56 protein-coding genes and 1 pseudogene (2 of these 57 cut by a window edge) are annotated in these 57671 nt (G+C 58.1%); 14 read left to right on the top strand and 43 right to left on the bottom strand.

Going from position 1 to position 57671, the window contains the following annotated elements; translation table 11 throughout:
* The 7 genes from RG2_RS32365 to RG2_RS19330 form a co-directional block, all read right to left on the bottom strand.
* A protein-coding gene (locus RG2_RS32365) for a DUF2889 domain-containing protein (protein WP_230590157.1) crosses the window boundary here: on the bottom strand, positions 1-101 show its 5' end (the start). It extends 412 nt beyond the left edge of the window; only the first 101 of its 513 coding nucleotides appear in the window; it begins with the start codon at positions 99-101; the stop codon falls past the left edge of the window.
* Positions 102-679: 578 nt separating this feature from the next.
* Positions 680-1492: an alpha/beta fold hydrolase gene (locus RG2_RS19355; protein WP_165826312.1), complete on the bottom strand. Its 813-nt coding sequence runs from the start codon at positions 1490-1492 to the stop codon at positions 680-682.
* 89 nt (positions 1493-1581) lie between these two features.
* Positions 1582-2382, bottom strand: coding sequence for an SDR family NAD(P)-dependent oxidoreductase (locus RG2_RS19350; RefSeq protein WP_033234591.1), 801 nt, complete (start codon positions 2380-2382; stop codon positions 1582-1584).
* Between the two features lie 115 nt (positions 2383-2497).
* The gene (locus RG2_RS19345) at positions 2498-3421 is read right to left on the bottom strand and encodes an SDR family NAD(P)-dependent oxidoreductase (protein ID WP_033234592.1); all 924 of its coding nucleotides are present in this window, start codon (positions 3419-3421) and stop codon (positions 2498-2500) included.
* Positions 3422-3491: 70 nt separating this feature from the next.
* Entirely contained in the window at positions 3492-3935 is a 444-nt protein-coding gene (locus RG2_RS19340; protein ID WP_051730518.1) for a Zn-ribbon domain-containing OB-fold protein, read from the bottom strand.
* 6 nt (positions 3936-3941) lie between these two features.
* Positions 3942-4766 carry an enoyl-CoA hydratase/isomerase family protein gene (locus RG2_RS19335; RefSeq protein WP_174557371.1) on the bottom strand — a complete coding sequence of 275 codons (825 nt, stop codon included), beginning with the start codon at positions 4764-4766 and terminating at the stop codon, positions 3942-3944.
* Positions 4767-4830: 64 nt separating this feature from the next.
* Positions 4831-6084 (bottom strand): cytochrome P450, encoded by a 1254-nt coding sequence (locus RG2_RS19330; RefSeq protein ID WP_033234593.1) that lies wholly within the window; start codon positions 6082-6084, stop codon positions 4831-4833.
* A gap of 255 nt (positions 6085-6339) precedes the next feature.
* On the opposite strand from RG2_RS19330, the gene RG2_RS19325 reads away from it, so the two are divergent.
* Entirely contained in the window at positions 6340-6975 is a 636-nt protein-coding gene (locus RG2_RS19325; protein WP_051730529.1) for a cysteine hydrolase family protein, read from the top strand.
* Positions 6976-6979: 4 nt separating this feature from the next.
* Here RG2_RS19325 and RG2_RS19320 read toward each other — a convergent pair whose 3' ends face one another.
* From RG2_RS19320 to RG2_RS19300, 5 genes are all read right to left on the bottom strand, one after another.
* Positions 6980-7774: an SDR family NAD(P)-dependent oxidoreductase gene (locus RG2_RS19320; RefSeq protein ID WP_033234594.1), complete on the bottom strand. Its 795-nt coding sequence runs from the start codon at positions 7772-7774 to the stop codon at positions 6980-6982.
* A gap of 107 nt (positions 7775-7881) precedes the next feature.
* Positions 7882-8100, bottom strand: coding sequence for a hypothetical protein (locus tag RG2_RS19315; RefSeq protein ID WP_033234595.1), 219 nt, complete (start codon positions 8098-8100; stop codon positions 7882-7884).
* Between the two features lie 17 nt (positions 8101-8117).
* A complete protein-coding gene (locus RG2_RS19310) occupies positions 8118-9335 on the bottom strand; it encodes an amidohydrolase family protein (protein WP_072782633.1) in 1218 nt (405 codons plus the stop codon).
* A gap of 177 nt (positions 9336-9512) precedes the next feature.
* Positions 9513-10340, bottom strand: coding sequence for an SDR family NAD(P)-dependent oxidoreductase (locus RG2_RS19305; RefSeq protein WP_230590486.1), 828 nt, complete (start codon positions 10338-10340; stop codon positions 9513-9515).
* 235 nt (positions 10341-10575) lie between these two features.
* Positions 10576-11226 carry a TetR/AcrR family transcriptional regulator gene (locus RG2_RS19300; protein WP_033237293.1) on the bottom strand — a complete coding sequence of 217 codons (651 nt, stop codon included), beginning with the start codon at positions 11224-11226 and terminating at the stop codon, positions 10576-10578.
* Between the two features lie 45 nt (positions 11227-11271).
* Between RG2_RS19300 and RG2_RS19295 the strand changes: the two genes are divergently transcribed.
* A complete protein-coding gene (locus RG2_RS19295) occupies positions 11272-12066 on the top strand; it encodes an SDR family NAD(P)-dependent oxidoreductase (protein ID WP_033237294.1) in 795 nt (264 codons plus the stop codon).
* Between the two features lie 104 nt (positions 12067-12170).
* Here the strand turns inward: RG2_RS19295 and RG2_RS19290 are convergent, their stop codons facing one another.
* The 3 genes and pseudogenes from RG2_RS19290 to RG2_RS31570 form a co-directional block, all read right to left on the bottom strand.
* Positions 12171-12881: an alpha/beta fold hydrolase gene (locus RG2_RS19290; RefSeq protein WP_255285232.1), complete on the bottom strand. Its 711-nt coding sequence runs from the start codon at positions 12879-12881 to the stop codon at positions 12171-12173.
* A 110-nt stretch (positions 12882-12991) separates the two neighbouring features.
* Positions 12992-14506 (bottom strand): AMP-binding protein, encoded by a 1515-nt coding sequence (locus RG2_RS19285; protein WP_116538767.1) that lies wholly within the window; start codon positions 14504-14506, stop codon positions 12992-12994.
* Between the two features lie 157 nt (positions 14507-14663).
* A pseudogene (locus RG2_RS31570) lies at positions 14664-14771 on the bottom strand (aldehyde dehydrogenase family protein); the annotation flags it as partial.
* Between the two features lie 680 nt (positions 14772-15451).
* Here RG2_RS31570 and RG2_RS19275 point away from each other — a divergent pair.
* A complete protein-coding gene (locus RG2_RS19275; protein WP_033237310.1) occupies positions 15452-16288 on the top strand; it encodes a TauD/TfdA dioxygenase family protein in 837 nt (278 codons plus the stop codon).
* A 79-nt stretch (positions 16289-16367) separates the two neighbouring features.
* Here the strand turns inward: RG2_RS19275 and RG2_RS19270 are convergent, their stop codons facing one another.
* Both RG2_RS19270 and RG2_RS19265 read right to left on the bottom strand, forming a co-directional pair.
* Complete coding sequence (locus RG2_RS19270) at positions 16368-16715, bottom strand: nuclear transport factor 2 family protein (RefSeq protein WP_033237296.1); 348 nt, start codon at positions 16713-16715, stop codon at positions 16368-16370.
* A gap of 3 nt (positions 16716-16718) precedes the next feature.
* Positions 16719-17351, bottom strand: coding sequence for a TetR family transcriptional regulator (locus tag RG2_RS19265; protein WP_080711908.1), 633 nt, complete (start codon positions 17349-17351; stop codon positions 16719-16721).
* A gap of 89 nt (positions 17352-17440) precedes the next feature.
* Between RG2_RS19265 and RG2_RS19260 the strand changes: the two genes are divergently transcribed.
* Positions 17441-18682, top strand: a complete 1242-nt coding sequence (locus tag RG2_RS19260) for an FAD-dependent oxidoreductase (RefSeq protein ID WP_207787503.1) — start codon at positions 17441-17443, stop codon at positions 18680-18682.
* Between the two features lie 88 nt (positions 18683-18770).
* The gene (locus RG2_RS19255; RefSeq protein ID WP_072782627.1) at positions 18771-19562 is read left to right on the top strand and encodes an SDR family NAD(P)-dependent oxidoreductase; all 792 of its coding nucleotides are present in this window, start codon (positions 18771-18773) and stop codon (positions 19560-19562) included.
* Between the two features lie 92 nt (positions 19563-19654).
* On the opposite strand, the gene RG2_RS19250 is transcribed toward RG2_RS19255, so the two are convergent.
* A complete protein-coding gene (locus RG2_RS19250; RefSeq protein WP_033237298.1) occupies positions 19655-20932 on the bottom strand; it encodes an acyl-CoA dehydrogenase family protein in 1278 nt (425 codons plus the stop codon).
* Between the two features lie 35 nt (positions 20933-20967).
* On the bottom strand, positions 20968-22038 hold the full coding sequence (locus tag RG2_RS19245) for a phosphotransferase family protein (RefSeq protein ID WP_033237313.1): 1071 nt from the start codon (positions 22036-22038) through the stop codon (positions 20968-20970).
* Positions 22039-22170: 132 nt separating this feature from the next.
* Between RG2_RS19245 and RG2_RS19240 the strand changes: the two genes are divergently transcribed.
* Both RG2_RS19240 and RG2_RS19235 read left to right on the top strand, forming a co-directional pair.
* Positions 22171-23175: an NADPH:quinone oxidoreductase family protein gene (locus RG2_RS19240; RefSeq protein ID WP_033237314.1), complete on the top strand. Its 1005-nt coding sequence runs from the start codon at positions 22171-22173 to the stop codon at positions 23173-23175.
* The gene (locus tag RG2_RS19235) at positions 23175-24080 is read left to right on the top strand and encodes a LysR family transcriptional regulator (RefSeq protein WP_033237299.1); all 906 of its coding nucleotides are present in this window, start codon (positions 23175-23177) and stop codon (positions 24078-24080) included. The genes RG2_RS19240 and RG2_RS19235 overlap by 1 nt, the downstream gene beginning before the upstream one ends.
* A 30-nt stretch (positions 24081-24110) precedes the next feature.
* On the opposite strand, the gene RG2_RS19230 is transcribed toward RG2_RS19235, so the two are convergent.
* From RG2_RS19230 to RG2_RS19135, 20 genes are all read right to left on the bottom strand, one after another.
* Entirely contained in the window at positions 24111-24995 is an 885-nt protein-coding gene (locus RG2_RS19230; RefSeq protein ID WP_033237300.1) for a LysR family transcriptional regulator, read from the bottom strand.
* Positions 24996-25112: 117 nt separating this feature from the next.
* On the bottom strand, positions 25113-26351 hold the full coding sequence (locus RG2_RS19225) for a cytochrome P450 (protein WP_051730839.1): 1239 nt from the start codon (positions 26349-26351) through the stop codon (positions 25113-25115).
* Positions 26352-26424: 73 nt separating this feature from the next.
* Positions 26425-26616: a ferredoxin gene (locus tag RG2_RS19220; protein WP_033237301.1), complete on the bottom strand. Its 192-nt coding sequence runs from the start codon at positions 26614-26616 to the stop codon at positions 26425-26427.
* 81 nt (positions 26617-26697) lie between these two features.
* On the bottom strand, positions 26698-27114 hold the full coding sequence (locus RG2_RS31565; RefSeq protein WP_072782625.1) for a cytochrome P450: 417 nt from the start codon (positions 27112-27114) through the stop codon (positions 26698-26700).
* Entirely contained in the window at positions 27115-28071 is a 957-nt protein-coding gene (locus RG2_RS19210; protein ID WP_033237316.1) for a tyrosine-protein phosphatase, read from the bottom strand. It abuts the gene before it with no gap.
* A 125-nt stretch (positions 28072-28196) separates the two neighbouring features.
* Positions 28197-28391, bottom strand: a complete 195-nt coding sequence (locus tag RG2_RS19205) for a ferredoxin (RefSeq protein ID WP_033237303.1) — start codon at positions 28389-28391, stop codon at positions 28197-28199.
* 117 nt (positions 28392-28508) lie between these two features.
* Positions 28509-29345, bottom strand: a complete 837-nt coding sequence (locus RG2_RS19200) for a mycofactocin-coupled SDR family oxidoreductase (RefSeq protein WP_033237317.1) — start codon at positions 29343-29345, stop codon at positions 28509-28511.
* A gap of 44 nt (positions 29346-29389) precedes the next feature.
* A complete protein-coding gene (locus tag RG2_RS19195) occupies positions 29390-30625 on the bottom strand; it encodes a cytochrome P450 (protein WP_033237304.1) in 1236 nt (411 codons plus the stop codon).
* Positions 30626-30687: 62 nt separating this feature from the next.
* Positions 30688-31512, bottom strand: coding sequence for an NAD(P)-dependent oxidoreductase (locus RG2_RS19190; RefSeq protein ID WP_033237305.1), 825 nt, complete (start codon positions 31510-31512; stop codon positions 30688-30690).
* A 307-nt stretch (positions 31513-31819) separates the two neighbouring features.
* Positions 31820-33040 carry an amidohydrolase family protein gene (locus RG2_RS19185; protein WP_072782622.1) on the bottom strand — a complete coding sequence of 407 codons (1221 nt, stop codon included), beginning with the start codon at positions 33038-33040 and terminating at the stop codon, positions 31820-31822.
* A 251-nt stretch (positions 33041-33291) separates the two neighbouring features.
* Positions 33292-34104, bottom strand: a complete 813-nt coding sequence (locus tag RG2_RS19180) for an enoyl-CoA hydratase/isomerase family protein (protein WP_033234319.1) — start codon at positions 34102-34104, stop codon at positions 33292-33294.
* Between the two features lie 28 nt (positions 34105-34132).
* Complete coding sequence (locus tag RG2_RS19175; protein ID WP_033234318.1) at positions 34133-35698, bottom strand: ABC transporter substrate-binding protein; 1566 nt, start codon at positions 35696-35698, stop codon at positions 34133-34135.
* 27 nt (positions 35699-35725) lie between these two features.
* On the bottom strand, positions 35726-37306 hold the full coding sequence (locus tag RG2_RS19170) for an ABC transporter substrate-binding protein (RefSeq protein WP_051730483.1): 1581 nt from the start codon (positions 37304-37306) through the stop codon (positions 35726-35728).
* Positions 37307-37403: 97 nt separating this feature from the next.
* Positions 37404-38984, bottom strand: a complete 1581-nt coding sequence (locus RG2_RS19165; protein ID WP_033234418.1) for an ABC transporter substrate-binding protein — start codon at positions 38982-38984, stop codon at positions 37404-37406.
* A 296-nt stretch (positions 38985-39280) separates the two neighbouring features.
* Positions 39281-40231, bottom strand: a complete 951-nt coding sequence (locus RG2_RS19160; protein ID WP_033234317.1) for an ABC transporter permease — start codon at positions 40229-40231, stop codon at positions 39281-39283.
* A gap of 183 nt (positions 40232-40414) precedes the next feature.
* Entirely contained in the window at positions 40415-41242 is an 828-nt protein-coding gene (locus RG2_RS19155; RefSeq protein WP_051730482.1) for an ATP-binding cassette domain-containing protein, read from the bottom strand.
* Complete coding sequence (locus RG2_RS19150) at positions 41239-42261, bottom strand: ABC transporter ATP-binding protein (RefSeq protein WP_033234416.1); 1023 nt, start codon at positions 42259-42261, stop codon at positions 41239-41241. The genes RG2_RS19155 and RG2_RS19150 overlap by 4 nt, the downstream gene beginning before the upstream one ends.
* A 58-nt stretch (positions 42262-42319) precedes the next feature.
* On the bottom strand, positions 42320-43198 hold the full coding sequence (locus RG2_RS19145) for an ABC transporter permease (RefSeq protein ID WP_072782652.1): 879 nt from the start codon (positions 43196-43198) through the stop codon (positions 42320-42322).
* A 153-nt stretch (positions 43199-43351) separates the two neighbouring features.
* Positions 43352-44536, bottom strand: a complete 1185-nt coding sequence (locus tag RG2_RS19140; protein ID WP_033234316.1) for a thiolase family protein — start codon at positions 44534-44536, stop codon at positions 43352-43354.
* Positions 44533-44946, bottom strand: a complete 414-nt coding sequence (locus RG2_RS19135; RefSeq protein ID WP_033234315.1) for a Zn-ribbon domain-containing OB-fold protein — start codon at positions 44944-44946, stop codon at positions 44533-44535. Before RG2_RS19135 ends, RG2_RS19140 begins: the two co-directional genes overlap by 4 nt.
* 812 nt (positions 44947-45758) lie before the next feature.
* Between RG2_RS19135 and RG2_RS19130 the strand changes: the two genes are divergently transcribed.
* The gene (locus tag RG2_RS19130) at positions 45759-46961 is read left to right on the top strand and encodes a CaiB/BaiF CoA transferase family protein (RefSeq protein WP_033234314.1); all 1203 of its coding nucleotides are present in this window, start codon (positions 45759-45761) and stop codon (positions 46959-46961) included.
* A 103-nt stretch (positions 46962-47064) separates the two neighbouring features.
* On the top strand, positions 47065-48657 hold the full coding sequence (locus RG2_RS19125; protein WP_230590136.1) for an MFS transporter: 1593 nt from the start codon (positions 47065-47067) through the stop codon (positions 48655-48657).
* 62 nt (positions 48658-48719) lie between these two features.
* On the opposite strand, the gene RG2_RS19120 is transcribed toward RG2_RS19125, so the two are convergent.
* The 3 genes from RG2_RS19120 to RG2_RS19110 all read right to left on the bottom strand — a co-directional run bounded on the left by RG2_RS19120 (position 48720) and on the right by RG2_RS19110 (position 52565).
* A complete protein-coding gene (locus RG2_RS19120; protein WP_033234313.1) occupies positions 48720-49853 on the bottom strand; it encodes an NDMA-dependent alcohol dehydrogenase in 1134 nt (377 codons plus the stop codon).
* 72 nt (positions 49854-49925) lie between these two features.
* Entirely contained in the window at positions 49926-51362 is a 1437-nt protein-coding gene (locus RG2_RS19115; RefSeq protein ID WP_033234312.1) for an aldehyde dehydrogenase, read from the bottom strand.
* A gap of 114 nt (positions 51363-51476) precedes the next feature.
* A complete protein-coding gene (locus tag RG2_RS19110) occupies positions 51477-52565 on the bottom strand; it encodes a TIGR03857 family LLM class F420-dependent oxidoreductase (RefSeq protein WP_072782616.1) in 1089 nt (362 codons plus the stop codon).
* Positions 52566-52661: 96 nt separating this feature from the next.
* On the opposite strand from RG2_RS19110, the gene RG2_RS19105 reads away from it, so the two are divergent.
* The 5 genes from RG2_RS19105 to RG2_RS19085 all read left to right on the top strand — a co-directional run bounded on the left by RG2_RS19105 (position 52662) and on the right by RG2_RS19085 (position 57032).
* Positions 52662-53780, top strand: a complete 1119-nt coding sequence (locus RG2_RS19105) for a phosphotransferase family protein (RefSeq protein WP_033234311.1) — start codon at positions 52662-52664, stop codon at positions 53778-53780.
* Positions 53777-54235, top strand: a complete 459-nt coding sequence (locus tag RG2_RS19100) for an FAS1-like dehydratase domain-containing protein (protein ID WP_080711720.1) — start codon at positions 53777-53779, stop codon at positions 54233-54235. Before RG2_RS19105 ends, RG2_RS19100 begins: the two co-directional genes overlap by 4 nt.
* Positions 54232-54660, top strand: a complete 429-nt coding sequence (locus tag RG2_RS19095; RefSeq protein ID WP_033234310.1) for a MaoC/PaaZ C-terminal domain-containing protein — start codon at positions 54232-54234, stop codon at positions 54658-54660. The genes RG2_RS19100 and RG2_RS19095 overlap by 4 nt, the downstream gene beginning before the upstream one ends.
* 61 nt (positions 54661-54721) lie before the next feature.
* A complete protein-coding gene (locus RG2_RS19090) occupies positions 54722-56050 on the top strand; it encodes a TetR/AcrR family transcriptional regulator (protein ID WP_033234309.1) in 1329 nt (442 codons plus the stop codon).
* A gap of 211 nt (positions 56051-56261) precedes the next feature.
* Positions 56262-57032 (top strand): SDR family NAD(P)-dependent oxidoreductase, encoded by a 771-nt coding sequence (locus tag RG2_RS19085; RefSeq protein WP_033234308.1) that lies wholly within the window; start codon positions 56262-56264, stop codon positions 57030-57032.
* Between the two features lie 131 nt (positions 57033-57163).
* On the opposite strand, the gene RG2_RS19080 is transcribed toward RG2_RS19085, so the two are convergent.
* Positions 57164-57671, bottom strand: the end of a protein-coding gene (locus RG2_RS19080; RefSeq protein ID WP_033234307.1) for a CaiB/BaiF CoA transferase family protein. It continues 677 nt past the right edge of the window; the window shows 508 of its 1185 coding nt (coding positions 678-1185); its start codon lies beyond the right edge, outside the window; the stop codon is at positions 57164-57166.

The following is a 57671-nucleotide window of genomic DNA, read 5'->3' as shown; positions in this document are numbered from 1 at the left end:
ATGAAATGCCATGCACCGGAGGAAGAGTGCCGAACCAGTTCCGGAGCCTTCGGACCGGACAGTCGCGGCGGCACACCGTCCCTCACGACCCCAGTCATCATCGTGCCTCCCGAAACGTAACCGGCACAGTAGTCTGTTCGCGAATCTTGGCGCCCCTTCCCGCCGGTCCCACTGAGTTCCAACAACAGAGCGGGCGAAACTTCCTGCATCAGCGCGTATCCCGAGATAACGGCAGCAACCGGCACATCGTCAAGAAGTCGATGGAGAAGAGAGCCTGAATCACCTTCGGGTAGAGTTTTTTTCATCGACCTGCGAAATCCCGAAGATGCCCGACTCCCCCGGAGTTCCTGCAGGGCCGGGACGGACGGCGAACTCTCAACTTCGGTGACGGTCCAACCTTGCGCAAAGTCTATCTCGACGTCGACCTGGGACACGTTGAATTGCACTGGCGAGCCGTCACTTCGAATACCCAGATCACGTGCGGCACCTCGCAACCGAAGCACGCCTTGCGGCCCGTCCGGCCTGAGAATATCCATGGATGTGGTGCGCCGCACGGACCGTCGCGGCTGCTCGGGTGTGATTCGCGAAGGGTCCCGGATACCACGGGGAGCAACCAAAGGGTTTTCAGTCATGCTGAGACTCCTTGCCTGACGCCAATTGTTCGGACACTCGAGTCAGGCTACTCGCCTACGGGAATACGAGATCGACTGTTCACAAACATCTTTCCAGCATGCTCGTCTATCAACCGGGCACACGGTTCCGCATGATCGAGTACTAAATGGTGATGGGCGTCGGCAATGCCGACCATTTGAGTGCCTATCGGGAAAGCGGCCCTTGCACATTCGATCACTTCCGGATTCACGACTCCGCTCTGCGTTCCATAGATGAAGCAGGTCGGCACGTTCAACTTCGCGATGTGTTCACCGATGAGATCATCGTCGACATTCAATGGGGAAGCTCTGTCGAATTTCCAGGTCCACCCCCCTTCGACCTCTCGAAGTGAATTCTCGGCAATCAGTGCCAGCAATTCCGTAGACGGACCTGGCTGCGGTGGAACCAGACGGAACCGCGACAAACCTTCCTGCCTGGTCGAGTAGACGGGTGCTGCTCCTGTTCGAATATGCGGGCGTTCGATACCAGGGCCGACCACGTATGTATCGATGACGATCAATCCGGCGGCCAAGTCCGCACGGCGCGCTGCCGTTGCAATGGCAACACTTCCCCCCAGACTGTGCCCGGCCACTACCGCTCTGTCCGAACCGACTGCCTCGAGTACGGCGATCACTTCATCTGCCCATTGCTCAATGTCGTAGTAGCCGCGATGTCCACTGTCGCCGTGACCGCTGAGGTCCAACTGAATGACGCGCCAATGCGGTTCCAAGGCAGGCAGAATCGCGTGCCACCACAGGTGATGTGCAAGGTGTCCGTGTACCAGGATCAGGTCACGTTCGCCCTGTCCGCTTACCCGATATCGGATAGGTATGCCATTCACCTCCACCGTTTTATCCAAACGGTGATTCGCCGTCGCGGCTAGAGGAACATCTACGTGCGGAGTCCGCGTCATACACTGTCCCACTCTCTTCACATTCCCAGCGGATATCCACCCGACACCCGCACTGTCTCACCAGTGACGAACGTAGCTTCGTCCGAACTCAAGAACATCAGCATCGACACAATGTCCTCGACCTTTCCGAGGCGGTGCACCAATTGCTTGTTGTTCACGAAGTCGTCCACCATCGCCGACGGCAGATCCTCGAGCGCACTCTCTGTTGCCATCAACCCTGGCGCAATGGCGTTGACTCGGACCTTGATCGAAGCAAATTCACCTGCCAGCGCCACCGTCAGTCCACGTACCGCGAGCTTGGACACACCATAGGGAGTCGTGCTGAGATAACCGCCGATCGACGAAATATTGACGATGACACCGCCCCCTGACGCTGCCATCGCCGGTGCCGCCGCGAGCGAGCAGTTCACTACCCCCATCACATTGACGTCGAACAACGCTCGCAGATCGTCGCTGCCGAGGGCACTGAACGGCAGATTGTACTTGGTCAGGTGCAAACCCGCATTGTTGACAAGGATGTCCAATCTTCCGAAACGTTCAAGAGTCTCGGCAACAGCCGCCTTCACGTCACGTTCGGAGGCGACGTCGCAATACAGCGCCAACGCCCCGGAGTATCTCGAACCATGCCGAGGAGCATCCGTCCGGTTCCTCATCGCATTCTGCGCCTTCGTCGCGGCGTCGATATCCAGGTCTGCGAGCACCACGTCGGCGCCTTCAGCATGATATGCCTCAGCGAACGCACGCCCGAAACCCTGTGCGGCCCCGGTGACCAAAACAACTTTGCCAACGAATCGATTGCCGTCGGTCCTGTGGTTCATAGAATCCTCCGCACTCACCGAGTTTGCGTCCGAAGCCGTCGCGACCTCGGATCCTTCATCGGATCCCGAGGTCGGACAACCTTGTTGACACGGCGTTGTTCACACTTGCGGCGCTCTAGCCGCCCATCCGCAAACCGGCGGCCCTCGTACCGAACACATCGGTTCCCATGATGGCTCCGAGCTTGTTGGCATCCCAACGCTTTCCGCCGTTCGAGACGGTGGAGACAGGGGCCCAACCCTGCAACCACTGAATGTTTTCGCCGAGTGCCTTGATGACCTGGCCGCTGACGTGCCCAGCCTCCGGGCTGGCCAGCCAGGCCACCACGGGAGATCCTAGTGACGGGTCCTTGGGGTCGAACTCGTCCTCGGATTGCTGGTCCGGCTCGATCGGAGCCTGGCCGCCGGCCATGGTGGCCGACATGCGGGTACGCCCGCCGGGGCTGATGGCATTGACGGTTGCGCCGATTCCAGCGAGCTCGAGGCTCAGAGTCTGGGTCAGACCCACGATGGCGGCCTTCGCCGCACCGTAGTTGGTCTGTCCGAAGTGACCGAGAAGTCCTGCGCCAGAAGTTGTATTGATGATGCGGCCGTAGACCTTGGAGCCGGACGCCTTGGATTCGTCGCGCCACTTGCGAGCCGCAGCACGACTGGTGAGCCAACTTCCGCGCACATGAACGCGCATCACAAGATCGAAGTCGTCTGCACTCATATTCCAAATGGCTCGGTCACGAACGATGCCCGCGTTGTTGACCACGATGTCCAAACGGCCCAGTTCTGCGTAGGCGCGTTCGACCAACTGATCGACCTGCGCTTCATCGCCCACATCGCTGAAGTCTGAAATCGCCTTGCCACCACGATCCTTGATGATCTGAACGACCTCGTCCGCGACCTTGCCCGTACCTTCACCGTCGATGGACGTACCGAGGTCGTTGACGATGACGGTGGCACCGTGCTTCGCGAGTTCCAGGGCGTGGCCACGCCCGATACCGTGTCCGGCCCCCGTGACCAGTGCAACTTTCCCGTCGAGCAATCCACTCATACTATTGATCTCCTAAGGTTTCAACGGCCTTGTGTTTCAACGGCCGATAATTGTCTGCTGTCCGAAGGGCCTACGTGCTGATCGGCCTGAAAACGGTAGCGTCAATGTCATCTGTAATCGCCCGAAAATCGACCTGCACGGGCATGCCGACGTGGAGATCAGACGGTTCGCAACCCTCGATGTTCGTCATCAATCGGGGGCCCTCGTCCAATTCGACCATCGCCGCCATGTAGGGAAGTCGAGTCTTGAACGGATGCAGATCATTCACATACACCGTCGAATACGTGTACAGCGTTCCGCGACCGCTCGCCTCCACCGCCTCCACGTCTTCACTCCAGCACGACGGACAGAACGGCCGCGGGTAGTGATGAACATTCTTGCAGGCGTTACATTTTGCGATCAACAGCTTGCCAGCTCGCGCGGCGTCCCAATACGGTCGACTCGCGTCTTCGATCGTCGGAACATCCGCGCGAGGCTTTTCTGGTTGAGATTTCTGTGCTGTCTTGTCACTCATCGATATTCACCAACCCACGTATGAGGGGGTGCGCTTCGAAACGAAGGCAGCCACCCCTTCTTTTGCGTCCTGGGAGTAGGACTGAATTTCCTGTGCCATGGCCTCCGCCACAAACGCACTCGAACGATCGGCGTCCGGGGAATCATTGAACAATCTCTTGGTCAACGCGATGGAACTGGTGGGCGCCGTTGCGAGACGGCTGACAAAATCGTCGACCGTCTTGTCGAGTTCGTCCACCTCAACCACACGATTTACCAGACCGAGAGTGAGCGCCTCACCGGCCGATAGCTTTTCGCCGAAGAACGCCATTTCCTTGGCCTTCTGCATTCCGATACGACGCGGCAGCAGGTAGGCGCCGCCGCCGTCTACGACCAACCCTCGCTTGACGAAGGATTCGGAGAAGTAGGCCTTATCCGTCGCGATGACGAGATCAGAAGCGTAGGCGAGGTGCGCGCCGATACCAGCAGCAGCTCCCTGCACGACGGTGACGACGGGTTTTCCGCAATCAAGCACTGACGCAACGAGTCTCTGCGCGCCGGTCATGATCGTGCGCATGGGGGCCGTGACGCGTTTGACGTTCTTCACATGCCCGTCCGCGAGCTTCACAACATCAGCGCCGCCGCAAAAGTGCCGACCGTTGGCCCGCAACACGACTACTCGAATCTCTGGATTTATGTCCGCATCCGCAAAAAGTCGGATCAACTCATTGCGGTCGTCGGGCCGTATCGCATTGGCTGCATCGGGCCTGTTCAACGTAATTGTCATGACACCCTCATGCACATGACACAGGACGGGTGCACCAAGATCCGACTCGGCAATCGTTTCAGTCACTGAAACCTCCTCGAGGATCCGACATGGTCGGCCTCATTCGCTCCCACTTCATCTGACAATACTGTCACTTTACTGTGTAAGTTGCACGCAAATGCTTGATTCCATTGAGGAAGTTCGAACGAAGCACCTCCGGTTCGCCCACAGCCCGGATGTCCGGGAATCGGAGGAACAGTTCCCGGAAGGCGACATTCAGTTCCAGTCGAGCCAAATGCGCGCCAAGGCAGAAATGCGGACCTGGTGCGCCGAAAGCCAGGTGCGGATTGGGGTCCCGCTCGATGTCGAACACGTAAGGATCCGTGAATACGGACTCGTCGCGATTTGCGGAGTTGTACCACAGAACAACCTTGTCGCCCTTGGAGAATTCCTGGTCCCCCAAGCGCACCCCGTCACGAGTAACAGTCCGACGCATGTGCACGACCGGACTCGCCCACCTCAAGAGTTCCTCGATCGCAGACCCTGCGTAATCGTCGTAATCAGCGATCCACCTGTCGCGCTGTTCGGGATTCTGACTCAGCACCAAAAGCCCATGCGTGATGACATTGCGCGTCGTCTCGTTGCCGGCACCGACGAGCAATATGAAAAACTTTGCCATCTCCTGAGGCGTCAGATTTTCACCCTCCGCAGCAACGAGTTTGGTGATCAGGTCGTCCTTCGGCGCAGCAATCCGTTCTTCGGACAGCGTGCGCAACAAGGTGATCAGCCCCTCGCTGGCAGCGGTGACTGCCTTCCCAATTCCCGACGCAGTCTGGTCCGCAATGTATTCGGCATCAGTGGCACCGAGAATGGTATTGGTTGCCTCCAAGATGAACTTCTCGTGTTCACGAGGGATACCGAGGAGATTGTCGATGATCCGCAGGGGCAACAACGCCGCGAAGTCGCTGACAAAGTCACACTCCCCCGAATCAGGCATCTCATCAAGGATCTCCCGCACTGTGGCTTCCACCTCGTCACGCAGACCCTCGAGACTCTTGCTCGTGAACCCGCGCGAAACGATCTTCCGCATGCGAGCATGTTCAGGGTTATCCATGTCGATGATCGATCCACGATACTCACGCAGCTTCTGCGGCTGATCGAAGATCTGCGTGCCCTCGCCCGAGCAGAAATCCTCAGGTCTACGGCTCACCTCGGTAATGTCCGCGTGGCTCGTGAGCGCCCAGAAGCCCTTTGCGACATTCTCGTCCGGACCGCCCAGTCGAACAAAAAGTCGCGGGCTGTCTCGACGCAGTGCCGCGAACACATCGTCACGCTCGTGAGCGCTGTCCTGCCACCAGGTGAGGTCATTCAACGGCGTGGATGCGATCTCATCGGCTTCGATCATGGGTACTGCCTCAATTCTTCGAGATGGAAATGGGCAACTGGCGCATGCACCAGCTCGGTCCACCGGCGAGATACGTACAAAAAGATGCTCGGACACCGGCTACCCTCTAGCGCAATTCTGGCATCAGTGTCACTATTTGACAACCATAGTGAACTGGAAACTTATCAATGAGGCATCCTGCCGCTGGTGGCAAAACTGGCTACCTCGTCACTTGGCGGACCGGACACCGGACAGCACCCACTGATTGGAGAGTCGATGACCCTCGCATCCACACCGTCAACAGCACCCCAGGGGACATACCCGGCGCCAGCGCTCGTTATAAGCGAATGCCAACGGGGAATCCTGGAGCCCGAACGGTCCGTCTCGAAGGGACTCGCGGACCATGCTGCGGCGCGCGGAATCATCTCACGCACCGCGGAACTCGCCCGCGCCTTCCGCGTACGAGGACTACCCGTTGTTCATTGCATCATCGAGCATCGCGCCGATCAGAAGGGAATGCTGCCAAATTCCTACCTAGGCACCATGGCTCTGCGCCAACGCGGGATGACCGCCGGGACACCGGATGTGGAAATCCCCGAGGAACTTGGACCGGAACCGGAAGACATAGTCAGCAGTCGCAGCACCGGAATCACCGCATTCTACGGAACCGACCTGGACGCTATGCTCCGCCTACAGAAGGTCGATACCATCGTATTAGCCGGTGTGTCAACAAATGTCGCGATACCTGGACTGGCTATCGAAGCCGTCAATCGCGGCTACTCCGTCATCCTGGCAGAGGATTGCACTGCCGGCGCGTCCGAGGAATCCCACCAGTTCATGGTGTCGAATCTCCTCACGATACTGACCAGAATCAGTCCGGCTGCCGACATCGTCCGCCGACTGCCGGACTGACTCGCTAAGACCCAGCCGCCGCGGAACTTTCGGCATCGGAAGCGGCGTCACCATTAATCGAGAATCCACCGTCAACGGTGACCATCGAGCCGGTGGCGAATGCCGCCTCGTCGGATACCAACCACGTTGCGGCATAAGCAATATCCATCGGGTTCCCGATCCGGGTCAACCTGCCGCCACCCGTATGGTGTCCGGAGTCGCCCTTCGAGGCAACGACTCTGCCAACCAGGATGCAATTGGCGCGAATGCCGTCGTCACTGCCTTCGACTGCGAGCGAACGGGTCAAGCTGTTGACCGCAGCCTTCGCTGCGCCGTAGGCACCAAAACCCTTGAAGCCGGCCACAGACTGCCCGGAAGAAATATTGAGAATTGATGCGCCCACGGCCGAAACAAGGTGTGGCCATGCGTATTTCGATGCCCAAAACACGTTTCCTGTGACTGTTCCGGTGAGGATTCGCTGCCATTCCTCGTTGGAGTACTCATGTATCGGTTTGATCGTAGTCGCCACAGCATCGGTGGGCGCAGCATTGTTCACCAGCGTGGTCAAACCTCCGAAATGTTCGACCGTCGACGAGACCACCCCTCGAACACTGTCTTCCGAGGTCACGTCGAGGGGAAAGAACTCCGCCTCGCCGCCCGCCTCACGTATACGAGCGACCACTTTCTCGCCGCGCTCCGCGGTGCGTCCCGTAACCGCTACCTTCGCGCCCTCCGATGCAAAGTGCTCGGCCAATGAGCGTCCGATACCACGCGTCGATCCGGAGATCAGTACAACCTTGCCATCCAGCCGTGTGCCCATAACAGCTCCTCGCCGTCCTCAGAAATGACTGTCTTACCGGTGTTGAAATACACGAGTACAACGAAGGGCCGCCTCGGTCGTCGTCCCGAAGCGGCCCCTGACATGACCTACAGCGAATCTCGTAGGTTTTCCATTGCCACCAATCTGCGGTTCACCATCATCATCGACGCCGCGACGGTCGGGTCATCCTGTGATTGAGCCTTCAGCTCCACCAGGCGATTTCGGGTGAGCGCGATTTCATCCACCAGTCGGTCACTAGCCTCGTCGCGAGTCAGCAGATCCTGATCGGTCCAGTCCGCTGCGTCAATGTCCTTCTCATGTGACATGATTCGGTCCCATCACTTCAATTGGTGCGCGGGAAGTTGTACAACGCCCGAGCATTCAACTCCACAATCTTGTGCGCTTCCTCATCCGGCACATCCGCAAGCAACTTCTCCGTATACCGCCGACTGTTCGGCCAGTTCGAATCCGAATGCGGGTAATCGCACTCCCACATGATGTTGTCGATACCGATCTGATGACGGCGGGCCACACCCTCGAGATCATCGATGAAACAACCATGCATGTTCTTACGGAACAGATCCGACGGACGCACGTCCTTGTTCACATTCTGATACCAACGATGCTTCTCCCACGTCAGATCGATCCGCTCGAGCAGGTACGGCATCCACCCGATACCACCCTCGGACAAGGCAACCTTCAAATTGGGGAACTTGTAGAACACCGGCGAGAACAACAGATCCGCCGTCGCATCCATCGAGTTGGTACCGAACAACGCGATCATCACTGCCATCGGAGCTTCCGGGGACGTGATCGGCGCCTTACCCGAAGACCCGAAATGCATGCACAACGGCATCTTCGTTTCCTCGGCCGCACGGAAAACCGGATCCCAGAAATCGGTGTAGAACGACGGCAACCCGAGCCCAACCGTGTTCTCCGGGAACGTGATCGCCTTCGCACCCTTGGCCGCGCACCGGTAGATCTCCTTGGCCGATTCCTGCGGATCCCACAACGGCAGGATGATCAACGGAATGAACCGATCAGGATTGGACGCCGCCCACTCGTCGAGATGAAAGTCGTTCCACGCCTTCACCGACAGAAGAGCAAGCTCCTTGTCCTTGGCCTCGAGAAACACTGTTCCCGCGAAGCGGGGGAACGACGGAAAGCACAACGCAGCCTGCACGCCGTCAATATCCATATCCGCCACACGGGCTTTGGGGTCGTAGCAGCCCGGAAGCATATCCGAATACCGCGTCGGATCCATCCCGTAATCCTGCGGCTTCTTGCCGGCCACCGCATTGAGTCCGATATTCGGGTAGATCCGGCCCTCGTAAGTCCAGACCTCCGCGAGCTTCTGCGTCGACGCATCTTTACCTTGCCGAGCGGTGTCGAGGAGCAGCGCCGACAAGCCCTCATCGCCGTGGCTCTGACTCATGTCCATCTCGATGATCCGCGGACCCTGCTCGATAAACTTCTTCGGCAACCGATCCGTCCAGACGTTCGGCGGCTCGATCAGATGGTCATCCACCGAAATCAACTGCATGTGGTCCTGAAGCGGCACTGCTATCTCCTATCTGATCCACGCACTCAAATCTGACAGTCTGTACGCTAGTGACGTCACTCACAGCTGTCAAGGAATTGTCTCAGTAACCGCACTTGAATTAGATCGAGTCAAGTCATCGCAGCGACCGAATCATGACCGTCCAACTCGTAATCTGACGTAGCGTGTTGATATTGGTCAAAGAGTGGGCGCCGAGCGAAGAACAGCCTGTTCGAACGCATCCTCGATGCGACGGTGTCGAGCCTTGATCGAGTCGAGAGACTCCGGATGGGTCACGATGTACAGGTCGCCTCGCTCGATCGCGTCGGCGACGATCACTCCCACCTCGTGCGCCTCCATGGCACCGACTTGCGCACCCGCACCGTTGCTGCCGTCAGCAACTGGCACCCGCCGCACACCTGGCCGATTTCGCTCACTGGCGGCAATGTTCGACTGAACCATTGCCGGAACCAGCACGCCTAGCCCGACCTGAGAAGCGCGCGCCGAGAGTTCCTGCTCTACTGTTTCGGTCAATGCCACAACGCCGAACTTCGACACCGCATAGGCCGCAAGCTTTGGGGCAGAACGCATCCCGGCAATCGACGCCGTATTGACAATGTAGCCGCACTGCGACGTCGACTCGATGAGGGGGAGAAACACCTTCATTCCCAGAACGACGCCCCACAGATTGACATCCAAGACCCACCGGAAGTCATCAATGGTCAGCTCGTCAAATGGTGCGATACGGGCGACGCCTGCGTTGTTCACCGCAATATCCAGACGCCCGTGCAGACGGATCACCTCGTCCGCGAGGTGTACAAGATCCTCTACCTTGGTCACATCGGCCACAACTCCGGTGGCCCCAAGCGCTGCCGCGGCCGCAGTCAGCGCCTCCTCCTCCACATCGGCAATCACCACGATCACGCCTCGATCCATCAGCTCCGCTGCGATCGCAAATCCGATCCCGGCTGCCCCTCCTGTGACGACGGCGATCTTGCCTGCCATGTCTCGTATTCCGGTATTCACATGTGCACCTTTCGGGAGTAGCTGTCAGCGGACGCCGACTCTACGACCGCGCCGCGAACCCGATAAAGGGAGCAACAGAAAGGACACCAGCGCTTGCGTTCACAATGACCGACGAATATGACTCTCCCCCATGGGGAATTAGAGAATTATCGGAGACGCAGCCGAATCGACACCTCAAATCTCGAGTACGGGCCACCATTTGTCAACCCTGATGGACAGCTCCGCACACTCGTCGTTACTGAACGTGCAGGCCGCCGAGAGCGAAGCGCCCAATCCACTCGATCTCGTCACGGGTCGGGGCGGTAGAACTCCACAGGTGTCGTCGCATTGCGCCGAGGACCAGATCAGCGATGCACGGACCGTCCAAATCGGCATTGCATCCAAGCGACACAAGGGGCTCTACAAGCAACGCCGTGATCGGCCTCAAAAGCTCTTCCTGGCTGCCGTTCTGACTAGATGAGCCCGCCTTGTGGAGATGTTCGAGCACCGATCGACTGATCTGTGCGGCGCCGGTATCACTGACCTGGCGCAACACACCCCTCGTCCAGACAAGAATCTTCTCCTGCGGATCGTCGACGCCGGCCATACGTTCTTTCAGGTTGCTCGCGACTCGATCAGTACCCTGCTCGAGAACTGCCAGAATCAAATCGTCCTTGCTGGGAAACGACCGGTACAGAGTCTGATTCGAAATTCCAGCCGCAGCAACGATCGCCGAAACCGAAGGTATTGCGGGAGCGGATTTTTCGATCAGATCCAGAGTAACGGCAAGGAGCCGCTCGACCTCGTCAGCGGCTGACTGCCGCTGACGAGCGGTACGCCTGTCAGCAGCCTGCGACGCCCTACTGACCACTGCCGGTGACTGAGAATCTGATGTAGTGTTCTGCATATTGAGTAATCCGATTCTGCTCTGAGGAGATGTATGGCTTCCAGTATGAACGAAAACCTAAATCGCACCAGTACGGACGTACTCTCACCGTTCAATCTCTTCAGCCTCGAAGGCAAGGTTGCGCTGGTCACGGGAGGCAGCCGCGGCATGGGCCGAGAGATGAGCCTGGCCTTCGCTCGCGCCGGGGCGGACGTAGTCGTCGCCAGCCGAAACATCGAAAACTGCGAGAAAGTCGTTGCCGAGATCAGAGAGACCACTGGTCGTGACGGCTTCGCATACGGCTGCCATATGGGTCGCTGGGATGAGGTCACCGGACTCGTTGATGCCGCCTATGCCAAGTTCGGCAAGATCGACATCTTGGTCAATAATGCGGGCATGTCGCCCCTGTACGACAAGGTCACCGACGTCACCGAGAAGATGTACGACAGCGTTCTGAACCTCAATTTGAAGGGCCCGTTCCGCCTAACACAACTTGTCGGCACGCGTATGAAAGAACAAGGTTCAGGCAGCGTCATCAACGTGAGCAGCACCGGGTCGCTCCGCCCGATGGGATCCATAATCCCCTACGCCGCAGCGAAAAACGGTCTCAATGCCATGACCGAAGGGTTCGCCGAACTACTCGGACCCGAAGTTCGTGTCAACACCCTGATGCCTGGTCAGTACTTGACAGACATCGCGGCATCGTGGGACATGGAGCACACCAACAAAATGGCAGAACGCTTGCACCTCAAGCGCATCGGAAAGCCTCACGAAATTGTCGGGGCCGCACTATTTCTCGCCAGCGACGCATCGAGCTACACCTCCGGAACAATCGTCCGCTCTGACGGCGGCATTCCCTGATCTGACCGTGCTCACACCAACAGTTGTGGGGCCGTACTCATCGAGTTGATCCCGACGAGCACGGCCCCACGGCACTCCGCCTTCACGATTTCACGCCGCGGACACTACAGACAATCGACCAAAGCCTTCGCCAACTGTTCCGGTTCACTGATCATCACGTCATGACACGTATCGATTTCGACGACATCGTCTACACCGCCCAGGTTTTCGATGTGCTGACGCTGTTGTTCAGGCGTGACTGCACGATCGCGGGCAGTGAGTATCCACGTTCGGGGAATCGACTGCGGCATCCCACTGCGGTCCACGCGCTGCGTCGCCAACAGGTTACTTTCAGGGCACATCTGGCTCATGGTGAACTCCACCTGATCCTCAGTCATGCCGTTACAAAATAATTCGGTGACCATCTCCCGAGGGAAGGGAGCGGGCTCCGACGGTTCTTCGACTCGCGTACCGACAGTCTCCCGAAGCTCCCCGATCAGGTCTTCCAGAATTGAAGTCCCATCCGGCGGAACTGCTGCCGCGATGAAGACCAAACGTGAAACACGCTCTTTACCTAGAGCTTCCGCAACTCCCGGAATTGTCACGCCGCCCATGGAGTGCGCAACTAGGACGACCTCGGACAATTTCGCCCGTTCGATGTCGAAAACCACCGACTGGACACACTCCGCAATCCCCACTTCCGACAGGTCCGCAGGATTGCCGTCACGGCCTGGTAGATGGACCGGCAAGACCGAAATTTCGGGGCGCATTTCCATAAGATGCGCGACCGTCGGCTCCCAACATCTTCCTGTGTGCTGACCTCCGTGAACGAGCACAATTCCCTTAGTCACTGGTTCCTCCGTCTCCAATTGATTGCGATCTCATACGTCTATCGAAACAACCTCGTCAGCAGCACTTTCCGAAAAGGGAAACGATCTGCCGCGAACTACCAGCTTCGATCCATCAACACCCGTTTGAGCAGCTTTCCAGTCGGCGTCCGGGGAAGCACATCCTCGAACGCAACATTCTTGGGACACTTGTACGACGCGAGTTCTACCCGGCAGAACGCAATGAGTTCTTGCCCAAGATCGGCGTTGCCGACATAGCCGCTCTCGAGTTGCACTACCGCCTGGACCCGCTGACCGTATTCGTCATCGGGAATTCCGATGACAGCCACGTCAAAGACCGCAGGATGCTCCCCCAACCGAGATTCAATCTCCGCAGGATAGATATTCACGCCGCCGGAGATGATCAGATCTGTGCGCCGCCCATCCAGGTACAGATACCCATCTTCGTCGAAATATCCGAGGTCACCGAGCGTTGCGCGTCCTTCGCTGTCGAAGACCCCAGCCGTCTTCTCCGGAGATTTGTGATAGCTGAAGCGAGGAGCCTGATCAAACCAGATGGTCCCACGGACGTGCGGTACTACTGGCCGATGATCGTCATCAAGAATCGAAATCGTCTCAGGCGCAGGCTTACCCACCGACCCTGGGTGTTCCAGCCACTCTTGCGGAGTAATCAGGACCATTCCAATATTCTCGCTGCCCCCATAGAACTCGTAGAATACGGGACCCCACCAATCCATCATGGCCGCCTTGACTGGCACCGCGCAGGCCGCGCCTGCGTGGATCGCAAGCTTGACCGTGGAGACGTCGTACTTCGTCCTGACCTCGAGCGGCAATCTCAGCAACCGGACGAACATCGTCGGAACCATGCTCACATGCGTCACGCCGTATTCATCGATGAGCTTCAAAGTCTGCTCTGCGTCGAATTTCTCGGTGAGCACCAACGTGCCGCCCCATCGGAGCACCGAAGTGCAGCTCTGCAATGGATACGCGTGATAGAGCGGAGCAGAATTCAGCCAGATGGACTCATGACTGAATCCCCAGGAGGCAGAGAAGGTTGACGTCAGCGGATCGCCCTGCGCGAAAGTAACATCAGGCATGTCCCGCAGGATGCCTTTCGGTTTTCCGGTAGTCCCCGACGAATAAAACATGAAGGTTCCCTGCCGAGTCGAGCTGTCCGACAAGCTGTCGGAACCTTCGACAGAGCGATAGAGCGGTTCGATGTCACCGAGATCATCGCCGGCAACACACACCGCGAGGACGGACGGTGCCACCGCGACTGCATCCGTTACCAACCCGAGGTAACGTCGACTGGTAATTACCAGTCTCGCATCGGAATCGCAGATGACGTGGACGACCTCCGCCGCAGTGAGGTGAATGCTCACAGCAACAAGTCTGACACCGAGCCGAAGCGCAGCGATAGCCACAACAAGATAGTCGGGGCAATTCTCCATGACAATCGCAATACGATCACCCTGCACTATGCCACGGCTTCGCCAGTCCTGTTCCAACCCAATCGATTTAGCTGCCAGTTCACCGTACGTGAGCGAAGCACCGCCTGGAACGATCACCGCGAGCTTGCCTGGTTCACGTGCCGCCCACCAGTCGGGAGTCATTTCAGGTACGTCAACAGCAGAAGATTCCAGAATGACAAACTCCTTCAAAGGTGTTTTTGCACAGTGTATTAGGACTCTAATGACTAGGAACTACCACCGAGATCTGACATGAGGCCGGCATGGCAGTTCGCCGCACCGGCCAGAGGAGAGATTTCTGTCAACTCCCGGTAGGTGCACCGATAACCTTCGTCTCCAGGAATTCCTCGAATCCCTCAACCCCATTCTCACGACCGAATCCACTCTTGCGGAACCCGCCCATTGGCATCTTCACTCCATACAGACAGGACTACAGATGGATACGACATTCAACTCAACGCTCGGAGTACAGAAATCGGGGTCGCGACCTTCATATCTGACAGCCTGGACATTAATGTGACCCGCCCCACATGTCAATGACGATCTGCAGACGACCTGGACGTCAGGCGCTCGCCTTACCCGCATATCGAAGGTCGCCGGTTCCCAAGAAAATCAGCCGTCTCGAGAGCATCGAACCCGCCAGTCTTGGTGCTGTAGGCGAAGACTGTAGGCACACTTCAGAGGTAAACGTCATACGCCGAATCCGCGGCAATACCCGAAGCCCTCGAGAAGAGTTGCGTGCGCCCCATTCGGACAGATTCGAGTTGAGTGGCGCAAAATCTGCGTCTTGAAACTCCCGAGAGGACGCCGTCAGGAAACCGAACGCGCGCACGTAGTTCCGTAAAGGGGCTGTCCCGCCGTCGGGCCAGCGCTTGTCGTGACCGACTGTAGAGGTAGCGTGCCCACCACACAATCCCATGGGAGCTCAACAATCATGCACCACTGTAGATTTCGTCAGCGCGGCCCATTGTCGGACCCTATGGCATGCATAGATCATTTTCATTGGCCATCCGCTCCAACCGCGACTGTAATAAGCACAGCGAGAGCATTCCAGTGATCGAGATGCCATTTTCAGCGACAGGAGGATCCATGATCGACATCCAGACGTTGACCAGCCGTATCGGCGCAGAGGTCCAGAACATCAAGATCGGCGGCGATCTTGATGCCGCCACAGTTCAGGAGCTACGCCGAGCCTTGGTCGAGCACAAGGTGCTGTTCTTCCGCGAACAAGACCATCTGACACCCGCGGAGCATGTCGCGTTCGGCCGACTGTTCGGGGATCTCGAAACGCATCCCTTCATCGGTGCGCACCCGAATCATCCCGAGTTGATCATCCTGCGACGTTCGCCGGACATGCGCGCACAGCGCTCGAGGAGCCCTTACGGTGAGAATTTCTGGCACTCGGATGTCAGCTGGCGGGCCGAACCTTCATTCGGTTCGATCCTGCGCGCAGTCGAAGTCCCTCCGATGGGCGGCGATACCTTGTGGGCCGACATGGAAGCAGCCTTCGCCGGTCTGAGCTCATCGATTCAGGAAGCCCTGAAATCGCTTCGTGCGGTTCATGACTTCGACAAATCTTTCGGCCCCACCATCGCGCCGGAGAACAAAGCTGCCATGGCGGAGAAGTTTCCGCCGGTGGAGCATCCTCTGGTACGGACGAATCCTGATACGGGAGCATCGGTGCTCTATGTGAACGAACCATTCACCTCGCGGATTGTCGGGATGGAAACCCGCGAGAGTGATGCCCTCCTTCGTATGCTGTTCAGCCACGCTTCGCGACCGGAATACCAGTGCCGGTTCAGCTGGCGTCCCGGATCAGTTGCATTCTGGGACAATCGTTCCACGCAACACTATGCGTGCGACGACTTCGGTGACGAGACCCGCGTGATGCAGCGCATCACGATTGCCGGCGACAGCCCGTACTGAGCCAGACACCGAAGTCGCGTCTACTACCAGAGGGCAATAGACGCGACTTCGTCTCGTCGGAGCATCGTACGAGTCGACGTTAACCGTTCTTGGACAACATGTTCCAGTAGTCGCGGTTCGAGGCTATCTTTCCCGCGCGAAGAGTCCCGACAGACGACCCACGTAGGCCATAGGGGTGCATGACCCACTCGACTGCGAAGGTGTCGTCGCTGACGAGCCCAACCTTCACCTCGTACGTCGCCCCGGGCACCCGCTCGAGAGCGCCTTCGACAAACGAACGGGCCTGATCTACGCCTGAGGCCACATGGCCGGTGGGAACGTCTTCTAGTACGACATCTGCATCGAACCACGCGGCGATTGCATCTGCGTCGGCGGAGTCCCAGGCCGCGTAGTAGTCCTTCATCCACGAGGAGTCATGTGTAGTCATCGTTCAATCTCCATTCGTTGCTTTCGCTGTGCATACGGGTGAAATCGATGGAACCGCGGTACCGAGGAGACGTCTCAAAGTCGCTTGGAGCGAAGAGTTTCCGCCTGAATCCGGCCGCCCCTGCTGTGCAATTGCCAATGCGGGGTGGACGATACCCTCCTCGGCCAGCCCACTGGTAGCCAACCAGCCGACGAACAGCAGATAGGTTGCCGTGAAAAGCTCGACGGACTCGTCCTCCGAGAAACCCGCAGCCCGCAAGATCCCCAGAGCTGTTTCCGTGAGCCGTCCGGCTGCCGCCGAGGGCCCAACAGCCGTGAGTGCGTGCAGGCCGGTCCCCGGATACCGGAGGAAGGCCGCGTCCATATCCATGACCAGGTGGACATATTGATCGAACCATGTGGCATCCGGGTCGACCGTGATATCAATCTTCGCTGTCACGGCCTCGACGACGCGGTCTGCCAAACTGCCTGCACCCCTGAGGTGATAGTGGATCGCCGGCGCTGTCACACCGCATTCCTGGGCTACCTCGCGCACGGTCAACCGGTTGAGCGAAGAACGCTCGACCACACGCAGAGCGGCCTCCACCACATCGGCCTTCGATATTGGTGATGATTGTGTTCCACCACGGCTTCGCATTTTGATCGCCTTCCGATCTAACAACTTCCCAACCCATTATGTCATAGTAAATGAGGCCCATTAACTGCGAGTAAATGAAGTGGAGCGGAATGCCTGACAACGATAGCGACATCGTGATCGTCGGCGGCGGCGTAGCAGGGTGCGCACTTGCCGCACGTCTCGCGGCGGGTGGACTGAAAGTCACTGTGCTCGAACGCGAAAGCACCTACCACGACATGGTCCGCGGCGAGGCGATGGTGCCGTGGGGTTTTGTCGAGGCGATAGAACTTGGTGTGGCCCAGTCAATTCTCGAAGCCGACAGCATGTCTGTGATAACCAAGATGGTCCCCTACGACGAAAATCTAAGCGTCGAACAAGCGCAACGAATGTCCAAGGACCTGTCGACGGCTGTTCCAGGCGCACCCGGCGTCATCGGCGTCGGCCATCCTGAACTGCGCGAAGCTCTTGCCCAGGCCGCAACAAAAGCCGGCGCCACGGTTATCCGCGGCGTGCGACGTTGCACTATCGAAAGAGCCCCGCACCCCTCGGTCACCTACGAGGTTGACGGAGAAACCCGAACCGAACGATGCCGCCTTATCGTGGGCGCCGACGGAAAGCAGTCCAGCACACGGGCCGCCGCAGGCGTCAGCCTCTCGACCACTGAGGCCAGAGTGAAATTGTCCGGCATGCTCGTTGATGACGGCGGCGTGTGGGATCGATCCGTGACCACAATTGCAATTGCCGGCCGCAACCAATACATCGTGATCCCACGAGCGGACAATCGGCTGCGCCTCTACGTCGGACGCAGCACGAGCGACCCGGAACCACTCCGTGGGCCGGCGACGATCACGGAATTTCTCGAATCATATCGAACACCCATTTTCCCGAATTTCGACGACCTCGCCGCTGCGACACCTATTGGACCCTGCGCCACATTCCCGATGAACGATGCCTGGACGGATACGCCCGTGGTGCCCGGCGTGGCATTGATCGGTGACGCCGCAGGCTGGAGTAACCCCGTCACTGCACAGGGTTTGAGCATCTCGTTGCGCGACGCGCGAATTCTCTCCGAAGCGCTACTCGACAACTCCACCTGGACACCGCAATCCCTTGCAGGCTACTCCGAGGAACGTTCGGCGCGAATGGCCCGGCTTCGATTCGCCAGCGCGTTGACCGACCTACTTGCGGGCTTCTGTATGCCGGATCGCACCGCCCGGCAGTCGAGAATGCGTCGAATGCTCAGTCAGCGACCGGAATTGGGTGCCGCCTTAGGTGCCGTGCATTCCGGGCCATGGGCCGCACCTGCTGAGGCCTATTCACCCGACATCCTCGCAACTCTCGCGCTTGCGTAGCGAGACCGAGCGCAAGCTAGGCCTGAGGACAGCGGAATGATTTACTTTCTGGCATATCTGTCACTTATCGACGAAAGTGTGAACAACAATGGATCTTCTCATTCGAGACAAGGGTTATCTCGTAGTCGGCGGCACTGCCGGCATGGGCCTCGCGGCGGCGCGCGCTCTGGCAGCAGATGGCGCATCGGTCGTCGTAGTCGGCCGCGATGGCGAGCGCGCGGAGAAAGCTGCCGCAGAGGTTCTCGCAGTCGGCGCGTCACGCGCATTCGGACGGTCCTTCGATGTCAGCCGCGAAGGTGAGGCAGAACGTGCGGTAGCGGAGTCCGTGGAGTTGCTCGGGCGGCTCGACGGGGTTGCCGTCACGACAGGCATACTCGGGAAGGAGCCGATCGAATCACCTGACGAAAACTGGATCGCAGCTTTCCGTGACGTGCTGCTCGGAACCACCCGAACGGTGGAATCTGCTCTGCCCCATCTGATTGCAACGCGCGGAACAATTGTTACAACCGCGGCGTATTCGGTGCGCTCACCGGAGATAGCTCGACTCCCTTACGCCTCTCTCAAGGGTGCTGTGTCTGTCTTCACCAAGGGAATCGCGAAAGCTTACGGGCGGCAAGGAATCCGAGCCAACTGTGTCTGCCCCGGAGCCATCGAAACTGATGCACTGCGGGCGATCCGGGCGCACGTCGCACAAGAGCGCGGGTACCCGTACGAAGAGGCGCTCGAACGGGTAATGGTTGAAGAATGGGGACTGAACACCGCGCTCGGGCGGCCAGGCCAGCCGGACGAGGTCGGGGAACTGATCGCGTTTCTCCTTTCGCCTCGTGCCGGGTACCTCACCGGCGCCCTCGTCAACATCGACGGTGGCACCGACTTCTGACATCGTCGAGGCAAACGAAAGTGGGGAATCCTTCAACTGAAGGATTCCCCACTCTGTCACCGCATCAACAGAACTCAGTCGGTACCCAAATCTCAGTTCAGGCCCAATTTCTTCCTGGCAGCAGCCAACTTCGACGGAATGTGATCCGTCGGCCACAGCCCGTCGGTGGGCTGGTAGTCCTTCAATACACCGCGAGCCACCTGCCGAAGATGCACTTCAGTCGGTCCGTCGACCAGACCCATCACCGGAGCTGTGATCCACATGCTGGCGAGCGGCGTGTCCTTGGTGACTCCCAACGCGCCGTGTACCTGAATGGAACGCTGAACGATGTCATGCAGCACCTTCGGCGTCAAGAACTTGATCGCGCTGATGTCCTTGCGGCACTGCGAATAGTCCTTGGTCTTGTCGATCAACCAAGCCGTCTGCAACACGAAAAGCCGGAATTGCCGCAACTGTGCGTAAGACTCTGCGATAAAGCCCTGCACAGTTTCCCTCTCGGACAACAACTTTCCGCGAGTCGTACGACTGAGCGCGCGCTCACACATCATGTCCAGCGCCCGCTGCGCAAGGCCTACCGTGCGCATTGCATGGTGAACGCGGCCGCCACCGAGGCGGACCTGAGCCACCTCGAATGCCTTGCCCTCGTCGCCGAGCATCGCAGTACCCGGAACACGGACATTGTCGTAGTGAATGTATGCCTCCGAGCCCTCTTCGTCCGGCTCGTGGATCAGAGTGAGGTTGCGCTCGATCTTCAACCCTGCCGAATCAGTAGGAACGAGGAACATTGACATGCCCTTGTGCGGGCCCGCTTCCTTGTCCGTGTACGCCATGACAATGCAGAAAGTCGCGTAGCGAGCGTTGGAAGAGAAGAACTTCCAGCCACTGATGACCCAATCGTCGCCGTCGCGCACGGCAGTCGTCTCAAATCCCGAAACGTCCGCACCGCCCTGGGGTTCGGTCATCGAGTAGCACGAGAAGATTTCACCGTCGAGCAACGGCTGTAAGTACGTCGCCTTCTGCTCGTCGGTACCGAAATGCGCGATGATCTCGGCGTTACCGGTATCGGGTGCCTGCGTGCCGAAGATTACCGGCGCCCAAGTCGAACGACCTAGTATCTCGTTGAGTAGGGCCAACTTGAGCTGTCCGAAGCCTTGACCGCCGAGTGCTGGTTCGAGATGGCAGGCCCACAGGCCCTGATCTCGCACCTTCTGCTTGAGCGGATCGACGATCAGTCGGTGCGCGTCGTCGAGCGGCTTGTAATTGTCGTGTGGCCACACGAGATCGAGCGGTTCGACCTCCTCGCGGACGAACTGCGCGACCCAATCCAGCTTCTTCTGAAATTCAGGTTCTGTTTCGAAATCCCAGGCCATGTCGGCTCCTCGATCGGGTGAGTAGTGGAAATCTACTAGTTCAGCGGTGTTGTCTTGGAAAGCGATTCGGCAAACTGCATAAGCTCGAGAACGATGGGACCGAACCGGGCGACGCGGTCATCGGCCTCGCCCTTAGCATGGCGTGCAACGCTCGCCTCCAGGACGAGCGCGAGCTTGAATCGAGCGAGAATTACGTAGTAGTCGATCTGGGAGACATCTCGGCCGCTGACGGTCGAATAATGCTGCAGCATGTCGTCGCGCGAGGGCATGCCGTCGTAGTTCAAATAGCGGGCGTACTTCATTGCATCGCCCTCAGGAGACCAGCCGACGAGGACCCAACCGAGATCGAGGAGAGGGTCTCCGATGGTTGCCATTTCCCAGTCGATGATTGCCGCGAGCTTGGCCGGTTTCCCATGCTGGTACATCACATTCGCGAACTGGTAATCGCCGTGCATGATGCCGGCTTCGAAATGCTTCGGCTGATGTTCACGCAGCCATGCAGCAGTCGCGTCCAAACCCGGAATTTCACGAAACTTGAAGTTGGACAGGTGAGATAGCCAGCGATCTACCTGGCGGTCCAAGAAGCCTTCCGGCTTTCCGAAGCCCTCGAGTCCTCGAGCCTTCCAGTCCACCCTGGCCAACTTGGCTGCACCGTCAGCGAGTTCGATGGCAAGACCGCCGCGGGCTTCGAGGTCGGTGTCGAACGGCGCAACCCAGCCGGCACCCATCGGACTCCAGCCGTCAACCAGATCCATGAGGTAGAACGCCGAGCCGATCACCGACTCATCGGCGGTCGCAGCACGCAACCTGGCATGCGGCACATCCGTACCCGCAAGCGCCTTCAGTAACTGTGCCTCGCGCATGAGCACCTTCGAGCGGCCCTCGACGCCATAGCTGGGTGGGCGCCGAAGTGCCATTTTTTCGCCACCGCGCGTGATCTCGAACAGTTCGTTCTGAGACCCGCCTGTCAGCGAACGCGCCTGGGCCAATTCGCCTGCGCCGGGAAGCCGTTGCGCATCCATCCATCGGCTGAGCGAGTCGACATCGAGGGAGTGAGTGAGGTCGCTGCGATCCGCGACGGGGGAAGTGTTCGTCTGATCTGCCATACGTTGGAACATAATGACTGTTTGAGCAGAACGCAATTACCCGGAGCGGATACTTGGCATACTCGCACGTAGGAAGTGATCGCCACCCGGACGAAGGAATCTTCGATGAGATCAATGACAGCCCCTGCCACCATGTCGGCGGCCCGCATTCACCGAATGGGCAGTCCCGAAGCAATAGAGATAAATTCTGTCGACACACCCATTCCCGCACCCGGCGAGATCCTGGTCGCGGTGTATGCGGCTGCAGTGAACTTTCCCGACACATTGATGATCGCGGGGCAATATCAAGTAAAGGCGGCACTCCCCTTCGTTCCGGGACATGAAGCTGCCGGCGTGATCACCGCCGTCGGCGACGGTGTCACCAGTCACTCCCCTGGCGACCGGGTCGCGGTTCTCGCACCCGGAGCCTTTGCCGAATACCTTGTCGCGCCTGCAGGCGCCGCGGTGCCGATACCCGCCGAGATCACATTCGCGGAGGCAGCCGCAACCTGGGTCTGCCACCTGACCGCCTACCATGCACTACGTTCCACAGCCGAAATCCGTTCTGGCGACAATGTTCTCGTCCTCGGCGCCGGCGGAGGCGTCGGACTCGCGGCGGTCGAACTCGCAGCGTCGCTCGGTGCCCGCGTCGTCGCTGCCGCGTCCTCCTCGGAGAAACTCGACGCGGCTCGCCGCAAAGGGGCACACGCCACCATCAATTACACCGAGGGAAACCTACGCGACGGCATACGAGCTGCGCTCGGCCCGGGAGCAATCGATGCCGTCATCGATCCCGTCGGCGGTCCGCACGCCGAATCGGCACTCAGAGAATTACGCTGGGGCGGACGCTTTGTCACCCTCGGATACGCGAGCGGAGAGATCCCACGAATCCCATTGAACCTCATACTCCTCAAAGGTGCTGTGGTGAAAGGACTCGAGATCCGCACGTTCGCCCACCACGATCCGCAGAACGCCTCCCGTGATCGCGACGAGTTCACCGCGTTGTGGCGATCGGGTCGAATTCGCCCTCTCATTCACGCCCGTTTCCCTCTGTCGCAAGCGCGAGAAGCGTTGGAACTGGTGACGAACCGGAGTTCGATCGGCAAGACCATCATTGAGGTAGTGTCCGATTACACCATCTCTTCAGAAGAACACTGATGGAAATCCAACAACTACGATGCCTGATTGCGGTTGCCGAGCACGGTTCATTCACGAAAGCCGCTGCAGCAGTGCATCTCACCCAGCCATCGCTGTCACACGCCGTAGCCAAGCTCGAATCCGAATTCAGGGTGAAGCTCTTCTACCGCTCGGCTCGGGGTGTCACACTGACCCCAGCCGGTAAACTACTGACCAAGCCCGCTCGCCAGGCTCTCTCAGCCCTCGAAAACATCGAATCCACAGTCGCCTCACTGCACGGCGTGACCGCGGGAGCAATACGGATCGTCACCTCCAGAACATTTGCTACCCCGATCGCCGAAGTGATCTCGGCGTTCCGGGAGCGGTATCCGGAGGTCCGACTACGCATCAACTCACCTCAATCCGAATCCGACATCTACGCTTCGATCAGTTCCGGCGAATACGACATTGCCTTCGCACGAATCGACAGGACACCGCCGGACTTCGCAACTCAGATTCTCGGTGTGGAAACGCTCGCTGCACTCCTGCCACCAGGAAATGAGCCATACGGAAACCATACGGAGCTGACCTGGGCCCAGGTCTCACGTCTTCCCCTCATCCTGCCTCCGGCAGGCAATCAGGCCAGGATGGCCATAGATCGCGTCTTCGCCGCACACGGGGTGAGCGTCAACGCCGCCGTCGAGAACGAGGACTACGCATCTACCCTGGACATGGTGCGCGCAGGAGTGGGCGCTTGTCTGACTCCTGGGACTATTTCCCGCATCCCCGCCGGCGTCCGGATGAAGGCGATCGTGCCGGCGCAACGAACGAGAATAGGGCTCGTGCATCGGCCTGGCCAACTTGCCCCGGCCGTCGTAGCCTTCAACGCTCTGGCCGTCGAGCATTTCCGCGAACTACGCACTACACGTGCAACATCAGAACGATGATCCAACGCACCCAGCATGCGCAGCGCTCTATCAGGATCCTTGACCGGCACCCCAGTCATGTACCACCGCTTTGAATGCGCTTGCCGCAGGCGAAAGCCTTTCGCCCTTGGTCACGATTCCTACCTTCGTGATACTCAGCGGCATAAGCGTTTTGGCGGTCACACCCGGCATCGAATCCGACTGTCCGCTGACAGTCACGAACGCAGCAATTCCAGATTTCACCATCTCCAGCGACGCCTCACGATGTTCGTTCTCCACAGCAACATCCAACGTAATCCCCAGCTGCGCAGCAAATCTGTCGAGTCGCCTGCGCGAGTCCGATCCCGCAGGCGACACGATCAAAGGAAAATGTGCAATCTCAGTCCATGGAGTGTTTTGACACTCTGGGTGACGATCCCACGCTCGAGGTATCAACAACACCAACTTTTCTGTCGTGATTTCCTCGACCGACACGCCTGGAATGGCTTCGTCAATCCTGGCTAATCCGATATCGCACTCCCCCGCAGCGACAAGCCGGAAGATTTCACCATCATCACGAGGTGCCGTGATCTGGAGACGAACATCTGGGTGCCTCGCCCTGAACTCGGCAACGATGTCGACGGTGGACACAGCGAACGTCTGAGAATAGACCAGACGTAACGCTCCCGCCGTAACTCCATGGAGTCCAGACACCGTCTCTTCAAAGATCTCCAGATCCTGCAGGATTCGGCGTGCCGGGACGATGAGGGTTTCTCCCACCGTTGTCAGCTGCACTCCTTGCCTCGTCCGACTGAACAGTGTCAGCCCCAACTCTGTTTCCAGTTTGCTCATCGAGTGCGACAACGAAGATTGCGTCAGATACAGGGCCCCCGCTGCTCTGGTGAACGAATGATGCTCGGCGACCGCCACCAAACATCTGATCTGTTGTAGTTCCACCGTGCAAGTCTAGGGCGAGCACAAGCGGAAATGCATCGATCTCGCTCAACAGTCCAATACTTGGGCAGCCCAACACTTTCAGCTGACCAACTCTTCCAACGGCGATAACGTAGCCGCCTACGCAGAGTGAACCGAGCCCTTTCGATCACCGGCAGTGAAAGTGATCGGAAAGTGCTTGACAGCGTATACATCACCTCCATCGGGATAGCGGACCACCTGTTTCACGTCGACCTCGAAGTCTGGCATCCTCATCAGCACGCTCGTGATCATGATCCTGAACATCGAACGCGCCAGGTTCGAGCCGAGGCAACGATGCTGACCCAGAGCAAAAGCCATGTGCCGGTTGTTCTGTCGAGTGAGATCAATCGCCTCGGGATCATCGAACTTCTCGGGATCTCGATTGGCCGCGGAATACATCAACAACACCGCATCGCCTTCTTTCATACTCCGACCGCGGAACTCGACGTCCCGCTTCACAGTTCGAGCGAGCCCCATCGAGGGAGTCCCATGGCGTAGGAATTCCTCGGTCCCCTCCTTGTCCAGGATTGCTGGATCGTCCAAAATCTGTTGGCGCAGAGCCCGATCGGTACCGATCCGTAGCAGGGAGTTACCCGCGAGTCCGGCTGTAGTGTCCATCCCGCCAAGAATCAACAGGAACACGACGTTGGCCAATTCGCCATCAGTCAATGTTCTGCCTTCGCGCTCGGCTGCGATCAGTTCGGTCATCAGTCCTGGAGGTGAATCTCTCCGAGCCGCCGCAATCTCAGCATGAATCGCACCGTACATCGCCGTGATCTTGTCGAATGCTCCCTGCGGATCACTCGCCCGATCATGCACAAAGCCATGCACCCAGACGATCCATTCAGCTGTCCGCGTGTAGTCGAATCCGAGAATGCGCAAAATCATTTGCGCCGGCAGCGCAGTGAATAGCTCCTGCGACACATCAGCGCTGCCGTTCTCGATGAATCCATCGATAATCTCATCGGCAACCTCCTGGATGAGAGGCTCCAGCCCCTTGGCGACCCCCGGAGAGAAGGCCTTCAGAAGGAACGACCGATAGAAGATCAGGTCAGGAGCGTCAAAGTCGATCGGGATGAGTGGCTCTCCACCTGGCGCGGGCGGCACCCCCTTCCCTTTCTCGTTGAGGACCGCGTTGCTGAATATCTCGGGGCTCTGTAGCGCTTCGAAAACCTCGTCGTACCCCGTGATCAGCCAGAATCCGCCCCAGGCACTACTGTGAGCTACCGGACATCGAGATTGCAGTTCAGCAAGTTTCGAGTACGGATCACGACAGAATTCCTCCGCATGAAGGTTCAAATCTGTGTCAAATTCGGTGCCATGCTCGATAGTCGTCATTTCACTCCCTTGATCATCTCGGAATCAGGCCTGGGCAACTGTCTTGCATTCCACACGAAAAGCGAATGACGGACTAATCTTTCACGGAGACAACACGTTCAGGGCAGGCATCGGCGCCCAGTCGTGCCCGATCCTCAGAACCCACTGGTACGGCACCAGAGACAGTGACGATAAATCCGAGATCATCGAGTTCGAAGAAATCGTCGGACATAGCTGCGCACTGCGCGTGCCCCTGGCATTTGGCGTTGTCGACTCTGACCTTCATCTCGCTACACTCCTCCTCGGAGATCGTTGTTCCACAGTCCAATCGGACCGGGCAGTGAAATTGTGCCGTAATCACGTCCCGTCAAGGATGCGAGTTTTCAAGCAAGACCAACGCCGATTGTCCGGAACATCGTCCGCGCGAGATTGGACCCCAAGCATCGGTGAGCTCCGACAGCAAATGCCATGCGCCGGTTCGCTCTACGCCGGATTCAATCGAATCCGGGTCTTCGAACATCGACGGATCGCGATTTGCAGCTGCATACATGCGGTAAACACGATCACCAGCCTTCAACTGACGTCCACGAAAGTCGATGTCCGACTTGATGTACCGCGCCTGCCCGATCATAGGCCTGCTGTAGCGGAGAAACTTTTCCGTACCCTTGTCCAGCAACGCTGGGTCTTTGAGAAGATCCTGACGCAGTGAATCGCTCTCTGCGATCAGAAGAAGCGAATTGCCCGTCAGCCCAGCGGTTGTATCCGTCCGTCCTACAGATAACAACTAGCCGAGGAGTTTGACCTTCAACGCGGCGATGGTCGACTGACTGAGGCCGAGTCCATCCGTAAGGTAGCGATCGACCGTTCCGTAGGATTGTTCCACCTGTGTGAGACCGGCTTCGAGGAAGTTGGCCTCGACTCCGAGGAGCGGTTCGATGTTGGCTGCCGACTCCGGACTAATGGTGCTTGAGATGTATGAGACAGTCGCTTTGATGCTTTCAGCAGAGTATTCGTTGGTCAGAAGGTAATCGTTCATGATCGTGGTGCGGTCGACACCAGCGATACTCAATAGCAGCATCGCTGCCCAACCTGTCCTGTCCTTACCTGAGGTGCAGTGAAAGACCTGTGAACCATCGGTTTCCGCAAAGGCCGTGAGTAATCGGTTAAACCCGGCGCGCTCTTTCGTACCGGTGACGAATCCACGGTTCATATCCTGCATCAATTTACGTGCATCGTCGGGGGACTTGATCAAGTCCAGTGCCGCCTCGATACTCGGCCCCGGCCCGGCAACGTCCTCATCCAGAATTGAGACTTTCTCGTAGGCAACTCCGTCGGGCAGAACATCCGGCTTGGCGGAGATCTCGGGAGCCGTTCGTAGGTCGTAAACCTTTGTCAAACCTAGTTTTTCGATATCTGCCATATCGTCCCCTTTCGGCCTGATCGCGTTGGCTCGGTAGAAGACACCCTTGTTGACGTGCAGACCAAAGGATCCGGAGTATCCTGCTCCGGTACCCGCGACATCTCGGAAGTTGTCGATTCCTACCAGTCGAGGGGCATCGACAGTGTGCTGGGCACTTCCGAGGTCCAGCGCGCCGAGATCTAGGGAGCCGAGGCTAGCGACGGGCGAAAGCGGCTCGGCCTGGGCGAGCGATGCGCCACCGATACCGGATACGAGGAGACTGCTTGCGATTGCCAGTGTTGCAGTCGTCCGGAAACTGAGCGTGCGTGAAGTTCTAGACATCGAAAGTCCTTTGCGGATAGGGGATGTGATTGCGATGACTGCGCAGTGGCACTTGAGCCTTTTGCGGACAATCAGAAATTTGATGTACGGCAGGTTATTGCAGTTCAGCAAGTTTCGAGTACGGATTACGACTCTTCGACGGAGACAACACGTTCAGGGCAGGCATCGGCGCCCAGTCGTGCCCGATCCTCAGAACGCACTGGTACGGCACCAGAGATAGTGACGATAAATCCGAGATCATCGAGTTCGAAGAAATCGTCGGACATAGCTGCGCACTGCGCGTGCCCCTGACATTTGGCGTTGTCGACTCTGACCTCCATCTCGCTACACTCCTCCTCGGAAATCGGTGTTCCACAGTCCAATCGGGCCGGGCAGTGAAATTGTGCCGCAATCACGTCCCGTCAAGGATGCGAGTTTTCGAGCAAGACCAACGCCGATCACAATCCGAGTGCGAGACCAGCTCCACCGTCTACCCGCATCTCCTGCCCCGTGAAGTATCGAGACTCGTCGGACGCGAGATAGACCACCGCGTGCGAGATATCGAACGGCTCCATCCACGGAGTGGGGAGAGGATGCTGGCTCTTGAACCCCTCCATAACATCCTCGAGTACCGGATTCTCGAGATCGTCCCGGAACAACTTGTACATGATCGGACTCTGCAACATATCGGTATTGCAATTCGACGGATGAATCGTATTTGCACGAATACCTTTGAACGCCAACATATGCGCCACCGTCCGGATGTAATTCGGAATCATGCGCTTGGCCAATCCATACCCTGTACCACCGAAACTAGTCATCCCGTCGGGCATGAACGCCGCCAAAGACCCCGTGGCAATGATGGACCCTCCATCGGAGAGATGCGGGATTGCACTGTGGATGGCGTTGACCACACCGATAAAGTCGACATCGAATGCGTCGATGAAACCCTGCAGCGGCACGTCTGCACCCAACGGGCAGATTCCGGCATTGGCAACCACGATGTCGAGGCGACCTAGTTCTGCAACTGCCTCGGACAACGACTTCTCCAACCCGACCCGATCACGCACATCGACCTTGGCAGACACGACCTTCCGTCCCTCAGCCTCAATCAGTTTGACAGTCTGCGCCAGGTCTTCAGACGTTCCGAGTGCGTATCCGTTAGTTGCGATGTCTTCGCAGAGGTCGAACGCAATAATGTCTGCGCCTTCCTTCGCGAGATGCACTGCGTGACTCCTACCCTGCCCGCGTGCGGCACCTGTAACAAATGCAACCTTGCCCTGAGTTCTATTCATCGTGACTCCTCGAGTGTGATCGGATCGGCGGTTACCGAATTCCGTCATGAATTTTGGATGGTTGCGGAAGCTACGCCGTCAACGCGATCGCCGGGCGTGAATGTGACCGGAAGATGACGCACAGCGTATACATCGCCGGCATCGGGATAGCGTTCGACCGCATCCAGATCAACGCGAAAGTCCGGAATCCTGTCAAGCACAGATGAAATCATGGTCCGGAACATTGCCCGCGCGAGATTGGATCCCAAGCATCTGTGAGCTCCGACAGCAAATGACATGTGCCGGTTCGCTTTACGCCGAATATCTATCGAATCCGGATCTTCGAACATCGACGGATCGCGGTTTGCAGCTGCATACATGAGGTAAACACGATCGCCAGCCTTCAACTGACGTCCGTGGAAGTCGATGTCCGACTTGATGTAACGCGCCTGCCCGATCGTAGGTGTGCTGTAGCGGAGAAACTCCTCCGTGCCCTTGTCCAGCAACGCTGGGTCATCAAGAAGATCCTGACGCAAGGAATCGCTCTCTGCGATCCGAAGAAGCGAATTGCCCGTCAACCCAGCGGTTGTATCCATCCCTCCGAGCGTGAGCATAAATATCATGTTCGACAACTCGGCGTCGTCGAGTCTGCGACCGTCCCGCTCGGCGGAGACAAGGTCCCCGAGGAGGCCTGGTCTCGGGTTCGCACGAGCGCCGGCAATCAATATCGCAATTGCCGCGTACATCTCCGCGATCCCTTCGGCGGCGCCCTTCGGATCGACAGTCCGATCGTGGGTGAAGCAATGCACCCAGCGCACCCAGTCTCGCCAGTTGGAATCGTCGACGCCCAGGATTCGCAGGAATACCCTTGCCGGCAGCGGCGTGAACAACTCGACGGAGAGATCCGCCGCACCGCGTTCGATGAAGGTGTCGATCAATTCGTTTGTCAAAGCTCTGATGGTCGGATCGATGATCTTGACGCTGGCCGGAGAAAATGTCCCCAGCAGAAATGACCGATAGCGGGCAAGATCTGGACCGTCGTAGTGAATCGGGATCAGCGGCTGCGCATTCGGAGCCTGCGGTATCCCACGCTCGACCCCGTTCCCAAATACGTCAGGCCTCTGCTGTGCCTCAAAAATCTCCTCGTATCCGGTAAACACCCAGAAGCCATCCCATGCCTTTGAGTGGGCAACCGGGCATTTGGACTGCAGGGCCGCCATGATTGCATACGGATCTGCAACGAATTCGGGGCCGTGGTGATCGAAGTCGATACCGAAACCCTTAGTGTTCAGAGAAGTCATGACGAGCTCCCTTCTTGGAAGAAATTCAGCGGCGGTGAATCTGCCATCCTCAGACCAATCCGTCAGTTCGCGACGGTTGTGAGGTCGATCAACCCTTCGGCAGCGACTCGCCCGATGAGACCTGTATCAGTGCCCGTCTCGCGCGCAACTTCGGTACACACCGCAATGTCCTTGCGAAGGAACGGCTTAGCGATATCAGCGAAGGCTTCAACGCCTCCCGCATCGACAGCTCTCCGGACCGCCTCGCTCGAGCCACTGCAGTGAGCGATCGCGCGCAACAGAGCATTCGAATCGATATCCATCGCTGCACCCAGCCGTACCGCATCGGCGACCAGTTGGAGATTCGCAGCAAAGAGCAGATTGTTGACCAGCTTGACGTTCAGAGCCGAGCCGAGCGGACCAGTGAGTAGAATCGGATTCCCGTAGCTCGCGAGAATCGGGTTGACGCGCTGGGTTGACGCCTCGTCGCCACCGAGCATGATTGTCAGCCCACCCTCAGCGATATCTGCCGCAGTCCCGCTCACCGGCGCATCGAGAACTGAGATGCCACGTTCTCGACCCTCATCCGCGATTCGATGTAGCGTGTCGACGCTTCCCGTTGTATGCGATACGAACACCGCACCAGGCTTCATGTTCGACACAATTCCGTCGACAGTCAGTGCGACATCGACCAACTGAGCATCTGAGAACATGCAGCAAATTACGATGTCGGACTCACGCGCAAGTTCCACGAGGCTCGAGGCCAGCGTCGCGCCGTGCGCACGCAATCGATCCCCGACATTCTCGTCGCGCACGAATACACGCACGCGCACGCCCGCATCGAGCAGTCGATGCACCATCGGCTCGCCCATCTGTCCGGCACCGATAAAGCCCACTTCGTATGACATCTGGAGTCCTCCACTCTCGATCCAAGCGCCTGCCGCGAGCACATCACCTGGCCAGAGACATCTGTGTCGAGCGAAAATGATTTGACGCCAACGTGATTGGCGGATTTCGCCATATTGATTCGGTCTCGAACCTAGGCGATCTCAATCACTCATATCAGGTGTTCAGGCAATTGCAGGATGGAAAAATTTCATCGACAGTATGAATTCTGTTCATAACACTGATGTTTCGATTTCGCGCAATTCCATGAGAAGACGAAAGGCCCTCCCACGCAGGACGTGTGGGAGAGCCTTCGTTTTGTCGAATTCGTCAGTTGGTGCGCGGGAAGTTGTACAACGCCCGAGCATTCAACTCCACAATCTTGTGCGCTTCCTCATCGGGCACATTCGCAAGCAACTTCTCCGTGTACCGCCGACTGTTCGGCCAGTTCGAATCCGAATGCGGGTAATCGCACTCCCACATGATGTTGTCGATACCGATCTGATGACGGCGGGCCACACCCTCGAGATCATCGATGAAACAACCATGCATGTTCTTACGGAACAGATCCGACGGACGCACGTCCTTGTTCACATTCTGATACCAACGATGCTTCTCCCACGTCAGATCGATCCGCTCGAGCAGGTACGGCATCCACCCGATACCACCCTCGGACAAGGCAACCTTCAAATTGGGGAACTTGTAGAACACCGGCGAGAACAACAGATCCGCCGTCGCATCCATCGAGTTGGTACCGAACAACGCGATCATCACTGCCATCGGAGCTTCCGGGGACGTGATCGGCGCCTTACCCGAAGACCCGAAATGCATGCACAACGGCATCTTCGTTTCCTCGGCCGCACGGAAAACCGGATCCCAGAAATCGGTGTAGAACGACGGCAACCCGAGCCCAACCGTGTTCTCCGGGAACGTGATCGCCTTCGCGCCCTTGGCCGCGCACCGGTAGATCTCCTTGGCCGATTCCTGCGGATCCCACAACGGCAGGATGATCAACGGAATGAACCGATCAGGATTGGACGCCGCCCACTCGTCGAGATGAAAGTCGTTCCACGCCTTTACCGACAGAAGAGCAAGCTCCTTGTCCTTGGCCTCGAGGAACACCGTTCCTGCGAAGCGGGGGAACGACGGAAAGCACAGAGCGGCCTGGACGCCGTCGATATCCATATCCGCCACACGGGCTTTGGGGTCGTAGCAGCCCGGAAGCATCTCCGAATACCGCGTCGGATCCATCCCGTAGTCCTGCGGCTTCTTGCCGGCCACCGAGTTCAGGCCGATGTTCGGGTAGATCCGGCCCTCGTAAGTCCAGACCTCCGCGAGCTTCTTCTCCGTCGACGCAGCCCGACCCTGCCGAGCGGTGTCGAGCAGCAGAGCCGACAAGCCCTCATCGCCGTGGCTCTGACTCATGTCCATCTCGACGATCCGCGGACCTTGCTCGACAAACTTCTTCGGCAACCGATCCGTCCAGACGTTCGGCGGCTCGATCAGATGGTCATCCACCGAAATCAACTGCATATGATCCTGAAGCGGCACTGCTATCTCCCTAAATGAAGGGGATGACGGCTCTTCAACGTTCGCGTCACCCGAATTGCCAGCGATCCATCTGACGTATCGTCACCTTAGTGATGCACATCACCAACGTCAACGTTTATGTGGCATTTCCTGCAAATATGGAATGAAGACCAAAGGAAAACGTCAGCTTCCATAGCTTCAGCAAGGATCCGGTGTCTTAAGTTCTGACACCGAGTCGTTCTAGAGTTTGGCCACCTGTTCCCCGGTGATCGCTAGAGTCGTCCGCTGGTCCGGAGTTCACTCACAACCCATTCGGGCGAACGCCGTTCCTTGAAGGCCGCAAACCCCTCCCTCGCTTCTTCTCGGTCCTGGCTTTGACGCATCGAGGTCCGGTCATAGAGTCCGATGTAGTCGTCCAGGCTCTTCTTGATGTCGGCCCGAGCCAGTGGTGCAGTCCGACAGCACTGGGCCAGCAACTCTTTCGCTTCGTCCATTACATCTTCGTGCGGCACGACCCTGGTAACCAGACCCCAGTCGAGTGCCTCGGAGGCCGTGAGCACTCGGCCTGTGAACATGAGATCCCTTGTACGTACCGGCCCAATCGTGCGTGCAAGCACTTGCGCATAGTACGTGTCGGAGATCCCTCGAAAGAGTTCCGGCACACGGAATGTCGCCCTCTCACTGACCACTGAGACATCGCTGCAGAGTGTGATCATGAAACCCCCACCCTGACAGATCCCATTGACGGCGGCCACCACCGGAATCGAAGAAGTGCGCAGGGTATCGAATGGTGTTGTCTCCATTCCCAGATGACTGAAATCCATCCACGTGTCGATGCCGGTGCGACCGAGATCTCCGCCGGGAATGAAGACATCGTCCACGCCCGTCAAAAGCAACCCGTGAATATCTGGATCTGCTTCACAATGCCGCACAGCGTATCTCAACCCGAAGTACATCGCCGGAGTGAGCGCATTCCTGGCTTCCGGACGATCGACTGTCACAGTGGCGAATGGCCCTTCGCGTTCGAACCGCAGATAGGGAGTACCGAGCCAGTCACCGTTCGGCGGTCGTGGGGTCTCTTCCATGTGAGCCTTTCCGGTTCTTATCATGTTTTCACCCGGTAGTCCTGACGTTTCGCAGATCAAATGGACCACCGGCGACAGGAGGGCTCATTTCCTCGAGTCCGACTACCTTCTTGTCAAACGTGTACTGCGTCGGGATGGAGCAGACAAAGAGTTCGAGTGCATTCTCCGACGCACTCGATGAAGCTGCCTTAAGCGCCGCCTCCCTTGCTTCGGGTGACAATGTCGAGTCCAACGGGGTTTGGAGGACCTTCTCGACATCAGCAGATCGAGCGCCCGGGTACAGAGTGCTCAGATATGCCTCCTGCATCGTGACGGCCGGGTCGGTAGCGCCGGGATGTGTGTACTGCAGTCCGTCCGCTTTCCCCTCTTTCCACTCGATGACTGCCTGTCCTAGTTCACGGGGCTGCAACTGTAGGTCGATCCCGACCTTCGACAGCTGTTCCTTGATAGCCACAGCCAGGCCGTCACTTGTCCGGACACCGGCAAGCGTCAGCACTTTCAGCTGCAGCCCATCGGCGTGGCCGGCCTCCTGCAGAAGCCGCTTCGCCTGATCGGGGTCATACCCGTAGCGGCCCTCGCTCTGCGGATCATGTCCGATCACACCCTTCTGGAGGGGCTGCGAGGTTGGCTCACACTGCCCGCTGAGGAGCGATGTGTTTATACCCTCACGATCGATCGCCAGATTCATCGCTCGTCGGACCCGGACGTCAGCCAGCGCGGGATTATCTGCATTCAGATACATCGCGTACCAGGCACTGTGGTCAGTGTCCGCGACCCCGAAGTTCGAACTCTTGGTGAGCTGCTCAACGTCTGCGAACTGTGTCACCTTGGTCAGTGCAGCGTCAATCTGACCGCTGCGCAATGCATTCAGACGCGCTTGGTCATCGACCATCCCCACAATCGCAACCTTCGCCATGTTCTGAGCCTGAGGATCCCAGTAACCGTCGAAACGCGTGAACGACGCACGATCACCGACCTTCAACTCGGCCAGCTGATAGGGACCGGACCCATCGACTTCTCGGCTCAAATCACGATCACCGGCTGCCGGGTTGACTATTGCCCCGGCCAGCGTCGACAAGTGGTAAATCACATCGGAAGCCGGCCGCTTCAGATATACCGCAACCGTATTCGGGTCCGGCGCCTCGACGCGGTCGATTGCTCCGAGCGCCCCGGACACCGTGGAGGTCGGTTTTGTCATCGCACGGTTAAGACTCCACTGCACTGCGGCAGCATCAACCGGAGTTCCGTCGTGAAACTTTGCGTCGGTGCGGAGGTGGAATGTCAACACCCGTCCGTCTTCTGAAAACTCCCATGAATCGGCAAGCATCGGAACGAACTTCGATCCCGCTGGGTCCTTCTCGACTCGTACCAATCGATCATAGACAAGGCTCAGATACGGATACGCGCCAATGATTGACGGAGTCGCGTGCGGATCCATCATGGGCGGAGGCAATATCCAGCCCATCGTCATTGTCGCATCACGGTCCACCACACCACTGGATGTCGCAGTGGTATCTGCCGATCCCCCTCCGCAAGCTCCTACGAGTAGCAGAGTTGCGCAACTGAGTGCACCGAGAACACGTTTGCGATACATCAATAGCGTCCCTTCGATTGGTAACGGTCAGGAAGTAGTGACTCCGGCGTACCGGAGATCGAAGATGCTGGTGAAATCGGATTGACCAAGGGAATCCATCCCCACTGTCTTCGACGAGTAGGCAACCATCGTCGGAACTCCACAGATGAACACGTCATATGCGTCGTCCGCGGCAATCGCCGATGCCTGAACATAGAGGCTCGTACGATCGCTATCACTGATCGAGGGATCCATCGACTGAAAAACCGTGTCCGAGAACTCGGCAGAGGGCGGCGTCGGGAATCGATAGTCTGCCATGTAATTCAGCATCAACGACTGACCCGGAATGGGATAGGCCAATCGTGAATTGAGTAGCCCGTAGCCACCTTTCCGGAATGTCGACTGTGCATCGACTGCCGGAATCGGCTGCAACACAACTTTGACACCCACGTCAGCGAGTTGAGCCTGCACCGCGGTCGCCATCTCCTGCTGTGGCGATGCGCCTGCCACGTTGATCACACGAATTGTCAGATCAGGTGACGCGTTCGCCTCTCTGAGCAACGCACGGGCCTTACCTGGGTCGTAGGTGTACCGATTGGTTCTGGTGGTGTCGTGACCATCTACGCCCACTGGCAACGGTTGCGACAACGGAGCACACTTTCCGTCGAGCAGAGCAGAGTTGATACCCTCGCGGTCGATCGCATAGTTCAGTGCTTGCCGAACCCTGGGATCCGCCAAACCCGGTGTACCTATGTCCAACTGGATTGCATACGACTGAACCGTTGGATACTCGTGAAACTTGAAACCGGGCTGCGCCAGTATGTTTCCAAGCTCGTGGTATTGATCCGGGTCAACTTTGACAGCATCCACCTGACCAGATCGGAATGCGTTAAGCCGAGAATTGTCATCAGCGATCCCGATCAGTTCCAACCGCGCAGGCTTCTGTGCTTCCGGATCCCAGTATCCGTCGTGCCGCGTGTAGGTTATCCGATCACCCGGACGCACCTGATCAAACTCATAGGGACCGGATCCGGCACCGGTCGTATTGATATCAAGACCGGATTCGATCGCCTTCACATTCACGATCGCACCTTCGGTAGTCGAAAGTGCCGCAGGAAGATCCATCGCCGGACGGTTCGTTCCAATGCGCACCGTGGTGTCGTCGATCGCCTCGATACCAGAAATCATGTCGAACCGCCCGGCCACCTTCGAGCGTTGTGGGTCTCTCGCGCGATTCAAGCTGGCCACCACCGCTGCGGCATCAACGGGAGTCCCGTCGTGAAACGTTGCATCGCCGCGGAGGGAGAAGTCGACGGACCGTCCGTCGTCGGAGAACAGCCATGATTGAGCAACCATCGGCACGATCTCGGGACCGCTCACCGCCTGAGTCAATCTGTCGTATACCGGTGAAAGAAAGGGAAAATCGATCTGGTAATTGCCCGATTGATGTGGGTCGAGGTTGTTCGGCACCACATTTCCGGCCACACGCAACGTTGCCGTCCGATCAATCTCCCCCGCAGCTTCATTCGACGCCGGTGGCGACGAGCACGACGCAAGAACCACCGCCCCGATTACGCCGAAGGCAATCGCTACCGCGCGCCTGTCAACGGTTCGAATTGTGCACGACATGACTTATCGCTCCATTCTGAGCTCTCCGGACCATTCAACGACGAACGGGGGTCCGGATACACACTCCGGATCCCCGCTCTACAACATGTGTCTCGTACTACGAGGTCTTGCCCAAGTAGCGGACATCCAAGATGCCGGTAAAGTCCGCCTGGCCCATCTTGTCCATGCCCACAACCTTGTCCGTGAAAGCGGCCTGAGTCGGGATACCGCAAATGAACACGTCATAGGCATCTGTGGAAGCAATGCCGGACGTCTTGCTGTACAATGCCGTACGATCCGCGTCGCTGACGTTCGGGTTCAGGCTGGTGTTGACAGCATCCTGGAACTCCTGCGAAGGAGCCGTCGGAAAACGCAGCGGAACAAGGTAATTCGTCTGCAACGTCTGAGCCGGCGTGGGGAAGGTCAACCGAGGGTTAAGCAAAGCGTAGTTGCCCTCACCCATCCGCACCTGAGCATCAGCGGTAGGCAGCGGAACGATTTCGACACCCACTCCCACTGCAGCAAGCTGAGCCTGAATCGCAGTCGCCATTTCCTGCTGAGGAGACAAACCGGCGACCGTGATCATCCGCAACTTCAGGTCTGCCGGAGCCTTCGCATCGCTGAGAAGCTGTTTCGCCTTCGCAGGATCGTAGGTGTAGGCAGGCACCGAGGTGTTGTGCCCGTCGACCCCCTCCGCGAGCGGTTGGGAAATCGGAGCGCACTGATTCTTCAACAGTGCCGAGTTGATGCCGTCCCGGTCAATTGCATAGTTCAAGGCCTGACGGACGCGAGGATCTTTCAATCCCTCCTGACCGATATCGAGCTGAATCGCATAGAAATTCGAGACCGGGTAAGTATGCATGTCGTACTGCGGTTGCTTGAGCAACGTCTGCAGGTCATCGGTCTGACCCGCCTTCGCCAGCATTACATCAATTTGTCCACTGCGGAAAGCGTTGAGGCGAGCATTGTCGTCGGTGATACCGGCAATCTCCAGGTTGGCCACCTTCTGTGCCTCGGGATCCCAGTATCCGTCGAATCGCTTGTACGTGATTCGATCTCCGCGTCGGACCTGGTCGACCACGTAGGGGCCCGATCCCGCTGTTTCCACCGATAGATCAATCCCACCGTCCAGCGCTTTCGGACTGATGATGGCGGCGACAGTGCTCGAAAGCACGGAAGGCAGATCTGCGGCAGGACGACTGGTCGACACTCGCACTGTATTTGCATCCGGAGCCTGCACATCAGTGATCAATGCCAGCGAGCCGGCTGCACGAGCCTGCTTGGGATCACGAGCACGATTGAGACTCTGAACTACCGCTGCGGCATTGACAGGGGTTCCGTCGTGAAACTTCGCGTCAGTGCGAAGTTTGAAGTCAGCAGAGAGTCCATCCGGTGCGAACTCCCACGACTCGGCCAACATAGGCGCGATCTTGGGGCCGGAAACCGCCTGAGTGAGACGATCGTACACCGGAGACAAATAGTTGAAATCGACCTGGTAGTTGCTCGACTGATGGGGGTCAAGATTATTCGGGCCCAATGTCCACGCCATCTTCAGCGTTGCATTGCGGTCGATACTCTGAGTAGCGGTATCACCACTCGCACTCGAACCACCTCCCCCACAAGCAGTCGCGACTGCGGTAACAGTAATTGCTAGAATCAGCATTCTGATACTTGATGGGACACCGTTACGGATTCTCATACCCATACGCCCGTTTCTCTTCTTGATTCGTGTACTGCGTTGACGAAACCATCGTGCAATTGCCCGAAACATGTTCTTCAGCAGAAGAACTCGATCATCCGATATCGACCAAACTAAACTTCCGATACCGCTGACCGCAATCAGACATCAATAACCCGACATCCTCCGAATGCCTTATCGCCATTCATGCCAGGCAAATACTGTTGAACCACATGACATTTGAAATATCCGGAAGAAGTCGGGCGGTCGTTGCTACTTGACGCACCATAGGGCGCACCTACGTTTCGAGCAATCGACTACTTTCGAATTTTCGGATTCAAGTATCCGTAAGACATATCCACCAATAGATTGCACACGAGGACCACGAGTGCACTGACGATCACGACACCCTGAACCATGGGAAGATCTCGCTGAATGACTGCTGTGTAGCCCAGCATTCCGAGACCAGAAATTGCGAAGACAAATTCCACGGTCACCGCGCCCCCGAGAATTCGTCCCATCTGCATACCAAGCACCGTGACAATGGAGACCGCGGCATTCTTCATCGTATGCTTCCACAGCACACTGTTCTCACTCAAACCCTTGGCCCTGGCTGTCCGAACGAAGTCTTTGTTGAGGGTATCTACGATGGAACCTCTTGTCTGCCTGGCAAGTTCAGCGGCAGAAACTGCGGCCAAAGCGATTCCGGGCAATATCAGGTGCCGTGCCCACTCAACGATTCCACCCTCTGCGATAGTGACATATCCCGTCGCCGGCAACCATGCCCGACTGATAGCAAACGTGATCACCAAGATCAAACCGAGAACAAACGGTGGAACAGACATCAGCAGAGCCGACACCGTCGTCACCGCGCGATCGACGATCGAACCTTGCTTCACTGCTGCCCATACACCCAGAGGAATGCCGATTACGACCGTGAGGATTATCGCCCACAATGCAAGCGATCCGGTAATCCAAATACGCTCCATGAGCGCATCGGTCACTGGCTGACCGCTGTAAAGCGACGTCCCGAGGTTGCCGGTGATCGCGTTACCGACCCACTCCACATATCGAACCACCATCGGCGAATCGAGATTCAGGTTCTCACGAACCATCGCTATCTGATCGGGACTGGCTCCGTCTCCCGCGATACGCGCGGCCGGATCAGTACCCCGATTGGCCAACTCGAGTAGCGCGAATGACAAAAATGCCACTAGTAGCAGCAGTGGAATCGCCGCGAAAATGCGGCTGACAACAAGCTTGAGCATGAACCCTGCTCCTCATTAGTTACGACATCTGTCAGGCACCGGACTTGCTCACATCACGCAGGTCTACGACGCCGGCGGCATCTGCACTCTTGCGCACCCCGTAAGGAAGCACAGCGATCAAGTGCATTCTCTTTCAATTCAATTCACTCTTGGTCTGCCTCGGCAAGCTCACCGAAAGGGACGTCAGAGTGAAGCAACCAACCGTCGTGCGGTTCGCTTCCGCGGATTCATCACCGGGATAGCTGACAGCAGTTCCTTCGTGTACGGGTCCTGGGGATCATTGAAAATCTGCTCGGTGCTTCCGGATTCGACGACTTCGCCGCGGCGCATGACAGTGACGTCATGCGCAAACATTTTGACCAAAGCGAGGTCATGCGAGATGAACAGGTAACTGATCCCCCGCTCCCGTTGCAGATCCTGGAGCAAGTTGAGAACCTGTGCCTGAATCGAAACATCCAACGCTGCAACCGGTTCATCACATACAATCAGCTCAGGCTCCGTGGCAAGCGCTCGCGCAATCGCGATGCGTTGCAGCTGACCGCCCGAGAATTCGTGGGGGTACTTGTCCAGTTGATCGACCCTCAGCCCAACCCGATCAAGAAGTTCCTCGACCTTCTGCTTGCGTGCCTTCCCGCGGAGTTCGGTGTGTAGGGTAAGCGGCTCCGCAACAGACTGCCCGATCAGCATCCGCGGATCCAATGAACTGAACGGATCCTGGAAAATCATCGTCGCCCGGCGTCGCAGTTTCCGAACGTCCTTGGCCGACATCTTCATGATGTCTTCACCGAACAGCTTGACCGAGCCTGTATCCGGTGTCGCCAAACGCAGCGCCATTCGCCCGATTGTGGATTTGCCTGCTCCACTCTCGCCGACAATCGCACGTGTACGGCCCTTTTCGAGCGTGAACGACACGTCCTTGACAGCGTGAGTGTGCTCCGAGGGCATGCCCAGGATGTTTCGCTTCTTCACGAAAGACTTGACCAGTCCATCGATTTCAAGTACCGGGCTCATTCTTTGATCCCTTCCAGACTGAACTCACTCGAGCGAACACATCGAACCTGGTGACTCGTCGGTCCTGTCAGCGAAACAGCTCCCGCATCACATTGACCTTCCAGGGAGTACTTGCACCGCGGATGAAAGCGGCACCCTTCCGGCCAATCCCATGCTGGCGGAACGGTTCCCGGAATGGCATACAGTCGTTCTGCACGGGCTTGTGCATCCGGAGTCGAGGCCAACAACCCCTCCGTATATGGATGCTCGGGATTGTAAAAGAGCTCTTCACCATCCGTCGTTTCCATAACCTGTCCGCCATAGAGAACGGCGACCCGGTCACACGTCTGCGCCACTACGCCAAGATCGTGGGTGATAAACAAGACGCCGAGGCCCATGCGCTCTTGTAGTTCGCTCAACAATTCGAGAACCTGGGCCTGAACTGTGACGTCAAGTGCCGTAGTCGGCTCGTCGGCAATGAGAACAACAGGCTCACATGCCACGGCCATAGCAAGCATCACACGCTGGCACATTCCGCCACTGAACTGGTGCGGGTACTCGAACGCGCGCTTGGCCGGGTCGGGGATGCCCACCAGTTCGAGCATTTCGACAGCGCGGTCCCACGCATCTTTCCTGCTGATGTCTTCTTTGTGGCGGCGCACGATCTCCGCGATCTGATCTCCCACCGTAAATGCGGGGTTCAGGGAGCGCCGAGGTTCCTGGAAGATCATGCCAACCGTCTTGCCACGGAGCGCATTCATCTCCCGGTTCGACAATCCGATCAGTTCACGCCCCTCGAGGAGGACCGATCCTGTGATCCGAACTCTGGGACCCGTGAGCAACCCCATGATTGCGAGGGACGTAACCGTCTTGCCTGAACCAGATTCGCCAACAAGACCCAACGTCTCACCCCGACGCACGAGCAGACTCACATTGTCGACAACCCTGGACCAACCGTGCTCCGTCTTGAAGTCGACACACAAGTTGCTGACCTCGAGGACTGTGGTTCCCAATTCGACCTGATCAACTGCAGCGGTCATCTTTTCATCGCCGTACAGGTCCAACTGAGGCATCCGTGACACTTCGTCTGTCATATTCTCAACCATTTGCTCCACGCCCTTCGAACGCATCACGCATACCGTCGCCGAATGTGGACAATGCGAGCACTGTCAAAACGATTGCAGCCGTCGGCACAATCATGAAGTTGGCGGATGCACTCACGTTCTGAAATGCGTCCTGAAGCATGGAACCCCAACTAGCCTGTGGCGACTCCACGCCCAACCCCAGAAAGCTCAGACTGGCTTCCACGATAATTACGATTCCGGCACCGAATGTCAGCTGAATCATCAAGGCGGAGCTTGAATTCGGAAGAACATGACGCCACAAAAGGCGGAAGTTCGAGCAGCCGACGCTCCGACAGGCCTCGATGTAGGACTCACCCGACACTGCCTGGGCCTCGGACCGCGCTATGCGAAACAGTCTCGGAGCCAACAACATTCCAACGGCAATCATGGCATTTGTCAGCCCGGGTCCGAGTACACCGACCACGGCCAGAGCCAGGATCAGTGGGGGCAGAGCGAGGAGCGCTTCGGCAATTCGACTCAGCACTGCATCAACAGCACCACCGACAAGGCCGGCCAGCAGACCGAGCGGGATACCCGCAACCATTGCCAAGGCCATAGCTTGCACGATCGCGAGAACCGCGACCTGAGTGGCGTCGATGAGACGGCTGAACGTATCGCGACCGTAACCGTCTGTCCCGAACCAATGTTCACCGCTCGGACCCTGCAACCGTGCACTGAGTTCCTGCGCGTTGGGATCATGGGTCATCAGCAATGAACCGAAGATGCCAACGAAGACCAGTAGGAGCAAGAATCCCAATGAAATCATTGCAGCGCGATTGGACCGGAGGGCCCGCCATTTGCGACCTCCGCGGAATCGTTTGACACCAGATTTCTTGGGTGGCCCAGCACTCACGCTGCTCGCAGCGGAATCCGGTCCATTCGTCACCCCCCCGCTCACCGGGGGAATGACGGCTTCTGAAGTGGACATCTTTCTCTCCTGGTTGTTCCGTGCGGGGCGTAGCGCAAGTTGTTGTCTACCTCGAAGGACAGTCAGCGCTGATGTTTGTCAGGCGTCGCGGCGCAGTAGCATGCAGCCAGCTTCTGGGCCACCACCGATACCAACCGCAGCAATCTCCAGATCCTTCTTGATCTGGCGGTCTCCACCCTCACCCCATAGTTGGACGCACGCCTCGTGAAGGAATCCGTAACCATGGAGTCGCCCTGCCGACAACTGACCGCCGTGCGGGTTGATGGGAAGTTCGCCGTCGAGTCGGTACACGTCCTCGTTATCCAGGAATTGTCCGACCTTGCCGTGTTCGCAGAAGCCCAAGGCTTCGATCCACTGCGTGGCGAGGTAGCTGAATCCGTCATAAAGCGTGGCAAAATCCACGTCGACCGGCTTGAGGGAGGTGGTCGCCCACATCGAATCTGCTGCATCGTGAGACGCCATAGTGGTCAGATCGGTCCGCTGGTCCCAGGTATGACGCTGTGACAGTGAGGATCCCGCTGCTTCGATGGCGATCGGTGGATTCTTGAGACCATCTGCTGCCTCCCTGCGCGAAATGACGATCGCCGTCGCGCCATCACAAGGTACGTCACAGTCGTACAGACCGAACGGCGAAGAGATCAGTCGCGCACCCAAGTAATCCTCCATCGTCATCGGATCCCGATAGATTGCATTGGGATTGAGCGCCGCGTTGCGGCGGCTGTTGATGACCAGCTTTCCGATCTGCTCGCGCGTCAAGCCGAACTCGTGCATGTAGCGCTGTGCATACATGCCAATCCAGTTAGCCGGCGAAGCTGCACCGAAAGGCACACGAAACTCCGAATGGCCTGAGGCACGGTCCATCTTGCCGGTCAGCGCCTTCGCCCGACCTGAAGCCTGGGCCGTCGCCTCCCACACGGATCGGAAGCACAAGACATGTGTCGCGCGGCCACTGGCGACAGCAGCTGCCGCGTCGAGCAGCGTACCGATCTGCCCCGAAGTCTCTACGCCGCTGACGTGCCAACGCGTATTCAATCCAAACGCGTCGCGGACGTCATGTGTCGTTGCGCCGACAAAACCACCCTCGGCAGCAACCGGACCGGGATAGCTTGCGACACCATCGATGTCATCGAACGTGAGTCCGGCATGTGCAACTGCACGCTCACTGGCTTCCAGCGCCAGATCGATACCGGTCCGCCCGATTCGGCGCCCGATCTGAGACTGTCCTATGCCCGTGATCACTGCACGGTTGTCTACGAATGTCATGCTTTCACCGGCCTGAAGAAGGGAAGTGCAACGTCGTCTTGTTCGTCGAATACCACCTCGACCGGCATGCCGATCTCCACCGCATCGACGTCACACTCGACGAGGCACGTCGTGAGGCGAACATCTGGCTGCTCGTCGAGTTCCACCATCGCAATGATGTAAGGAGGCGGAAACGCTGGGAACCACGGATGATGATTGATCGTAAATGCAGCGACCCTGCCCTTGCCGGACGCTACTTCTGCGCCGACGTCGCGACTGCGGCAGCGCCAGCACGCACCGACGGGTGGATGAATCCATCCCCGGCATGCTTTGCATCGGTAGATGCGGAGTTCGTCTTCGAACCCCCCGGTCCAGAATTCGCGTGATTCCGGGGTTATCTCGGGGAGCATTCGTCCCGCCTGATTTGACATCGAGTTCCTCCAAAAACTGTGTGGGCGTAGCGCGGACTGCCGATCAGCAAAGTCGAATCCAGCCCCCGACGTGATGCCTGTCACTCAATTTGAACAGTAGCATCTGATGGTTGTGTCACAAAAGGGCCGGACCTAGATTCACTCCGCGGACCAGGGGCCCAGCTGAAAGCTTGACCTCGAAAGCGCTGAGCATGCAATCAGTTCGCACTGACGAACAGCACACTTGCCCACATAGGTCTATTTGGCGCAATTTCCCAATTACCTGGTCTTATAGAATTGATATCCCTCAGACGTCCGCAACCAAGGAGGTGTAAACAAGTCGAGAGTTACAAGCCGAGCCAAACCACCCCGAGGGCGCAGGCATATGCCGTTTCGGAGACCCGGGGCGATCCCGCTGCAGCATCCGCCCGCTCCCACAAACCCTCAATCGACCTACGCTCTGACAGTTGTGTTCATAATTTAGCGACGTTCCAATGGCGCCACGAACCTCAATCGTCCGACAGCAAAACCGTCGCCTGTCGCGTTCACTCACAACGCCCGATCGCCGGGCGACGGCTACCACGGGGAGGATTGCCGCCCTGGCCGATCATCGAGTCGCGCATTCCATCGTCGATCCACCGCAAGTGGAACTCGACAATTCAACCAGCCGACGAATTTGTGATGCAAGCCACACAGCCTTCGGGTAGATATGTACACTAATGTCAGATTATTCGTCAGCAGAGGTCACGCCGATGCATCGCAGTACACAATCGCATCGCGGAACCTACACTGCGCCCACACTTTTGGAAGGAAATATCACTGTGGTTGGTGTAATGGAGGGAATACGCGTCGTCGAGGTTGCGGCGTGGACATACGTGCCGGTGGCGGGAGCCATTCTCACGGAGTGGGGTGCCGACGTCCTCAAGATCGAACACCCCGAGAGCGGCGATCCGCAGCGAGGCCTCGTCAGTTCCGGCCTGATTCCAGCTGGCGGTGTAGCGCACATGTTCGAACTTCCGAATCGCGGAAAGCGCAGTGTTGCACTCGATCTCAAATCAAAAGAAGGCAGGGAGGTTCTGATGAAACTCGTTGCCAGTGCAGATGTCTTTCTGACGAACTTCCGGCCGGCAGCGCGCAAGAAGCTCGGAATCGATGTCGACGATGTGCGCACACACAATGACAAGATCATCTACGTACGCGGCTCAGCCGCAGGCCAGCACGGCCCAGAGTCCGAGCGCGGTGGATACGACATGGCGTCCTTCTGGAGCCGCAGCGGTGCCGCCGACACTGTCAGCCCGACATCTCTCGGTTACCCGGTCAATATGCCAAGTCCGGCATTCGGGGACGTCTTGGGTGGCTTGACTCTGGCTGGTGCCATCTCGTCTGCGTTGTTCCACCGCGAACGAACCGGCGAGGCGCTTACTGTCGATGGCTCCCTACTCTCGCTCGGCACTTGGGCTATGGGTGCAGCAATCGCCGGAGCGCACGCATTCAAGATCGATGAATTCCCGAAGTTCACACCCGACCAGTCCCCGAACCCCCTGGTCAACAGCTATGAGACAGCGGACAATCGGCACATCTCGATCGTGATGCTCGAGTCGGATCGGTTCTGGCCCGAACTCATGACGGTTCTCGAAAGTCCGGAACTCATCGATGATCCCCGCTTCGACAGTCATGCGAAGCGAGCGAAGAACCATGTCGAATGTGTCGCAGCAGTCGCAGCCGGGTTCGCGAAGAAGACCCTCGAAGAGTGGAAGATCGCGCTCGAACCGATCAGCGGCGTGTGGGCTCCTGTTCAACGGCCACGCGAACTGATAACCGACCCTCAGGTAGAAGCAAACAACTACATTGCAGACTTGGAGGATGCCGCAGGCACTCCCTTCAAACTCGTTGCCGCACCGGTACAATTCAACGAAGAACAGGGTGAAGTGCGTCGGGCACCCGAGCACGGCGAACACACCGACGAAGTCCTGCTGGAGATCGGATTGACCATGGACGAGATCATCGGGCTCAAAGTCAGCGGAGCTGTGCTCTGAACACGCTGCACCCCAAACACCTCCACAAATAGCAAGGTCGAGGGTCCCATCTACGTGGGGCCCTCGACCTTGCTGTCGCTCGAGTCATATCAGAGAGGTGGACGTGAGCGTTCACGATGAGCAGCAATCCGACACGGAGAAACAGGAATCCGCTTCGTCCTCGGTACCAGTTCATTCTCGTCGCGACATCCGAATGGCATTGACAGGTACCCTACTCGGACTTGTCCTGGCGGCTCTGGCTTCCACGACGATACTGACATCCCTACCGATCATGATGAGCGATCTGGGTGCGGGTCAATCGGCCTACACATGGGTGGTGAGCTCGACATTGCTCACTACGACTGTCAGCCTGGCTATTTGGGGAAAGTTGGCGGATCTTTTCTCACACAAGAACTTGATGTACGGCGCCATCGGGATCTTCGTGACAGCTTCACTATTTGCAGGGCTTTCTCCGAGCGCCGAAGTCCTCATCAGTTTCCGCGCATTGCAGGGCGTCGGCGCCGGTGGGTTGATCGCCGTAGGTCCCGTACTACTGGCGGATCTTCTCAGTCCACGTGAGCGTGGACGATATGCCGGCCTGATCAGCGGAGTGATCGGAGTCGGGACAATGGGCGGGCCGGTGATCGGCGGAATCATTACCGATTCTGTCGGGTGGCGATGGAATTTCTACCTCGGAATTCCGTTTGCCATAGCCGCGGTTCTCCTGCTCCAGAAGTCCTTGCACCTACCCGTTCACAGCCGAAAGGCGCGAATCGACTGGCTTGGTGCCACGTTGATCGCAGGCGGCGCCAGTCTACTGATGCTGTGGGTGACAATGGCGGGCCACCAGTTTCCTTGGGGCTCATGGATTTCGATTTCCATGGCCACCGGAGCATTGGCCTTCGCAGTCGCCGTTGTACTAGTCGAGAGGAAGGTCGAAGAACCGGTCATCCCACTCAGTCTTCTGATGGACGCTTCCATCTCGCGCGTCGTCATTGCAAGCACCGCACTCGGTGTCACTATGCTTGCAGTCCCGACCTTCATGAGCCAGTACTTCCAGATTGCACGCGGCCTCAGCGCGTCGATGTCCGGAACATTCATGCTGTCGATGTCCCTGGCAACATTTCTCGCCGCGTCGATAGTCGGACAGGTCATCAGTCGCACCGGGCGTTGGAAACTGTGGGTGATCACAGGGAGTGTATTTCTCGTACTCGGACTGACCGGACTCGCAACTCTCAACATTTCGACAAACCCAGTCGCAGTATCCGCATATCTGGTTGCCATCGGCTTCGCTATCGGCGTCCTGATGCAAAATCTACTAATTGTCTCCCAGAACTGCGCCCCCGCTAACCAACTCGGCGCAGCCACCGCGCTGCCCGCATTCTTCCGTCAACTCGCCAGTGCGATCAGCGTCAGCATCTTGGGGGCCGTTTTGATGGCTCGCATCTCTACTTTCCAAGCAAGTCGAGTCCACTCGTCTGGCGGTTCCGAGGCCGCATCCGGGGTCTCCGTTCCCCGAATCTCGGAGTTCGACGAACCACTGCGCGGTCTCGTCCAGGAGCAATACGCCGACATCATCGGCGACCTATTCCTGTTGTGTGTTCCCCTTGCTGTGGTCGGACTGTTAGCGACGCTCGCGCTTCCCAACATCCCACTGCGAACCAAGACCGCCCTACAGGAACGAGATCTTGGCACGAGCATCGAATCGTCCACTTGAACAAGAAGATACAAAACGGAGCTCCTACCCGAATCGAGTAGGAGCTCCGCTTGTGAACACGGTCAGGATGTGACGGCGTCCGCTGCCGGGTACCTGAGCACGCCACGAATGTTTCGACCTGCACGCATGTCGTCGTACCCGTCGTTGACCTTCTCCAACGGGTAAGTCCGTGTCACCATCGAATCGAGATCAACTTCGCCTGCACTCCACAACTCCAACACCTTGGGGATATCACCCCGAGGATTGGCCGAACCGTAGAGACTTCCGACAATCTGTTTTTCCTGCAGAGTCAGGTCCATCAGACTCACCGAAACCTCCCGCTCCGCCATCGGGTGAATATTCGTGACGACTACGCGACCGCGCTTGGCTGTCATCGCCAAGGCCTTCGCGATGAGCTGACCGTCGCCCACACCCATTGCGCAGATGAACTTATCTGCACCGCGATGCCACGTCGCTTCGGCAACAACAGATTTGGCCTCTTCCCAAGATGCTGCGACGTGCGTCGCACCCATCTTGAGGGCCTCTTCACGCTTGAACTCGTTGGGATCGATTGCCGTGATGGTCCGAGCACCGGCGAGCCTGGCCCCTTGAACAGCAGCCGCTCCGATTCCTCCGACGCCCGCCACCACCACGGTATCTCCGGGTTGGACGTCTGCCGTGTACACCGCAGACCCCCACCCGGTAATGAACCCGCAGCCGAGTAGACATGCCCGATCGAGCGCATGGTGCGGTTCGATCTTGATGCAGCTCGCCTCATTGACGACAGTGTGGTGCGCAAAGGATCCGATTCCGCACGCGAGCGCGAGATCCTGGTCCCTGATGTGATGCCGGGCGGTGTCGTCGAATATCTGCCGGCCGGTGTAGATCTTCGCGCCGAGATCGCAGAGATTCTGGTGTCCACTCGAGCATGACGGACAACGCCCGCAGGACGGGATGAATCCGAAAACCACATGGTCTCCCGGCTTGAGCCAAGAGACATGTGAGCCAACCTCTTTGACCACGCCGGCACCTTCGTGCCCGCCGATACACGGGAGATGGAACGGCATATCCCCGGTCACGATATGTTCGTCCGAATGGCACATTCCGGAGGCATGGAGTTCTACCAATACCTCCTGCTCCTTCGGCGCGTCGAGCGTGATCGTTTCAATCGACCAGGGAGAGTTACGCTCCCAGAGGACTGCTGCCTGGGTCTCCATACATTTCCTTCCATTGGACGCAGACATTGCGAGAACGTCAGCAAAGTCTTTGTAAGTCAAATATGTGCGGGGTCAGCCGATAATCGACTGCGACTCCAGGTAGCTGGCAATCCCTTCAGGACCACCTTCCCTACCGATACCCGACTTCTTGAATCCACCGAACGGGCTTCCGAAATCGAGCGGAGCCGCCGAGTTGATCGAGACTGATCCGACTCGCATGCGTGCGGCCACTCGAGCCGCACGATCCCGGTTCGAAGACCACACGGCACCTGCAAGTCCGTATTCGGAGTCATTGGCTATCGCTACCGCATCGTCCTCGTCGCTGTACGCAATGACGACAGCAACGGGTCCGAATAGTTCGTCACGGGCGATCGCCATCTGATTGTCGACATCCGCCACGACTGTGGGGCTCACATACCAACCCGAGTCCAGACCTTCAGGCCGCACTCCACCGACGACTACACGAGCCCCCTCCGCGGCTGCGCGCTGTACGTAACCTTCGATGCGGTCACGGGCAGTTCGGTTGATGACGGGACCTACATCGGTCGTGCGATCCGCGGGATTACCCACAGTCAATTCAGCGACTGCTGAACCGAGGGCATCGACCACCTCGTCATAACGAGACTGCGGCACCAGGATTCGTGTCTGCGCGGCACACACCTGACCGTTGTTGGCCATCACACCGGTGACCAAGCCCCCGATCGTCTTGGCGTCAAGCTCGATGTCGTCCAAAACGAGTGCAGCCGATTTTCCGCCGAGTTCGAGGCCGTATCGACGCACATCGGCAGCACAGACGGCACCGATTCGTTGGCCCGCCGCCGTCGAACCGGTGAAGCTCACCTTGTCCACACCGGGGTGCGCTACCAACGCTTCACCGGTAGCCACGTCGCCGGAAACGATGTTGATTACGCCCGGAGGGATGCCGGCCGCCTCGATGACCTCGGTCAGCATCGACAATGCCAGCGGCGCATCGGGCGAAGGCTTCAATACCATGGTGCAGCCAGCAGCCATAGCTGGCGCAATCTTCAGCATCGCAGTGAAAAGCGGTGCGTTCCACGGAAGAATTGCCCCGACAACGCCGACCGGAAGCTGACGAACCAGCACCGTACCACCCATGATCGAGGCACGAAATTCCTCGAAACTGTAATCGGCAGTGATCTTTTCATAAGTTCGCAGCACTCCGAGTGCGGTACCGATCTGCCCGAACGACGCCCACTTCCGTGGCGAGCCCATCTCCGCCGAAATCAGATCGGCGAATTCCTTCGATCGCGCCTCGATGACATCGGCCAACCGGCCGATGGCCGCAGCGCGGTCGGTGGGTGTGCTGGTTGCCCAGGGGCCCCGATCGAGCGCGACACGTGCAGCCTCAATTGCAGACCCCACCTCGTCCGCGGTCGCTGCGCTGACGCAACCGACTATCTCACCCGTGGCGGGCGAGGTCACGTCGATCCGTTCGCCCGCGCTGGGACTCCATTCACCCGAGACATAGGTGCCTTCGTATGCGTGCACAACATCCCTCTCACTTTGGCCAAAAACTGCATCGCGGGTTATCGATTCCTCGACAGCTTCACGCAACGCCCATCAAGATTCTGGCAGTAATGTCACCTTACGGCAAGGGGCAGTTCAGACTCGCTCCACCACAGATCCCAGCTGATCGGGCGTGCTGCCGTGCAGTACCAACTCATCAGCTCCGGCCTCTCGATAGCGATCGAACATGGTGCGGCATTCACCGGGCGATCCGAGCGCCGCTGCACCACGGATCCATTCGACTGGGAGCGCCTGGGCGGCTTCAGTCAACTGCGCTCGCGTTCGCACTGAATCTGCAGCTCCTTTCACGCCGGAAAGCTGGGGGTGCGCACGCAGCGTGGCGAGCAACTCCGGGTCCCATCCGTTCACCTTGGCAAGCTGCTCGCCGAACGTCGGAATTTGGTAATACGTCACTGCGCGGCCACCGACCACCGATGCTTCTTCCTCTGGATCAAGACCCGAGGCAACGACCACCGTCGCGTATATCCGCACTGAATCAGGATTGCGCCCGGCAGCAGAGGCCGCCGCGTGCACGGCGTCAACTGAGCGCCTGACCGCATCCGGGGTCAAAAAGGGGTGCAGCAGAACACCATCGAAATAACGGCCCGCCAATTCCAAACCCTTGGGTCCGATAGCTGCAAAGACGAGCGGTGGAGCGGGCATATCCGGAATGTCGTTGAGGCGGAGAGACGGGTACCGGCCTGCTGGTCCTTCGTACTTCACCTTCTCCCCCCGACAGAGTCGACGAAAAATGTCTGCCGAGTCGATGATCGACGCGTTGGTTGATTTAGGCAGGCCGACGGCACTCCACATCTGATCTACCGAACGGCCGATGCCGATCACGATCCTGCCGTCGGAGAGACCCTGCGCCGTCATCGCCAGCGACGCAAGTATGGCGGGATGCCGGGACTGGAAGTGTGTTATGCCAGCGGCAATCTTGATATTCGTGGTGACCTGACTGAGAGCCCCCGCGAGAACACCGAAGTCCTTGGTACCCCAGCGTTCACTGAGCCAGAGTGTGTCCAAGCCCAGACGCTCCGCTTCGACCGCCTGAGCGATAGCTGGGCGAGGATCCGGCACTCGACCCGGCAAGGTGTACGCACCGAGTCCGAGTCGCTTACCGAGCGCGACAGCTCCATCGCTGGGGCCGGCGACAACGACATTGTTGGAATTTTCCTCATTCATGACTGTATTCTGACAGTCTTGGTCACATAATGGAATGGTCCGGCAGGTCGCCGTCAATCCACGGTGACCGACCCGGCCCAAAGAAAAGGAGGCTCCATGGCCTACACAGCGACTCGCGGGCAACTCGAGGGCGATGTCCGCGAAACCCTCGAGCGATGGCTGCCTTCACGACTTGCCCCCAGCGGTCAAAGCAACTTCGAAATCTCGGAGTTCTCCGCTCCGGACGCGGGGTATTCCGGAAAAACGGTGTTCTTCACGGCATCCTGGAACGAACGCGGCGGCGAAACCCACCGCGAAGACCTCGTCCTACGCACGCAGGCTTCCGACCACCAACTGTTCGTCGAACCCGATGCCGTGAGACAGGCCGAAGTCATGCGAATGCTCGGCCGACACAACGACGTGAAAACTCCCGAAATCGTTTTGACCGAACGGGATCCGAGCATTCTCGGCGCCCCGTTCTATCTGATGAAGCGCGTGAACGGTCGCACGCCCTCGGACGTTCCCAGTTGGCACAAACGCGGATGGGCAGTAGATCTCACCCCGTCAGAGCGAGAGCTTATGTGCAACAACGCACTAAAATCACTCGTTGCGGTTCACCGTATCTCCGATCCAGACGACCTCACCTTCCTCCGAGGCGACCTTGATGACGCCGACGGAAGTACTGCACTGCAGCGATACGTCACCCACCTGCATGCGTGGTACGAAGGATGCCGCCCTGATCTTGTCGTGGGCACCGACGCATTGGCACGCGCGATTTCCGAACTGGTCGACTACACGCCGAAGACCAATGCAGAAGGTGTTGTCTGGGGCGACGCACGCGTCGGGAATATGTCATTCGCGGACGACCATTCGGTTGCGGCACTCTTCGACTGGGAGACCGCGACAACAGGCCCCCCTGATATCGATCTGGGTTGGTGGTTGATGTTCGAACGCTACCTCTGTGAATCCCTCGGGTTCTCCCGACTTCCCGGCGTCCCCGACGACGCCGAAACTGTGCGCCGATACGAAGAGTTGGGCGGACGACTCACCGGTGACATCAGTTACTACACCCTGCTGGCCGCATTTGTACTGGCACTGATAACGAACCGACTCGCGTCGCTGCTCACTCGTGACGGACTTGACGCCGAGATCGCGCGAACATATCCCGCCACTGCTGTAGCGCTCGTCGAACAGTATCTCTACGAACATCAACGTCAAAGGAAAACTGCACCATGACAATCAGCTCTCGAACGACACCAGCACCGTCACCCGTAGGAGCGGTGGGAGGCGAATGGGAGGTGCATGTCGAACGCGGAAAAATCCGAGAGTTTGCCGCTGCCATGCAATCCGAGAATCCTGCATATCAAGGACCCGACGCCGTCATTCCTCCGACATTCTTGATCACTGCCGCCCAATGGGCGCCCCCAGGAGTTCGCATCACTCTCGGATTCGAGCGCAAGCGACTTCTCCACGGTGAACAGGAGTACATCATTCATGGTGCTGTCCCCAAGGCCGGCGACACGTTGATTGCTCGAGAACGGGTGATCGACCGATATGCGAAGCCAGGAAAGCGTGGTGGGGAAATGAAATTCGCCGTGATCGCAACCGAATTCCACTCCCCGGACGGTGAACTGATCGCGGAAGCCCGTGGCACATTCATCGAGACAGCGGCAAAGGACAACACGAAATGACTAACGCCACCGCCGGCATCACCGTGGGGACAACCGCCGAATCTCGCACGTTCGGCCCGCTCACTACACAGATGTTCGTTCGCTACTCGGGAGCGTCCGGCGACCTCAACCCCATGCACTACGACGACGCTCTTGCTCGCGCAGCAGGAAATCCATCTGTGTTCTCACAGGGCATGCACCAATCGGCACTGCTCGCGACTTTTGCGACGGATTGGCTCGGAGCCGAGAACGTCAGGCGCTTCGCAGTCCGATTCCGGGAACAGGTGTGGCCCGGGGACGTTTTGACCTGCACGGGCGAAGTCATCTCGACCGAACCTGCCGCGAATGGCGCAGAGTTGGTTACGGTTACTCTCACCTGCACACGTCAAACGGGAGGAATTGCGATCAGCGGATCAGCGGATTTCCTGATCGCCCGCACTCGGTAATCGTGGCCACCTCAATGTAGATCTCGCGATCTATACCTACTAGCCAGTAAGATGTGCATTGATGTCAGAAACACCGATCACCCGCCGAGCAAGCTACGGCCCGTCAAGCCCCGAAGTGGGCAGTCGGGGCGCCAACACACGCAGCAAGATCGTAGAGGTCTCGCTGGATCTATTCGCAGAGGTCGGGTTCTTCAACACCTCTGTCGATGCGATCGCAAAATCTGCGAATATCTCACGTGCCACCTTGTATCAGTATTTTCCCGGCAAAGACGAGATATTCCTGGAACTACTCGACGAGTGCGGGCGCGCCCTCTTCCGCGTAGCTCGCCGCATCGGCCCGCTTGGGCCCACCGACGTGGGATTCGACAACTTGAATTGGTGGCTCGGCGAGTGGAGTTGGGTCTTCGAGAAATATTCGACGATGTTCGTGCAGTGGACGGGTGTGGCCTCGTCGGATACTGCTGTGCGCCCAGAGATCAGCCGCTTCCTTGGCGGATACAACCAGCGACTCGCTGATCGGATCAAGTCTTCTAACGTCGAAGGCCTCGATTCGATGGCTGCTGCGATGACGATAACTGCTCTGGTTCACAGAATGAATCTCTTCATCCACACGGACCGCGCGTACGGGCGAGACATCCAGTCCATCGTCGACGCCATGTCCGTGTATTTGCAACTGTTCCTGTTCCCCGAAACTCCAGGCTCGGTCCTAAGCAGTCTGCCACTTCGCACCGCGGGCAAGAGTTTCATCGAGGTGCCGGTCCCACCGTCAACTGACGGCCTGACGATCGACGATCGAATCAGCGGGTTGAGCAAGCGCGCCGTCAACACGGTACGCACGCTCGTAGAAGCAGGGGCGGTCCAGTTCCGCCAGAAGGGTTACCACCGCACGAGCGTGGATGACATCGTCGAAGAAGCCGGATTCGCACGCGGCACCTTCTACAAGTACTTCAGCGAGAAACAGGACCTGCTGGTTGCGCTCAGTACCGAAGCAGTCGCTTCGACTGTAGATCATGCCGAACGAATCCGTCACATCGATCCGACATCCACGGATGAAACGGAACTCCGCGAGTGGCTGGTTAGTTTCGCCGAGTTCTCTTCGCATTACTCAGGTTCGATCGACGCTTGGGCAGAGAAGAGTATAGGCGACAACATCGTCTCCGAGCTGGGTGCGTACGGCCAGTCCGTAATGGACGATGCCTTGTTGTCGGTCCTCACCTCACGTCAACGCGACTATCCGTTCGACCCGGAGGTGTCCGCGATGATTTTCCGCGCCATCATTGCACGTGTTCCGCAGGCTTCGCAGGAGTTGCCCGAGCCACTGTCACGAGATGAATCCATCGATCTCTTGGTGGCATGCATCCAACGAGGATTCTTCCGCCACGCCAAGTAATTTCTGACAGTCTAGACATATTGACTACCCGCCGTCGCTCCAATCGGTTGGCGGGCTGATTTGTTGTACTAGAACGGCAATTCACGCGAATGCAACCGCGGATCCAGATCATTCTCCCCTTTTCTATTGAATATTTCTGACATGTATGTCATTTTGAAAGGAGGCACGTTTCCTAGAGGCCCTAAGTTTCAGATTCAGGAGAGGAACCACCATGGATATCAGCACAGCGTCCGCATTGGTCACCGGAGGTGCGGGCGGTCTCGGTGAAGCCACCGTTCGCCAGCTGGTAGGCGCCGGAACTGCAGTTGTCATCGCCGATCTCAACGACGAACGCGGCAAGGCACTGGAAGTAGAACTCGGAGACAAGGTTCGTTACGTCAATACCGACGTACTCGACGAAGCCAGCGTCAACGCAGCGATCGCCGTGGCACAAGAGTTGGCGCCGCTTCGAATCGTCGTCAACGCCCACGGCGGCGGAGCCGGCGCATCCCGGGTTGTCGGACGCGACGGCGAACCCGCATCCTTCGAACAATTCCAGTGGTATGTCAATCTCTTCCTCAACGGTACGTTCAACGTGCTCCGACTGGGAGCGGCCGCCATGGCAAGAAACGAGGCAGATCCGTCCAGCGGCCGTGGCGTAATCGTGAACACGGCCAGCATTGCAGCTTTCGAGGGTCAGATCGGTCAGACGGCCTATTCAGCAGCTAAGGGTGGCGTTGTCGGACTCACACTGCCCGCCGCTCGCGATCTAACCAAACTCGGTATCCGCGTTATGGCAATCGCCCCAGGCACATTCTTCACCCCTGCCTTCAAGATGGAACGTGACGAAGCCGAGAAGCATTGGGGCTCAACGGTCCCCTTCCCGAACCGCATGGGTAGCCCGTCGGAGTACGCGGCACTGGTCCAGCACATCGCCGAGAACGACTACCTCAACGGCGAAGTTATCCGTATCGACGGCGCACTCCGCTTCCAACCTAAGTAGGTCACCGCAAAATTGGCGATCAGGACATACGAGAGGATCTCCTGCTCGCACCCGTCGCATTCGCGGCACAGAAAAGAGGGTCTGTATCCGGCACTACCGGATACAGACCCTCCTTCTTTGTCGGCTCTGGATCAAATTACGGAAGTCGAACGTAGCCTCTCGATGTCCGACGGGGAACGACCCAACTCCGCAAGGATTGCTGCACTGTGCTCCCCGAGCGCCGGTACCGGGTCCATCCGCGCTTCCACCCCTTCCAGACTGGCGGGCGGCAGCATCGCAGCAATTGCGCCACTCGGGGTTTCTACATCACGCCACCGATTACGCTCACTCAGAACGGGATGCGCCCACAGTTCGTCCATTGTGTTCATCCGTGCGTTCGCGATCGACGAGGCTTCAAGGGTTGCGGCCAGTTCCTCGACCGTAAATCTCGCGACGCCCTTCGTGATGATCCGTTCGAGCTCGTCGCGATTTGTGACCCGATCCGAGTTCTTCGCAAATCTCGGATCATCGACAAGTTCTGGGGAGCACAGGATTTCGGTACACAACGTCGCCCACTCGCGTTGGTTCTGAACCGCAAGCAGAAGCACTCCACCGTCACCTGCAGTGAACGGTCCATAGGGCGCAATGGTTGCGTGGCGC

It is taken from the genome of Rhodococcus globerulus NBRC 14531, from assembly GCF_001894805.1.
GTDB lineage: Bacteria > Actinomycetota > Actinomycetes > Mycobacteriales > Mycobacteriaceae > Rhodococcus_F > Rhodococcus_F globerula.
This window is presented reverse-complemented; position numbering and strand designations above follow the sequence as displayed.

Coding starts and splice junctions, on each gene's coding strand:
- RG2_RS19350 (WP_033234591.1), bottom strand. CDS start 2,382: ATGAACCACAGGACCGACGGCAATCGATTCGTTGGCAAAGTTGTTTTG.
- RG2_RS19345 (WP_033234592.1), bottom strand. CDS start 3,421: ATGAGTGGATTGCTCGACGGGAAAGTTGCACTGGTCACGGGGGCCGGA.
- RG2_RS19340 (WP_051730518.1), bottom strand. CDS start 3,935: ATGAGTGACAAGACAGCACAGAAATCTCAACCAGAAAAGCCTCGCGCG.
- RG2_RS19330 (WP_033234593.1), bottom strand. CDS start 6,084: ATGATCGAAGCCGATGAGATCGCATCCACGCCGTTGAATGACCTCACC.
- RG2_RS19325 (WP_051730529.1), top strand. CDS start 6,340: ATGACCCTCGCATCCACACCGTCAACAGCACCCCAGGGGACATACCCG.
- RG2_RS19320 (WP_033234594.1), bottom strand. CDS start 7,774: ATGGGCACACGGCTGGATGGCAAGGTTGTACTGATCTCCGGATCGACG.
- RG2_RS19315 (WP_033234595.1), bottom strand. CDS start 8,100: ATGTCACATGAGAAGGACATTGACGCAGCGGACTGGACCGATCAGGAT.
- RG2_RS19300 (WP_033237293.1), bottom strand. CDS start 11,226: ATGCAGAACACTACATCAGATTCTCAGTCACCGGCAGTGGTCAGTAGG.
- RG2_RS19295 (WP_033237294.1), top strand. CDS start 11,272: ATGAACGAAAACCTAAATCGCACCAGTACGGACGTACTCTCACCGTTC.
- RG2_RS19285 (WP_116538767.1), bottom strand. CDS start 14,506: ATGACTCCCGACTGGTGGGCGGCACGTGAACCAGGCAAGCTCGCGGTG.
- RG2_RS19275 (WP_033237310.1), top strand. CDS start 15,452: ATGATCGACATCCAGACGTTGACCAGCCGTATCGGCGCAGAGGTCCAG.
- RG2_RS19270 (WP_033237296.1), bottom strand. CDS start 16,715: ATGACTACACATGACTCCTCGTGGATGAAGGACTACTACGCGGCCTGG.
- RG2_RS19265 (WP_080711908.1), bottom strand. CDS start 17,351: ATGCGAAGCCGTGGTGGAACACAATCATCACCAATATCGAAGGCCGAT.
- RG2_RS19260 (WP_207787503.1), top strand. CDS start 17,441: ATGCCTGACAACGATAGCGACATCGTGATCGTCGGCGGCGGCGTAGCA.
- RG2_RS19255 (WP_072782627.1), top strand. CDS start 18,771: ATGGATCTTCTCATTCGAGACAAGGGTTATCTCGTAGTCGGCGGCACT.
- RG2_RS19250 (WP_033237298.1), bottom strand. CDS start 20,932: ATGGCCTGGGATTTCGAAACAGAACCTGAATTTCAGAAGAAGCTGGAT.
- RG2_RS19245 (WP_033237313.1), bottom strand. CDS start 22,038: ATGGCAGATCAGACGAACACTTCCCCCGTCGCGGATCGCAGCGACCTC.
- RG2_RS19240 (WP_033237314.1), top strand. CDS start 22,171: ATGTCGGCGGCCCGCATTCACCGAATGGGCAGTCCCGAAGCAATAGAG.
- RG2_RS19235 (WP_033237299.1), top strand. CDS start 23,175: ATGGAAATCCAACAACTACGATGCCTGATTGCGGTTGCCGAGCACGGT.
- RG2_RS19225 (WP_051730839.1), bottom strand. CDS start 26,351: ATGACGACTATCGAGCATGGCACCGAATTTGACACAGATTTGAACCTT.
- RG2_RS19220 (WP_033237301.1), bottom strand. CDS start 26,616: ATGAAGGTCAGAGTCGACAACGCCAAATGCCAGGGGCACGCGCAGTGC.
- RG2_RS19210 (WP_033237316.1), bottom strand. CDS start 28,071: ATGTCTAGAACTTCACGCACGCTCAGTTTCCGGACGACTGCAACACTG.
- RG2_RS19205 (WP_033237303.1), bottom strand. CDS start 28,391: ATGGAGGTCAGAGTCGACAACGCCAAATGTCAGGGGCACGCGCAGTGC.
- RG2_RS19200 (WP_033237317.1), bottom strand. CDS start 29,345: ATGAATAGAACTCAGGGCAAGGTTGCATTTGTTACAGGTGCCGCACGC.
- RG2_RS19195 (WP_033237304.1), bottom strand. CDS start 30,625: ATGACTTCTCTGAACACTAAGGGTTTCGGTATCGACTTCGATCACCAC.
- RG2_RS19190 (WP_033237305.1), bottom strand. CDS start 31,512: ATGTCATACGAAGTGGGCTTTATCGGTGCCGGACAGATGGGCGAGCCG.
- RG2_RS19180 (WP_033234319.1), bottom strand. CDS start 34,104: ATGGAAGAGACCCCACGACCGCCGAACGGTGACTGGCTCGGTACTCCC.
- RG2_RS19175 (WP_033234318.1), bottom strand. CDS start 35,698: ATGTATCGCAAACGTGTTCTCGGTGCACTCAGTTGCGCAACTCTGCTA.
- RG2_RS19170 (WP_051730483.1), bottom strand. CDS start 37,306: ATGTCGTGCACAATTCGAACCGTTGACAGGCGCGCGGTAGCGATTGCC.
- RG2_RS19165 (WP_033234418.1), bottom strand. CDS start 38,984: ATGAGAATCCGTAACGGTGTCCCATCAAGTATCAGAATGCTGATTCTA.
- RG2_RS19160 (WP_033234317.1), bottom strand. CDS start 40,231: ATGCTCAAGCTTGTTGTCAGCCGCATTTTCGCGGCGATTCCACTGCTG.
- RG2_RS19155 (WP_051730482.1), bottom strand. CDS start 41,242: ATGAGCCCGGTACTTGAAATCGATGGACTGGTCAAGTCTTTCGTGAAG.
- RG2_RS19150 (WP_033234416.1), bottom strand. CDS start 42,261: ATGACCGCTGCAGTTGATCAGGTCGAATTGGGAACCACAGTCCTCGAG.
- RG2_RS19140 (WP_033234316.1), bottom strand. CDS start 44,536: ATGACATTCGTAGACAACCGTGCAGTGATCACGGGCATAGGACAGTCT.
- RG2_RS19135 (WP_033234315.1), bottom strand. CDS start 44,946: ATGTCAAATCAGGCGGGACGAATGCTCCCCGAGATAACCCCGGAATCA.
- RG2_RS19130 (WP_033234314.1), top strand. CDS start 45,759: ATGGAGGGAATACGCGTCGTCGAGGTTGCGGCGTGGACATACGTGCCG.
- RG2_RS19120 (WP_033234313.1), bottom strand. CDS start 49,853: ATGGAGACCCAGGCAGCAGTCCTCTGGGAGCGTAACTCTCCCTGGTCG.
- RG2_RS19110 (WP_072782616.1), bottom strand. CDS start 52,565: ATGAATGAGGAAAATTCCAACAATGTCGTTGTCGCCGGCCCCAGCGAT.
- RG2_RS19105 (WP_033234311.1), top strand. CDS start 52,662: ATGGCCTACACAGCGACTCGCGGGCAACTCGAGGGCGATGTCCGCGAA.
- RG2_RS19100 (WP_080711720.1), top strand. CDS start 53,777: ATGACAATCAGCTCTCGAACGACACCAGCACCGTCACCCGTAGGAGCG.
- RG2_RS19095 (WP_033234310.1), top strand. CDS start 54,232: ATGACTAACGCCACCGCCGGCATCACCGTGGGGACAACCGCCGAATCT.
- RG2_RS19090 (WP_033234309.1), top strand. CDS start 54,722: ATGTCAGAAACACCGATCACCCGCCGAGCAAGCTACGGCCCGTCAAGC.
- RG2_RS19085 (WP_033234308.1), top strand. CDS start 56,262: ATGGATATCAGCACAGCGTCCGCATTGGTCACCGGAGGTGCGGGCGGT.